This window comes from Nonomuraea sp. NPDC052129 (assembly GCF_040680095.1).
Taxonomy (GTDB): Bacteria; Actinomycetota; Actinomycetes; order Streptosporangiales; family Streptosporangiaceae; genus Nonomuraea.
In genome coordinates this window covers 1-53,274 of the sequence record NZ_JBFAVX010000049.1, presented here as the reverse complement: position 1 = coordinate 53,274, position 53,274 = coordinate 1, and the positions used below count along the sequence as shown (strand labels likewise).

Annotated in this window: 69 protein-coding genes and 1 tRNA gene (1 of these 70 only partly in view); 17 read left to right on the top strand and 53 right to left on the bottom strand. The window is 67.0% G+C overall.

The features are described 5' to 3' along the window. Positions 1 to 878, top strand: partial view of a tyrosine-type recombinase/integrase gene (locus tag AB0L53_RS54870; RefSeq protein WP_364013618.1) — the 3' portion only. Its footprint begins 340 nt before the window's first position; 878 of the gene's 1,218 nt are visible here — the last part of the coding sequence; its start codon lies beyond the left edge, outside the window; the stop codon is at positions 876 to 878. Positions 879 to 1,176: 298 nt separating this feature from the next. On the opposite strand, the gene AB0L53_RS54865 is transcribed toward AB0L53_RS54870, so the two are convergent. Next, positions 1,177 to 1,401, bottom strand: coding sequence for a hypothetical protein (locus AB0L53_RS54865; protein WP_364013615.1), 225 nt, complete (start codon positions 1,399 to 1,401; stop codon positions 1,177 to 1,179). A 174-nt stretch (positions 1,402 to 1,575) separates the two neighbouring features. Here AB0L53_RS54865 and AB0L53_RS54860 point away from each other — a divergent pair, with 174 nt between their 5' ends. The 7 genes from AB0L53_RS54860 (at position 1,576) to AB0L53_RS54830 (ending at position 6,633) form a co-directional block, all read left to right on the top strand. Further along, on the top strand, positions 1,576 to 2,304 hold the full coding sequence (locus AB0L53_RS54860) for a hypothetical protein (RefSeq protein ID WP_364013612.1): 729 nt from the start codon (positions 1,576 to 1,578) through the stop codon (positions 2,302 to 2,304). Between the two features lie 79 nt (positions 2,305 to 2,383). Further along, positions 2,384 to 2,728: a hypothetical protein gene (locus tag AB0L53_RS54855; RefSeq protein ID WP_364013609.1), complete on the top strand. Its 345-nt coding sequence runs from the start codon at positions 2,384 to 2,386 to the stop codon at positions 2,726 to 2,728. Then, positions 2,725 to 3,033, top strand: a complete 309-nt coding sequence (locus AB0L53_RS54850; protein ID WP_364013606.1) for a hypothetical protein — start codon at positions 2,725 to 2,727, stop codon at positions 3,031 to 3,033. Before AB0L53_RS54855 ends, AB0L53_RS54850 begins: the two co-directional genes overlap by 4 nt. 122 nt (positions 3,034 to 3,155) lie before the next feature. Continuing rightward, a complete protein-coding gene (locus tag AB0L53_RS54845; protein ID WP_364013603.1) occupies positions 3,156 to 4,058 on the top strand; it encodes a DUF2637 domain-containing protein in 903 nt (300 codons plus the stop codon). Further along, positions 4,055 to 4,288 carry a hypothetical protein gene (locus AB0L53_RS54840; protein WP_364013600.1) on the top strand — a complete coding sequence of 78 codons (234 nt, stop codon included), beginning with the start codon at positions 4,055 to 4,057 and terminating at the stop codon, positions 4,286 to 4,288. Before AB0L53_RS54845 ends, AB0L53_RS54840 begins: the two co-directional genes overlap by 4 nt. After that, positions 4,289 to 4,645, top strand: a complete 357-nt coding sequence (locus AB0L53_RS54835) for a hypothetical protein (protein WP_364013597.1) — start codon at positions 4,289 to 4,291, stop codon at positions 4,643 to 4,645. It begins immediately after the preceding gene. A gap of 2 nt (positions 4,646 to 4,647) precedes the next feature. Then, positions 4,648 to 6,633: a hypothetical protein gene (locus AB0L53_RS54830; RefSeq protein ID WP_364013595.1), complete on the top strand. Its 1,986-nt coding sequence runs from the start codon at positions 4,648 to 4,650 to the stop codon at positions 6,631 to 6,633. A gap of 174 nt (positions 6,634 to 6,807) precedes the next feature. Here AB0L53_RS54830 and AB0L53_RS54825 read toward each other — a convergent pair whose 3' ends face one another. The 20 genes from AB0L53_RS54825 to AB0L53_RS54730 form a co-directional block, all read right to left on the bottom strand. Next, positions 6,808 to 6,945: a hypothetical protein gene (locus AB0L53_RS54825; RefSeq protein WP_364013592.1), complete on the bottom strand. Its 138-nt coding sequence runs from the start codon at positions 6,943 to 6,945 to the stop codon at positions 6,808 to 6,810. A gap of 360 nt (positions 6,946 to 7,305) precedes the next feature. Continuing rightward, complete coding sequence (locus AB0L53_RS54820; RefSeq protein ID WP_364013590.1) at positions 7,306 to 7,530, bottom strand: hypothetical protein; 225 nt, start codon at positions 7,528 to 7,530, stop codon at positions 7,306 to 7,308. Beyond that, positions 7,527 to 7,751, bottom strand: coding sequence for a hypothetical protein (locus tag AB0L53_RS54815; RefSeq protein ID WP_364013587.1), 225 nt, complete (start codon positions 7,749 to 7,751; stop codon positions 7,527 to 7,529). Before AB0L53_RS54815 ends, AB0L53_RS54820 begins: the two co-directional genes overlap by 4 nt. 523 nt (positions 7,752 to 8,274) lie before the next feature. Then, a complete protein-coding gene (locus AB0L53_RS54810) occupies positions 8,275 to 8,613 on the bottom strand; it encodes a hypothetical protein (RefSeq protein WP_364013584.1) in 339 nt (112 codons plus the stop codon). A gap of 77 nt (positions 8,614 to 8,690) precedes the next feature. Beyond that, positions 8,691 to 9,563: a helix-turn-helix transcriptional regulator gene (locus AB0L53_RS54805; protein WP_364013581.1), complete on the bottom strand. Its 873-nt coding sequence runs from the start codon at positions 9,561 to 9,563 to the stop codon at positions 8,691 to 8,693. Beyond that, positions 9,538 to 10,107, bottom strand: coding sequence for a DUF6879 family protein (locus tag AB0L53_RS54800; protein WP_364013579.1), 570 nt, complete (start codon positions 10,105 to 10,107; stop codon positions 9,538 to 9,540). Before AB0L53_RS54800 ends, AB0L53_RS54805 begins: the two co-directional genes overlap by 26 nt. Beyond that, a complete protein-coding gene (locus AB0L53_RS54795) occupies positions 10,104 to 10,310 on the bottom strand; it encodes a hypothetical protein (protein ID WP_364013576.1) in 207 nt (68 codons plus the stop codon). The genes AB0L53_RS54800 and AB0L53_RS54795 overlap by 4 nt, the downstream gene beginning before the upstream one ends. Positions 10,311 to 10,465: 155 nt before the next feature. Beyond that, positions 10,466 to 10,840 (bottom strand): hypothetical protein, encoded by a 375-nt coding sequence (locus tag AB0L53_RS54790; RefSeq protein ID WP_364013573.1) that lies wholly within the window; start codon positions 10,838 to 10,840, stop codon positions 10,466 to 10,468. 151 nt (positions 10,841 to 10,991) lie between these two features. Next, positions 10,992 to 11,369, bottom strand: coding sequence for a hypothetical protein (locus AB0L53_RS54785; protein WP_364013570.1), 378 nt, complete (start codon positions 11,367 to 11,369; stop codon positions 10,992 to 10,994). Positions 11,370 to 11,612: 243 nt separating this feature from the next. Beyond that, the gene (locus AB0L53_RS54780; RefSeq protein ID WP_364013567.1) at positions 11,613 to 12,362 is read right to left on the bottom strand and encodes an N-acetylmuramoyl-L-alanine amidase; all 750 of its coding nucleotides are present in this window, start codon (positions 12,360 to 12,362) and stop codon (positions 11,613 to 11,615) included. A 10-nt stretch (positions 12,363 to 12,372) separates the two neighbouring features. Next, positions 12,373 to 12,687, bottom strand: a complete 315-nt coding sequence (locus AB0L53_RS54775) for a hypothetical protein (protein WP_364013564.1) — start codon at positions 12,685 to 12,687, stop codon at positions 12,373 to 12,375. 1 nt (position 12,688) lies between these two features. Then, positions 12,689 to 13,084 (bottom strand): hypothetical protein, encoded by a 396-nt coding sequence (locus AB0L53_RS54770; protein ID WP_364013561.1) that lies wholly within the window; start codon positions 13,082 to 13,084, stop codon positions 12,689 to 12,691. A 103-nt stretch (positions 13,085 to 13,187) separates the two neighbouring features. After that, positions 13,188 to 13,550 (bottom strand): hypothetical protein, encoded by a 363-nt coding sequence (locus AB0L53_RS54765; protein WP_364013558.1) that lies wholly within the window; start codon positions 13,548 to 13,550, stop codon positions 13,188 to 13,190. Between the two features lies 1 nt (position 13,551). Continuing rightward, positions 13,552 to 15,387 carry a hypothetical protein gene (locus tag AB0L53_RS54760; RefSeq protein ID WP_364013556.1) on the bottom strand — a complete coding sequence of 612 codons (1,836 nt, stop codon included), beginning with the start codon at positions 15,385 to 15,387 and terminating at the stop codon, positions 13,552 to 13,554. Positions 15,388 to 15,408: 21 nt separating this feature from the next. Further along, positions 15,409 to 16,494 carry a hypothetical protein gene (locus AB0L53_RS54755; protein ID WP_364013553.1) on the bottom strand — a complete coding sequence of 362 codons (1,086 nt, stop codon included), beginning with the start codon at positions 16,492 to 16,494 and terminating at the stop codon, positions 15,409 to 15,411. A gap of 12 nt (positions 16,495 to 16,506) precedes the next feature. After that, positions 16,507 to 17,181 carry a hypothetical protein gene (locus tag AB0L53_RS54750; protein ID WP_364013550.1) on the bottom strand — a complete coding sequence of 225 codons (675 nt, stop codon included), beginning with the start codon at positions 17,179 to 17,181 and terminating at the stop codon, positions 16,507 to 16,509. Positions 17,182 to 17,186: 5 nt separating this feature from the next. After that, complete coding sequence (locus AB0L53_RS54745; protein ID WP_364013547.1) at positions 17,187 to 17,630, bottom strand: hypothetical protein; 444 nt, start codon at positions 17,628 to 17,630, stop codon at positions 17,187 to 17,189. 58 nt (positions 17,631 to 17,688) lie between these two features. Then, complete coding sequence (locus tag AB0L53_RS54740; protein WP_364013544.1) at positions 17,689 to 18,153, bottom strand: hypothetical protein; 465 nt, start codon at positions 18,151 to 18,153, stop codon at positions 17,689 to 17,691. 13 nt (positions 18,154 to 18,166) lie between these two features. Then, positions 18,167 to 18,418 carry a hypothetical protein gene (locus AB0L53_RS54735; protein WP_364013541.1) on the bottom strand — a complete coding sequence of 84 codons (252 nt, stop codon included), beginning with the start codon at positions 18,416 to 18,418 and terminating at the stop codon, positions 18,167 to 18,169. Positions 18,419 to 18,469: 51 nt separating this feature from the next. Next, positions 18,470 to 22,549: a hypothetical protein gene (locus tag AB0L53_RS54730; RefSeq protein ID WP_364013538.1), complete on the bottom strand. Its 4,080-nt coding sequence runs from the start codon at positions 22,547 to 22,549 to the stop codon at positions 18,470 to 18,472. A gap of 133 nt (positions 22,550 to 22,682) precedes the next feature. Here AB0L53_RS54730 and AB0L53_RS54725 point away from each other — a divergent pair, with 133 nt between their 5' ends. Then, positions 22,683 to 23,099: a hypothetical protein gene (locus tag AB0L53_RS54725; protein ID WP_364013535.1), complete on the top strand. Its 417-nt coding sequence runs from the start codon at positions 22,683 to 22,685 to the stop codon at positions 23,097 to 23,099. A 346-nt stretch (positions 23,100 to 23,445) separates the two neighbouring features. On the opposite strand, the gene AB0L53_RS54720 is transcribed toward AB0L53_RS54725, so the two are convergent. The 15 genes from AB0L53_RS54720 to AB0L53_RS54650 all read right to left on the bottom strand — a co-directional run bounded on the left by AB0L53_RS54720 (position 23,446) and on the right by AB0L53_RS54650 (position 33,326). After that, complete coding sequence (locus AB0L53_RS54720; protein ID WP_364013532.1) at positions 23,446 to 23,988, bottom strand: hypothetical protein; 543 nt, start codon at positions 23,986 to 23,988, stop codon at positions 23,446 to 23,448. Then, complete coding sequence (locus tag AB0L53_RS54715; RefSeq protein ID WP_364013529.1) at positions 23,988 to 24,473, bottom strand: hypothetical protein; 486 nt, start codon at positions 24,471 to 24,473, stop codon at positions 23,988 to 23,990. Before AB0L53_RS54715 ends, AB0L53_RS54720 begins: the two co-directional genes overlap by 1 nt. Before the next feature lie 4 nt (positions 24,474 to 24,477). Continuing rightward, positions 24,478 to 24,672, bottom strand: a complete 195-nt coding sequence (locus AB0L53_RS54710) for a hypothetical protein (protein ID WP_364013526.1) — start codon at positions 24,670 to 24,672, stop codon at positions 24,478 to 24,480. Beyond that, entirely contained in the window at positions 24,672 to 25,001 is a 330-nt protein-coding gene (locus AB0L53_RS54705; protein WP_364013523.1) for a hypothetical protein, read from the bottom strand. The genes AB0L53_RS54710 and AB0L53_RS54705 overlap by 1 nt, the downstream gene beginning before the upstream one ends. Positions 25,002 to 25,069: 68 nt before the next feature. Continuing rightward, positions 25,070 to 25,486 (bottom strand): hypothetical protein, encoded by a 417-nt coding sequence (locus AB0L53_RS54700; protein WP_364013521.1) that lies wholly within the window; start codon positions 25,484 to 25,486, stop codon positions 25,070 to 25,072. Next, a complete protein-coding gene (locus AB0L53_RS54695; RefSeq protein WP_364013518.1) occupies positions 25,483 to 25,869 on the bottom strand; it encodes a hypothetical protein in 387 nt (128 codons plus the stop codon). Before AB0L53_RS54695 ends, AB0L53_RS54700 begins: the two co-directional genes overlap by 4 nt. A 3-nt stretch (positions 25,870 to 25,872) precedes the next feature. Then, positions 25,873 to 26,265, bottom strand: coding sequence for a DUF6093 family protein (locus tag AB0L53_RS54690; protein WP_364013515.1), 393 nt, complete (start codon positions 26,263 to 26,265; stop codon positions 25,873 to 25,875). Further along, complete coding sequence (locus AB0L53_RS54685) at positions 26,262 to 26,633, bottom strand: Gp19/Gp15/Gp42 family protein (RefSeq protein ID WP_364013512.1); 372 nt, start codon at positions 26,631 to 26,633, stop codon at positions 26,262 to 26,264. Before AB0L53_RS54685 ends, AB0L53_RS54690 begins: the two co-directional genes overlap by 4 nt. Before the next feature lie 3 nt (positions 26,634 to 26,636). Continuing rightward, entirely contained in the window at positions 26,637 to 26,837 is a 201-nt protein-coding gene (locus AB0L53_RS54680) for a hypothetical protein (RefSeq protein ID WP_364013509.1), read from the bottom strand. A 3-nt stretch (positions 26,838 to 26,840) separates the two neighbouring features. Next, positions 26,841 to 28,055 carry a DUF5309 family protein gene (locus AB0L53_RS54675; RefSeq protein ID WP_364013506.1) on the bottom strand — a complete coding sequence of 405 codons (1,215 nt, stop codon included), beginning with the start codon at positions 28,053 to 28,055 and terminating at the stop codon, positions 26,841 to 26,843. Between the two features lie 17 nt (positions 28,056 to 28,072). Next, positions 28,073 to 28,669: a hypothetical protein gene (locus AB0L53_RS54670; RefSeq protein WP_364013503.1), complete on the bottom strand. Its 597-nt coding sequence runs from the start codon at positions 28,667 to 28,669 to the stop codon at positions 28,073 to 28,075. Between the two features lie 79 nt (positions 28,670 to 28,748). Then, on the bottom strand, positions 28,749 to 29,660 hold the full coding sequence (locus AB0L53_RS54665; RefSeq protein WP_364013500.1) for a hypothetical protein: 912 nt from the start codon (positions 29,658 to 29,660) through the stop codon (positions 28,749 to 28,751). Next, positions 29,638 to 31,092 (bottom strand): phage portal protein, encoded by a 1,455-nt coding sequence (locus tag AB0L53_RS54660; protein WP_364013497.1) that lies wholly within the window; start codon positions 31,090 to 31,092, stop codon positions 29,638 to 29,640. The genes AB0L53_RS54665 and AB0L53_RS54660 overlap by 23 nt, the downstream gene beginning before the upstream one ends. Before the next feature lie 28 nt (positions 31,093 to 31,120). Next, positions 31,121 to 32,863, bottom strand: a complete 1,743-nt coding sequence (locus AB0L53_RS54655; RefSeq protein WP_364013494.1) for a terminase TerL endonuclease subunit — start codon at positions 32,861 to 32,863, stop codon at positions 31,121 to 31,123. Next, the gene (locus tag AB0L53_RS54650; RefSeq protein WP_364013491.1) at positions 32,838 to 33,326 is read right to left on the bottom strand and encodes a phage terminase small subunit P27 family; all 489 of its coding nucleotides are present in this window, start codon (positions 33,324 to 33,326) and stop codon (positions 32,838 to 32,840) included. Before AB0L53_RS54650 ends, AB0L53_RS54655 begins: the two co-directional genes overlap by 26 nt. Positions 33,327 to 33,599: 273 nt before the next feature. Between AB0L53_RS54650 and AB0L53_RS54645 the strand changes: the two genes are divergently transcribed. Then, entirely contained in the window at positions 33,600 to 33,722 is a 123-nt protein-coding gene (locus AB0L53_RS54645; protein ID WP_364013488.1) for a hypothetical protein, read from the top strand. Between the two features lie 621 nt (positions 33,723 to 34,343). On the opposite strand, the gene AB0L53_RS54640 is transcribed toward AB0L53_RS54645, so the two are convergent. The 12 genes from AB0L53_RS54640 to AB0L53_RS54585 form a co-directional block, all read right to left on the bottom strand. Further along, positions 34,344 to 35,174: a hypothetical protein gene (locus tag AB0L53_RS54640; RefSeq protein WP_364013485.1), complete on the bottom strand. Its 831-nt coding sequence runs from the start codon at positions 35,172 to 35,174 to the stop codon at positions 34,344 to 34,346. A 322-nt stretch (positions 35,175 to 35,496) separates the two neighbouring features. Continuing rightward, entirely contained in the window at positions 35,497 to 35,958 is a 462-nt protein-coding gene (locus AB0L53_RS54635; RefSeq protein WP_364013482.1) for a hypothetical protein, read from the bottom strand. Next, the gene (locus AB0L53_RS54630; RefSeq protein WP_364013479.1) at positions 35,955 to 36,374 is read right to left on the bottom strand and encodes a hypothetical protein; all 420 of its coding nucleotides are present in this window, start codon (positions 36,372 to 36,374) and stop codon (positions 35,955 to 35,957) included. Before AB0L53_RS54630 ends, AB0L53_RS54635 begins: the two co-directional genes overlap by 4 nt. After that, positions 36,371 to 36,787, bottom strand: coding sequence for a hypothetical protein (locus AB0L53_RS54625; protein ID WP_364013477.1), 417 nt, complete (start codon positions 36,785 to 36,787; stop codon positions 36,371 to 36,373). The genes AB0L53_RS54630 and AB0L53_RS54625 overlap by 4 nt, the downstream gene beginning before the upstream one ends. Further along, positions 36,784 to 37,185, bottom strand: a complete 402-nt coding sequence (locus AB0L53_RS54620) for a hypothetical protein (protein ID WP_364013475.1) — start codon at positions 37,183 to 37,185, stop codon at positions 36,784 to 36,786. Before AB0L53_RS54620 ends, AB0L53_RS54625 begins: the two co-directional genes overlap by 4 nt. An 83-nt stretch (positions 37,186 to 37,268) precedes the next feature. Beyond that, positions 37,269 to 37,472, bottom strand: coding sequence for a hypothetical protein (locus AB0L53_RS54615; RefSeq protein ID WP_364013472.1), 204 nt, complete (start codon positions 37,470 to 37,472; stop codon positions 37,269 to 37,271). After that, positions 37,469 to 37,936: a CHC2 zinc finger domain-containing protein gene (locus AB0L53_RS54610; protein WP_364013469.1), complete on the bottom strand. Its 468-nt coding sequence runs from the start codon at positions 37,934 to 37,936 to the stop codon at positions 37,469 to 37,471. The genes AB0L53_RS54615 and AB0L53_RS54610 overlap by 4 nt, the downstream gene beginning before the upstream one ends. Before the next feature lie 16 nt (positions 37,937 to 37,952). After that, a complete protein-coding gene (locus AB0L53_RS54605) occupies positions 37,953 to 39,209 on the bottom strand; it encodes a DnaB-like helicase N-terminal domain-containing protein (protein WP_364013466.1) in 1,257 nt (418 codons plus the stop codon). Beyond that, the gene (locus AB0L53_RS54600; RefSeq protein ID WP_364013463.1) at positions 39,202 to 40,062 is read right to left on the bottom strand and encodes a helix-turn-helix domain-containing protein; all 861 of its coding nucleotides are present in this window, start codon (positions 40,060 to 40,062) and stop codon (positions 39,202 to 39,204) included. The genes AB0L53_RS54605 and AB0L53_RS54600 overlap by 8 nt, the downstream gene beginning before the upstream one ends. Before the next feature lie 16 nt (positions 40,063 to 40,078). Beyond that, positions 40,079 to 40,426 (bottom strand): hypothetical protein, encoded by a 348-nt coding sequence (locus AB0L53_RS54595; protein WP_364013461.1) that lies wholly within the window; start codon positions 40,424 to 40,426, stop codon positions 40,079 to 40,081. Between the two features lie 87 nt (positions 40,427 to 40,513). Then, on the bottom strand, positions 40,514 to 41,281 hold the full coding sequence (locus tag AB0L53_RS54590) for a phage antirepressor N-terminal domain-containing protein (RefSeq protein WP_364013458.1): 768 nt from the start codon (positions 41,279 to 41,281) through the stop codon (positions 40,514 to 40,516). 10 nt (positions 41,282 to 41,291) lie between these two features. Then, positions 41,292 to 41,603, bottom strand: coding sequence for a hypothetical protein (locus tag AB0L53_RS54585; RefSeq protein ID WP_364013455.1), 312 nt, complete (start codon positions 41,601 to 41,603; stop codon positions 41,292 to 41,294). A gap of 780 nt (positions 41,604 to 42,383) precedes the next feature. Here AB0L53_RS54585 and AB0L53_RS54580 point away from each other — a divergent pair. Both AB0L53_RS54580 and AB0L53_RS54575 read left to right on the top strand, forming a co-directional pair. After that, positions 42,384 to 43,043, top strand: coding sequence for a hypothetical protein (locus AB0L53_RS54580; protein WP_364013453.1), 660 nt, complete (start codon positions 42,384 to 42,386; stop codon positions 43,041 to 43,043). After that, positions 43,040 to 44,326 (top strand): tyrosine-type recombinase/integrase, encoded by a 1,287-nt coding sequence (locus AB0L53_RS54575; RefSeq protein ID WP_364013450.1) that lies wholly within the window; start codon positions 43,040 to 43,042, stop codon positions 44,324 to 44,326. The genes AB0L53_RS54580 and AB0L53_RS54575 overlap by 4 nt, the downstream gene beginning before the upstream one ends. Positions 44,327 to 44,405: 79 nt before the next feature. Here AB0L53_RS54575 and AB0L53_RS54570 read toward each other — a convergent pair. Both AB0L53_RS54570 and rlmB read right to left on the bottom strand, forming a co-directional pair. Continuing rightward, positions 44,406 to 44,478: transfer RNA gene (locus AB0L53_RS54570), tRNA-Thr, on the bottom strand. Positions 44,479 to 44,499: 21 nt separating this feature from the next. After that, positions 44,500 to 45,459, bottom strand: coding sequence for a 23S rRNA (guanosine(2251)-2'-O)-methyltransferase RlmB (gene rlmB, locus AB0L53_RS54565; RefSeq protein WP_358557778.1), 960 nt, complete (start codon positions 45,457 to 45,459; stop codon positions 44,500 to 44,502). A gap of 227 nt (positions 45,460 to 45,686) precedes the next feature. On the opposite strand from rlmB, the gene AB0L53_RS54560 reads away from it, so the two are divergent. After that, positions 45,687 to 46,685 carry an alpha/beta hydrolase gene (locus tag AB0L53_RS54560; protein WP_364013446.1) on the top strand — a complete coding sequence of 333 codons (999 nt, stop codon included), beginning with the start codon at positions 45,687 to 45,689 and terminating at the stop codon, positions 46,683 to 46,685. An 11-nt stretch (positions 46,686 to 46,696) separates the two neighbouring features. Here the strand turns inward: AB0L53_RS54560 and AB0L53_RS54555 are convergent, their stop codons facing one another. After that, positions 46,697 to 47,383 (bottom strand): winged helix-turn-helix transcriptional regulator, encoded by a 687-nt coding sequence (locus AB0L53_RS54555; protein WP_364013443.1) that lies wholly within the window; start codon positions 47,381 to 47,383, stop codon positions 46,697 to 46,699. A 646-nt stretch (positions 47,384 to 48,029) separates the two neighbouring features. On the opposite strand from AB0L53_RS54555, the gene AB0L53_RS54550 reads away from it, so the two are divergent. From AB0L53_RS54550 to AB0L53_RS54540, 3 genes are all read left to right on the top strand, one after another. After that, on the top strand, positions 48,030 to 48,554 hold the full coding sequence (locus AB0L53_RS54550) for a hypothetical protein (protein ID WP_364013440.1): 525 nt from the start codon (positions 48,030 to 48,032) through the stop codon (positions 48,552 to 48,554). A 96-nt stretch (positions 48,555 to 48,650) separates the two neighbouring features. Then, the gene (locus AB0L53_RS54545) at positions 48,651 to 49,169 is read left to right on the top strand and encodes a hypothetical protein (protein ID WP_364013433.1); all 519 of its coding nucleotides are present in this window, start codon (positions 48,651 to 48,653) and stop codon (positions 49,167 to 49,169) included. A gap of 199 nt (positions 49,170 to 49,368) precedes the next feature. Next, on the top strand, positions 49,369 to 50,229 hold the full coding sequence (locus tag AB0L53_RS54540; RefSeq protein ID WP_364013430.1) for an NBR1-Ig-like domain-containing protein: 861 nt from the start codon (positions 49,369 to 49,371) through the stop codon (positions 50,227 to 50,229). 173 nt (positions 50,230 to 50,402) lie between these two features. Here the strand turns inward: AB0L53_RS54540 and AB0L53_RS54535 are convergent, their stop codons facing one another. Together AB0L53_RS54535 and AB0L53_RS54530 are read right to left on the bottom strand one after the other, a co-directional pair. Beyond that, positions 50,403 to 51,269, bottom strand: coding sequence for an alpha/beta fold hydrolase (locus AB0L53_RS54535; RefSeq protein WP_364013427.1), 867 nt, complete (start codon positions 51,267 to 51,269; stop codon positions 50,403 to 50,405). Beyond that, a complete protein-coding gene (locus AB0L53_RS54530) occupies positions 51,266 to 52,552 on the bottom strand; it encodes an LLM class flavin-dependent oxidoreductase (RefSeq protein ID WP_364013686.1) in 1,287 nt (428 codons plus the stop codon). Before AB0L53_RS54530 ends, AB0L53_RS54535 begins: the two co-directional genes overlap by 4 nt. Positions 52,553 to 52,582: 30 nt before the next feature. On the opposite strand from AB0L53_RS54530, the gene AB0L53_RS54525 reads away from it, so the two are divergent. Beyond that, a complete protein-coding gene (locus tag AB0L53_RS54525; protein ID WP_364013424.1) occupies positions 52,583 to 53,017 on the top strand; it encodes an organic hydroperoxide resistance protein in 435 nt (144 codons plus the stop codon). The last annotated feature ends 257 nt before the right edge of the window (positions 53,018 to 53,274 follow it).

Genomic DNA, 53,274 nt, shown 5'->3' with positions numbered 1-53,274 from the left:
ACATCAACCCTCGCATCGGCACCGTCAGGCTTCAGGCGCTGCGCGCGTCGGCGATCACGAAGCTCTACCGTGAACTGCTGACAAGCGGCGGTAGGAAGAGCAGCCCTCTCGCCGCCAACACCGTCAAACACGTCCACACGGTGCTCCGGAAGGCGCTCTCTGATGCCGTGCTCGTGGACGAACTCCTCCCCAACAACCCCGCTGAAAGGGCCAAGCTCCCGCGGGTACAAGCCACCGAACCCGGCATGGTCTGGACCCCCGCGCAACTCCGGGCCTTCCTCGTCACCGCTGGCGACCACCGCCTGTTCGCCTTCTTCCATCTGGCCGCCTACACGGGCGCTCGCCGAGGCGAGCTACTCAACCTCCGCTGGAAGAACGTCGACCTGGACAAGCCGCAGATCCACATCACCGGTACAGCAGCGGTGATCGACCGCCAGCGGGTGGAGGGCACTACCAAGAGCGGACGTTCCCGCGTAGTATCCCTCGACCCCGGCACGGTCAAGGTCCTCAAGGCCCACCGCGCCCGCCAAGACGAGGACCGTCTCAAGCTCGGTGAGTCATGGAAGGGCGGCAACGCCTACGTGTTCACGACCGGCTGGGGAGACCCTCTCTTCCCTGATACACCCAGTTCCCTGATGCCCAAGCTCATCGAGACCCACAACAAGCAGAACCCGAGAGGTCAGCTCCCCCACGCCCGCCTTCACGACCTCCGACACATCCACGCCACCACGCTGCTCCTGGCGGGCGTACCCGTCCACGTCGTCGCAGCCCGCCTCGGCCACGCCGACCCGGCCATCACCCTCCGCGTGTACGCCCACGTCATCCACGAGCAGGCAGCCACGGCCGCCGACGTCTTCGCCAAAGCCGTCAACAGCTGATTGGGAGCCACCCGGGAGCCACCGTGTTAGCAAGGGTGTTAGCAAGATCTCGACATTGTCCTGACAAACAGAAAGCCCCTGACGGCGTATCGCCTGTTCAGGGGCTTCCTCTTGTAGAGCCGACGAGGGGAATCGAACCCCTGACCTTCTGTTTACAAGTTCCAGGCGAGAGGTTCACCGAGGTTCACGACAACCCACCCCACCTGGTAGAGCACTCTCGAAAACCGCCCTATACCTCAGTGAACCAATCTGCGTTGCTACACGCGCTGCTACATCCGGCCGGGCAACGACTCCCCCATCACTGCTCTCTGATGCGGCCCGTCCGCTTCGCCCAGGCCAGGATCTCGTCGGCCCACCAGTAGTCGGCGCCGGCCACTTTGCCGACGGCCGGCGGGAAGGGCTCGACCTGCTTGGCACCCGCGGCCCGCTTCCGCCAGGCGTTCACGGTGTTGATGCTCACGCCGAGCAGAACGGCGATGTCGCTTACGGCGACAGGGCGAGGGCGCTCGACGATCTCCGGCATGCGGCCAGTGTAAACGAAACCTGTGCGCACCGAAACAGGGTGCACCGTATCTATTTACACCTGCACCGAATCTCGGTACTGTCACCACATCAGCAACACCAGCACGAAGACGGCCCCCGTCCGGCGACTGCAACGCCGGACGAGGGCCTTGACCGGGAAGAAGGCTCCCAGCCCATGCACGATGTTAAAGGCGGCAACGACGCCGCAGCCACCACCCCTCAGGACCGTGTCGACGCCGAGACGGCACGGCCCAGCAAGCTCAACGAGGCGCAGCGTGACGGCCTGGCCTGCATCACCTGCGGACGCGACGACCAGCCGATGCGGCCGGTCGAGGTCCGCGACGGCGTCCAGGTGTTCGAGTGCAGCAGCCACGACGAACCGTTGACCGCCGACCAGCTCGCGGGCCGCGCCTGCGTCACCTGCGGCGCTCAGGGCCAGCCGATGCGCGTCGCGGGTGAGGTTCCCGGGCACGGCGACGTGTTCGAGTGCAGCAGCCACGGGCAGCCCACCGCCCGCGCCAGGACCGAAGCGGCGATGCGGTCCCTCAAGGACATCGTGGCCGGCGACGACTCCAGCGTCAGGCCCGAGTTCGCCGCGGCCGTCATCGCCCAGGTGAACGCGATGCACGCCGAGATGGACCATCTCCGCGCCGAGCTGTCCGAACTCGGCCACAAGTCGAAGAACCTCGCGGACGACGCCCTGAAGGCGTTCCGCTGGGGCTGGCTGGCCGCCTGGCAGCTCGCGAGCGAACTCGACATGAGCGCGATGGACGTCGCCCGTGCCGCCCTCGACGAGAAGACGCGGGCCCCGTTCACCGCCGACGAGCAGCAGCGGTTGATGGCCGTCCTGTTCGACATCGCTGACGACCGGCAGGGCTTCAAGGCCCATCAGGGCTCCTCATAGCGAAACGGCCCCCGCCCGGTGTGCAACCACCGGGCGGGGGCCTAGACCTCAATCACCTGCTCACACAGGGAGAGATCTGATGGCGAAGATACCGCCGTCGAACAACCGGTGCACCGTCTACTACTGGTGCTCCGCCGCCCACCTCCAGCCGGACGGCCCCCACCACACGAACCTGGACCTGGTCGAGCACCTCGACCACTCCCACTGCCTCGTCGAACTCGACGTGCGCATCCACGGCCAGGACAAGGCCGTCGTCGTGAAGCTCACCGACCTCGACCGGCAGGACACCACCATCACCCTGTCGGCCGAGCAGGCGGGCGTGATCGGCTACATCATCCGCACCTTCGACCGGCGCGGCATCCGCGAGTTCGGCGAACTGCTCGACGAGGGCTCGGTGCTGTTGAACGAGGAGCTGACCCGATGAGATGCCGCCACCGGTGGTGCCAGGTCGCCCACAAGGACCCGTTCGACGCCAACCACAAGGGCGTGATCGCCGAGTTCGCCGGACTGAAGGTCGGCCTGTCGCTGGCCGAGAGGCCGGGCGACATGCTCGACGAGTCGTGGGTGCAGCTCGACTACAGCGCCAACGGCTACCGCCACCACCACGACGTCACCCCGCAGGCCGCCGCCGACTGGGCCGAGATCCTCGCCGCCGTCGACGTCCGCGAACTGGCCGCCATCGCTCAGGCCCTCTACCAGGCGGGCGTGACGCTGGGGGCGAGCACGTGACGCACCGCACGTCCTGATAAGCCGGTCCCCGGCCAGGCGACCCTACCGCCGGCCGGGGACCTCAATCCGACCCCTGCCTGACAGGAGATCCGACTGTGGTCCCAAACCCTACCGAGCCGACCTTGGCAACGGCCGAACCGCCGCGCCTGAAGCGGCGCAAGCTCGCCCGCACGAGGGCCTTCCTGGCCGTTCGATTCCATGGCCGCCAAGATGATGCTGTACCGCAGGTCGAGCAGGCTACCCAGACCGGCACGGGAGGTGTCGGAGACTTCCTCATCCGCAGCGTCGCCGTCCTCGTTGTGCTGGGCGTCGCCGCCGCTGCGGGCTACGTCTCGTACCACCACTTCTTCGCTCTCTCGATCGCTCTCGGAGAGCACCGGGACATGGCCATCCTGTATCCGGCGATGTCGGACGGCGTGATCGTGATGGCGTCGCTCGTCATGGTTCACTGCTCCCGCCGCGGAGTGCCTGTGCCGCTTCTGGCCAAGGCCGCGCTCGTCGGCGGCGGCGTCGTGACGCTGATCGCCAACGTCGCAAACGGCTGGGATGGCGGAACGGGATCTCGCCTGCTCAGCGCCCTAGCCCCGATCGCGTTCGTCGGCGCGTACGAGCTGCTCATGTGGCTGATCCGATCCGGCCAGGACCACACCGAGCCGGAGCCGGTCGAGAAGATCGTGTACCGGCCGGTCGAGGTGCCTGTCGACGTGGTGCGCGTCGAGCGGGTCCTGCCGCGCGACCGGTACGAGGCGGCCGCATGGGACTACGAAGACAGCCTCCAGCCCGGCAAGAAGCGGGTCGGCCGGCGGGCGTTGGCGACCCGGTGGGGGATCACCGAACGCGAGGCCGAGACAGTGCGGGACGACGTCAACAAGGAGCAGGCCGCCGACAGCCCCGACAGCGGCCGCCAGGAAGAGGGCAGCGAACCTGCCTCATCCCGGGCGGGGTTGGTCGATGAGGCCCCGGTGAACGGCTGGCACAAGGACGGCCTCGAAGGCCTCGGCGAGCTGGCCGAGGTGACCCGATGAGGACCGTGTACGTGGTCACGACCGAGCCGGGTGCGCGGGCCCGGACCGTCCGGGCCATCGCGTTCCTGATCATCGCCCGCATCGTGGTCACACTCGCCGCGGTCGGCCACGTCATCGTGCAGCTGGCCGGCGCGCTCGACGCGTACGTCACCGCGGTGCTCGGCGTGCCACGCCTGGCCGTGCTCGGCCGCCGAGTGCGTGCCGCCCTACGCGAGACGTGGGAGGCATAGATGGCAACCACCAGGAAGAGCCCGGCCGGGCTCGACGTGATCGAGTTCGACGGATCCGAGTCGGTGGCCGCGTACGCCCTCCAGTCGCGCGACCACAACCGCATCCTCAGCCAGGAGTACGAGGGTGCGGCCGACGACCTGTACGGCGTGCTCCGCGAGCTCGGCAAAGGCCACCCGCTGCTGTTCGGCCAGGACGTGAAGCACCGCGCGAACAAGGTGGCCAAACGCCTGGAACGCATGGCGGAGATGGCGTCCTGGGTGGCCGTCGAGTCCGTGAAGTTGAACTTGGAGTACCGCAAACAGTTCGGCGAGCTGGTCGCGCCGGAGAAGACGCGCAAGCGCACCTGGGACTGGTGACGGTGTCACGAACGAAGCAGGCCGTCGAGGTTGAGGTGCACGAGTCCTCGATGGGGAAGGTGGCCGCCCGGGAGGTGTCGAAGGCGGTCGCCTACCTGCCGCCGTGGGTCGTCGCCCCCCTCCTGTACGGGCTCGGCTGGTTCCTGTACGTCGCTCTCGGCTCGGATGACGTGCAGACGATCGCCTGGACCATGGTGTTGATGGCGGCGGCCGTGCTGGTGCTGACCGCGATCACGTGGGCGCAGTCGCACGCGCGCAGCATGTGGGGGCGCGTCCACACCAGCGCCACCACGCTGCTGGTCGGCGTGTGGATGTGCGCTGCGACCATCAACTCGCCTGGCGCGCTGTGGCCGGCCCGGCTGGCGTTGATCGGCGGCCTCACCCTGATCTTCTCGTTCAACATCCGGGCCGCCCTCCGCCGTAAGGGCGTGGACGGGAACGACCTGGTAAGCGACCCGTTGAAGGCGCTGTTCGGCCGGGGCGCGGAGCGGGCCGGGATCGTCGCCGACGCGACGACGACGAAGACGACCGAACACAAGGCCGAGGCGAGCGTTCAGCTCGAACACGGCAAGGGAGTCGCCGAGGATCTGCAGAAGAAGGTGCCGTACATCGAGTCAGGCGCCGGCTTGCCGCCCGGCGCTATCACCGTGTCGGTCGACCCTGACGACGCCTCGAAGGCGAAGGCCACCATCTCGGATCCGCGCGTGCTGAAGAACCGGATCCCGTGGCCGGGACCATCCCGGCCCGGCGGGTCGATCGGTGAGCCCATCCGGTTGGGGTTGTGGCAGGACCTCGACATCGTCGAGCTGCTGCTGTTCGGCTTCCATCTGATGATCATGGGCATGTCCGGGTCAGGCAAGAGCATCGGCGCCTGCTGGAACATCCTGGCCGAGATCATGACCCGGTTCGACGTCGCGATCTTCGCCGCCGACATCACCAAGGCAGATCAGACGCTCGGACCGTTGGAGAAGGGCCTGCACCGCGTCGTGTACACCGCCGAGAAGGCGCGCGCGATGCTGCGGGACATCCAGGCCGAACTACCCAAGCGGACGGCATGGCTGTCTGCGCACGGCTACCAGAAGTGGATGCCCGGCTGCGGCCTGTCCTACTGGATCGTGTGGCTGGAGGAGTTCCCCGACATCTTCGACGCCTTGCCGGAGAAGGAGCAGGAAGAGTTCCTGTCGATGCTGAAGGCGATCCGGTCGGCAGGCGGAACCGTGGTGCTGTCCTTGCAGCGGTCGGACTACACGCAGATGCCGACGATCGCGCGCGGCCAGCTCGCCAAGATGTGCCTCGGTGTCGAGTCCGCGAGCGACGCCAAGTTCGGCCTGTCGCCAGCCCAGCGTGAAGCGGGCGCCCGTCCGGAGATGTGGGCGCAGAAGCAGCCCGGCATGGCTTACCTGGATGCGCCCTCCATCGAGGAGGCTCGGATTGCGATGGCGATGCGGACCTGGGATTGGGGCGTCGACGACCAGGAGGCCAGCGCCCGCATGCGCGCGCACGCCGACAACTGGCCGGCCGTCGCGAAGGAGGTCGACGAGTTCACCGCGATCATCGCGGCCAACTACGGCGCGGATGCGGCGGCCGGACTCGACGACGACGGCCAGGAGGACGAGGGGGAGAAGCCGGTGGGGGATCGGGTGACGACGGAGGATCCGTCGCCGGACATCGAGGCGGGGATCGACGACAAGATCGAGGCGGCCGACAACGCGAAGTTCCCGAAGCGGGAGGGGCCGAGGCTGCCGCCGGAGGAGGCGCGCGGCGTGCTGCTCGCCCAGCTGGCCGCGTGGGCGAAGGAGGAGCGGGAGGAGTTCGCAGTCAAGGATTTGAAGGCGGTGAAGGAGCGGACGGGCTACACATCGCGCGGATGGCTCAACGACCAACTCACGCTGCTCGTCGACGACGGCGTGATCGAACGCGACGACGAACGGCGGTGCTACCGGATCATCCGCGCGGATGTCCTGCTGGGTGAGCCTGTCCGGGTGTGAGTGTCGCGACAGGGGCCGGGGTGTCGGGCGAGGAGGGTTACAGATCGAAGCCTCGCGACAGGTGTCGCGACGGTCCGCGACAGCCGCTCCGACACCCCTGGCGACAGTCGGCGACACCCGCAACCAAGATCGAAAAGCGGAATCGCGCGCATCCCACGCGCAGCCGCGTGATCGCTACTGGGAGTCGCCCGTCCGGGCGGTGATACGCCGCCACAGCCAGCGCACCCCGTCAGGGATGTACTCGGCGCACATGACGGCTGCAGCGATCAGGCCATTCACCGCGAGGATGACGGCCAGAAGTGGGGCATTCATCGAAACTCCTCAAGGGGAAGAGGGGGTCTCCGTCACCGTCCCTCCAGATCCGGACGGAGACCCCGTAACCCCGGTTCGACCGTCGCTTGACGGGCGACGGTCGAACCGGGGAGCTTGCTATGGCCAGTGCTTCTGCGTCCCGGTGAGATGTAGGGCCACAAGCGAACGGAAGGTGTCCGTCGCGAGGTTGGCCGGACCTCTGGCCGTCTCCTCGTAGGAGGGGTGTCGCCCGCGGCGCGTGACGACGTGAGCGCCGCCCTCCTGAACGAGCTGGTACAGGCCGCAGCATGATGTCTCGACCACCCGTGTGCGGTTCCCGGATGGGATGTAAGGCGTCCACTCATGGTCAGACATGCAGGATCACCAGATCTTCAGCATGATCTCGAAGGCAAGGAGGTTTAGACGCCGGTCGATGGGCGCGCGCGGGTCGTTCAGGCTGGTCACTAGCGCTTCGAGGCCCGCCCGTATAGTCGCATTCGCAGGCCTGATGCCGAACCTGGACTCCTGCTCGCCGGCGTTGTAGACGTAAATGAGGCCGTCCTTACCCTCGTGCAGGGTGTAGGCGCGCGGGGGGTCGGGGGTCATGCCGCATCGCCCTCGTCTATGGACCACATGACCAGGTTGAGCATTCCGGCGGTCGCGATGGCGAGCGGCGGATACATACGCGGCCAGTCAGTCCGACGAGCCTGCCAGATGCGGTTATAGCGCCACACCTCCCAGCCGGGCCGCGCGCGCATCAGCGAATTGCACATCATGGCGGCGTTGGCCGGGTCGTCGTAGAAGGCGGCGACCTCCTCGGGAGTCACGTCGGCTCCCCCGTCCGGAACGGCAACTTCCGCGGGGACGTGACCCATGGCAGGGGTACCGGCTTGGGCTTGGTGGAGGGCCGCTCTCCTATATCCACGTCATCGTCATGGCGCATGCCCCGCACGTCTTGGTCCCTGCCCTCGGATTGATATCGAACGGGCCCACACAGCCGTCCTTGCACGGATTCGGCGGTGGATCCTTTGGCTCTTTCGTGTTCACGGTTCTCCTCCTGGAGGTGACCATTTCCGAGTAAGTCGCCGCGCTTCAGGTGGTCGAGGGCCGGGGTCCCGTGCGGTGGATACGGGCCCCGGCCAGTCCCTGCCGGTCCGGAACGGGCAGGGACACATCCGGCAACGAGCCATGGGGACCAGGCGGCGTGCCGGAAGTCTTGATGGTGGCCCCGCGCCGTCCCTCCGGCCGCCGCCATCTGGGCTGCGGGCCAACGAGTCGCGGGGCCACCCACCCGGCGCACCGTGACAGGGGCGACGCGGCAGGCCGGGGAGTTCTTAAGCTCGATCGCCATCAGAGCGCCGCCCCGGACGTGTGCAACGAGTGAAGGATGCGCACCTTCAGGGCCTCGATGTACTGCAGGCGCCTGAGACTCGGGGCGGTGATCACTTGGCCGCTGTCGTGGACGGCGATCCAGATCCCGTCGTCGCGCCGGCGGACGTCGTGGAACTCGGCGATCTCGGCAGAGCCCGAGCTCGTGGGGCTGACGTCGACGCGTCGGGGAGGCAGGGCCAGGGCCAGATGGTCGGTCTGCCGACGCCGCGTCACATCGCCGTCGGCAGACCTGCTCGTGGCGTCAACGCCCGATCTGGCGGGCGGTCGCATGGGGGGAACGGACCTGTGACTGTCCATGCCCAGGACGGTACGAGCCGCTCTAGCAGGATCTCAAGACGATTGCGCGCCATTGCGCTGACGTAGGGCGGAATGGCTCACGATAGCTCCGAAGGATCCCCCTCGGGGAAGTGCGTAGCGGCAAGGTCGTCCAACACGCTGGTCATCAGCGCGCGTGCGGCCTTTCCGTACAGTGCGACATCCTTCATCAATCCGAAGATCTTGGCGTAGACCGCGATCTCCTCCGGTTGCGTAAGCGAGAGCTCCGCCGCGAATGTCTCGACGATCACCAGACGCGTGCCATAGGCCCAGAATCCATGCACGGGCGACTTGGGGAGACGGGCTGTGAAGGGGATCACGCCGAGAGCAACATTGGGCAGGGTGGCCGACGCAATCAGCCGCTCGATCTGCCCCATCAGGACGTCAGGGGGGCACAACAGGTTGCGGATGGCCGCCTCGGTGAGGATGAAGTGGAAGCGGTGGCCGGGCTTGTAGAGGATCTCCTGACGCTCCATGCGGGCTTGCAGGCCATCCTCCAGGTCGTCAACGATGTCGTGGATCGCGATCGACTGGGCCATGATGTGCCGCGCGTACTCCCTGGTCTGGAACAAGCCGGGGACCGTAGCGGGCTCGAATCCGCGGATCAAATCGGCTTCCGCTTCGAGAGTGGCGATCTGGCGCTGCCGGTCACGCGTCCCGGTGCGCAACTGCCGCTGCCACGCCGCGTAGGCCAGCTCGAGGCCACGGAGCTGAGCGATCAGCGACGACTGCTGGTCGGCCGCACCGCAGGCGCCGAGCCAGGCGCGAATGTCGTCCTCGCTGGGCGTCTGTTTGCCGAGCTCGATCCTCGACACCTTGGTGGCTTGCCAGTGGAGCGCCTGCGCCAGCTGCTTGCCGTTGAGGCCGGCGTCCTTGCGCAGCTCGCGCAGCCGCGCTCCAAGTGCTTCACGCGCCTGGCGAGGGTTCGCCAAGATCAGCCCACTTCGGTGCGTATTCCTTGTACGGGATTGCGAGACGCCAGGCTGCATCCCGGCCGGCGCAGAAGCTCTCGATCGCCGCGGGCGCGTCGACGAACTCCATGCCTAGCAGATCGTCGTCGTCGCCGAAACGGAGCAGCACGGCGGTGGCGGAGTCGAACAACCAGTAGTCCTCCGCCGGGAGAGACAGCCCTTCGATCTGGTCGCGCGGGAGGTAGCGGATGACTTCGCCCGCTTCGTCGTTGCCCGCATTGAGACGGAGCTCGAACTGGATGTACTGGGTCGGCGGTTCGGAGACCACTCTCACCCGTTCCACGCGCTTGTCTGCCGAGGTGACGTCCCTGATGAGTTGCATCCAGGTGGCGCGCTGGGCCTTGTTCAGCTCGTCCAGCCGCGGCCAGTCACGAGCTTGGAACGCCTCCCAGCGGTCTCGCTCGGCGGGCACGTTGTATCGGTCGCGGAGTTCCAGTCGGAAGACATCCGACTTGGCCTGGCGGAACAGGTCAAGGAACTCCTCACCTGATATCTGCAGAGTCACTGCGCGCGCCGTCCGAGCTCGATGACATCCCAGGGCACCTCGACAGCGATCTCGTCGGGGGCGAGGTCGCGGAGGTCGCCGAGGGCCTCGGGATCGGTAATACGCTTCCCCTGCACGACAGCGGTGCCGCGGTCGGTCTGGTACAGAGCCGGGCAGTTGCCTTCGTTGCTGGTGTCGGTCTTGCCGAGGTACGTCAGTCGCATGGCGATCCTCTCGACGAGCGATTGCGCGCTATCGCGCGCGTGCTCATCGATATTTCATTCCATGGCGTTGCACGTCAAGATTCCTCGAGGAAACAAAGAAGACGCCCCCGCCGCCTCCCGGAAGGGAGGGGGCGGGGGCGTCTTCATACTGCCGGTCAGAACCTGGGCGTCGAATGCACGCCCGGCGGATAGGCCGACGTCGCCGAAGATGGCGACACGTTCATGCGCAGCACCAGGGCGAGCACGATGTTGAGCGCGGTCACAGTCGCGCCGATCTGCGCCTGCGACAGGTCGAGCCCGAACCCGGCGATCGCGGTCAGTACGGTGCCGACCGCGCCCGTCAGCGCGGACACGATGAACGGCCGGGTCAGGATCGCCACCACAGTGGCCAGGACCGCGGTGGCCACGGTCGAGATGGTCGCCACCTGCACCTGTGTGAGGGGCAGGCCGTAGGCGACCAGGACGGCCACCAGGCTGTTGATGGCGTAGACCCAGACGGCCGGTTCGCGGCCGAAGATACGTACCTGCATGGCCCCTCCAATGAGGTCGGAAAACTATAAGACCAGCGGTGTTTGCACTGGTTAGAGGAAGCGGTATGCGAGCCGGTATATTTTCGGGGCGTTCGTCAGCTCCAGCTGTTGCAAAGCCGCTGATAAAATCAGCGGCTCCCCAACACCTTGATCACGACGTCGGAGTGGGCGACGGACTCGGCGTCGGCTTCACACACGCGTACGCCGGCACACCCGACGCGGCGTCGCTGCCGCGCGTGCAGACCGCGGTGACGCCCTCGAACGTGAACTGCATCTTGGCCGGCATCTTGAAGGGGGCCGGGACGCCGTCGACGCCGGGCAGCAGCACCCGCCGCTCGCCCGTGCGGCACTTGCCGTACCGCGACTTGGCGAGGTTCTTCGCCTCCAGCACCCGGACGGCGCCGGACTTCGTGATGCAGACGCCGTAGCTCTTGGCGGGCTCCTTCGCGGCGGTGGAGGCCGCGGCCAGTCCGGTTCCTCCGGCGAGGACCAGGGCGAGGGCGGCGAAGGGTGCGATCTTCTTCAGCACGGAGACTCCTGTGCTCGGGGACATGAATGCTCGGGACATGAAAAAGCCCAGGCCGTTGGCACCTGGGACGACTTTGAGAGCCCTTTGGGGCAGGTACTACTGCCAGGCGGAGCGCTGAAGGTCAGCGGGGGGCGCGCATGTCGGCCCTGATCTCGTCCCACACATGCAGGAGCCACCAGGGCCGCCCAGGGTTCATCCGCCAGTACTTGCCTGCGATGCGGAGGTAGCGTCGAGGACGGAGTTTCACGAGGTGGGCCAGGCGGCGGCCCACGTGAGCGGGCCGACGACGCCGTCATCGGCGAGGTCTTCGCGGCGCTGCAGTTTGCGCGTGGCTGTACGGGTCTTCTCGTCGAAAGCGCCGTCCACCGTGGTCTTGAAGCCGTTCGTGGTGAGGGCGGCCTGCCAGGTGCGTACGTCCTGGCCCATCATCAGCGGCTCACCGGACACGTACTTGAGGAGGCGGCCCGGCCACGGGGACGGCCCGTCGTGGTCGGCGAGCAGCTGGGCGACGTCGGCCCGGAAGCGGCCCATGTCGACGTGATGGGGGTCGGGCTTGCCCGGCTGAACCTCCTTGTGGCCCTTCACACGGCTCGCCGAGAGCCCGAACGCCTTGCACAGTTCGGCGCACAGTTTCCGGTATGCGTCGAGCTGGATGGTGGGCCAGGGTTCGCTGCCGTTGTTTTCGGCCTCGATGCCGATCGCGTTCGAGTTGTCGTGGTTCGGCGACGTGGACGGGTAGTTGTGCCAGCACCGGCCGGCGGCCACCACGTAGATGGTGCCGTCATGCTTGAGCCAAAACTGCGACAAGGGACCGTCGAGGCCCGGTCTGCCGTCGCGCACCACGTGCATGTCGTTCCGGCCCGCGGTGTGGTGGGCGACGATGCCACGCACAGCCGGCTGCGGTCCGTGGCCGCGCGTCCGCCACCCGGCCACCTCGACCACCGGATATCCGGTTCTCCTGGCTACCGTGGCAAGCTGTGTCAGGTACGGCATGATCACTTCCTTACGTGTCGTCTTCGCTGCTCGTCGCCGGCACCAGTCCGGCGTCCCGCACCTGCCGGGACAGTCGCGACACCTGGCGTTGCAGCGTGTTGATCTGGGCGGCCTGACGGTCGATCTCCGACTGCATTCGGCCAAGCGTGCCCTCGTACACCTGGCGGGCCCGCTCGTAGGCGCCGGCCTCGATCTGTCGAAGGGCCACCCGTTCGTCTGCCTCTGTTTTCGCCACCGACGTGCGCGAGGCTGACCGGGCCGTGTAGGCAGCCGACGCGAGCCCGACCAGCCCGGAGATGACGGCGATGATGACTCCCGCGTCCACGTCACCGTCCCCGGCGTGCGGGTTCTGGCCAGCCGGAGATGACGTGGACGAAGGCTGCCAGGGCGAGCCACACGGCGGCGCTGACGTAGCCGCGGTCCAGGTCGCCGATGAGCCAGCCAGCCAGTTGCACCATCCCCCAAACCACCTTGATGAGCATCGCCGCGGCGAACGCCGCCCTGTCGGACGGCAGGAACGCCTGCACGGCGCACAGGATGCCTACGGCGGCCCACAGGCTCGCCCATGCGGCGAGCGGCAGGATGGCGGCGAGGAAGCGGTAGGGGCCGCTCGTGGGCGCGCTCAGCAGCGACGCAGCGTAGATGACGTCGAGCAGCGCGAAGAAGAGGAGCGCTGCGCCACGGCGGCCGACACGGAAGCGGAGCGTCTCAAGATGTCGCACGCGGCAACCTCCCCGGTCGGTCGAGAGGGTAGGGGTGGCCGCCCGCGCTCCCTTTGGGCAGCGCAAGCCCCGCGGGCGGCCACGATCAGGGGTGCGGATCCGGTCAGGGGTCCATGTGCTGCGCGCCGATCAGGTTGGCGATCAGTTCGTTGAATCGCGTGATCAGCAGATTGATGAGCGTGCCGGTCGCTGCGCCGTAGGTGTCTCCGGCCGCGCCCGAGACAGGGTCCACGTTGGACGCCTTGTACATCATCCGTTTGGTGCCGTTGATGTCTGTGGCGAAAAACCCGGAGGCGTCCGCCCCGATGTGCGCCTCGCCGGCTCCGACGGCCGGGGGCGTCATGCTCTTCAACCGCCACCCCTGTGACGCCTCGGTGAGCGCCGGCCGGGCCTGGGCGCGCAGGTCGGCAACTTCGCGTTCCAGGTTGCGGATTCGGGCGGGCAGGTCGGTTGCGTAGACGTTCATGTCAGGCACCGGGCGCCTCCTGTCCTTCAAGCACGAGTTGGGCTTCTTCGTCGCTGTCGCGTTCCGCTGGGGAGACGCCGATGCCGATGATGCGGCGCGTCTTCCACACCGGCCGATGCCATTCGTTGTCGAAGTAGAAGCGGCCGGTGTCGCCGAGGTTGTTGGGTGTGAGCGACGGCGTCTTGCCGAAGGCGACCGTCGCCTGGTCGACTCTCAGAGCCCCGGCTGCGCGCGAGGCCCAGAAGGCGGCGTAATCCTCCAAGGTTCCCGTCTCGGTCACCGACGAGTAGGAGAGGGTGCGGTCGATGCGCGGCCAGCCTGCCGCCAGGTGGGCGGTCGCCTCGTGCGGGGTGGAGATGAGGGAGGCGGAGGTGGATGCGTCGCTGCTGGCTGATGAGCCGCGGGCCCGCCACCTGGTGGCGCCGCGGAGGGCGTCGATTACTTCGCTCCACGCCAGGATGTCGCCGCCGGAGCGGCCGTCGGCGAACAGGTGCGGCGGCGGATCCAGCACGCCCAATGTGGGGTAGCCCCATACCCAGCGGCGCGTCAGGACGCCGTCCACGTCTTCAAGGTTGATCATCCATTCGAAGCCGTCGTCGACCTGCGCCAGCTCGACTAGCCGCTGCCCGAAGTAGCCGCTCTCGGCCTCCAGGTAGTTGCGGTCTCGGAGCACGCCGGAGGTGCCGCCCTGCAAGGCGAGGCCGATGTTGGCGTTCGGCAGCGCCATCAGCTCCGTCAGCAGGTTGCGGGCGATGGTGATCTGGTCGACGGCGCTGTAGGTGAGATCCTGCTGGAGTTCGACTCGGGACAGCCAGGCGTCCAGGGTGGAGCCCTGCAGTTGGATGGTGGGGGTGTCTCTGCGGCTGCGGGACGGCTGGGCGGAGGTGATCCAATATTCGCCCCAGCAGACGCCCTCGCGGTAGATCTGGCAGGTGATGACGCCCGGCCCGATACCGAGTTCGGTTTCGTCGCGCGGGATGATCTGGGCGACCAGGTCGCCGGTCCGCCGGTCCGGGATCGGGATGGTGGCGCTGAAAGATCCCGGCTGCAGGATCCGCTTGTCGAATTTGACGTTGACCAGGTCGAGGTCACCCAGGTAGGTGCGGTCCAGCAGCCTCGTGAACACGTAGCGGTAGAGCGAGCTGCCCACGCCGGGCGCGAACGGCTGCACGACCGGCGGGTCCGGCGGCGGCGGTGTCGAGCTGACCGCGGCGATGAACACGGTGAACGCCGCCGCGGCCAGTGATGCCGATGCCGTGAACATCGCTGTCCCGGTGGCGGCGGTGGAGACGACCTGGCGTGTCGCCAGCGCGCCAGTCGTCCATGTGGCGGCCTGGCTGCTGCCTTGCGGCGTGAAGCCGGACGGGGTGCCCCACGACACGGACGTTCCGGGCGGCCCGGGAACGCCTGCCACATACCTCAGCTCCATCCCGGCCGGGAATGCCGGGATGAGGCTGGGCGAGAGCATGCCCGTGGTGGGGGTGACCTGGATGCTGTCTTCGAGCGCGCCGGCGATGGCGACGATGGTGACCAGGCCGTCCGCCGACGGGCCCTGCGACGTGAAATAGGTGGGCGGCTCACTGTCGCCGCAGATCCGCTTCCACACTTTGGTGCCTGCCGTCAGACCGGACGGGTCGCCGGCCCACGGGCTGCCTGTGTGTTCGGCGATCAGCTCCCACGTCAGGTCGAAGTAGTGCAGGTTGAGCACGCCATGGCCGCCAGAGTCGGCGGACTGGAACGCCAGGAGTGTGTCTCCCGGCTGGGCGTCGCCGCGGGCTGCGGAACTGGCGGGCAGGCCGATGGTGTTGAAGCGGACGGAGCGGATGGAGACGGCCACGAACTCACCGCCTCATCAGGGTTAGAGCCACGCGTCACGCCACAGGAAGTCGGCCCCGTTGTCGCCGCCCGAGGTGGCCGTGTACGCGATGGTGTTGGGCCCGGCATCGAGGACCATGTCCTGCACCGGGACGATGCCTGCGCCTGTCAGGGTGGACATTTTGTTGACCCCGGCCAGGGTGACGGTGCCGTTTTTGACGTCGATCTCCAGAATCTGGCCGGACGGTACTGTGATCGAGAACCGTAGGGTGCGGTCCAGCGTCTGGTTGACCAGCACCGGGTTGGTGACCGGGCCCTCCATGCGGATGATCGGGCTCGTTTCGGTGTTGCCCGCGTTCGACAGCGCCGTTGGTGTGCCGACCGGGATGGTCGCGCCGCGCCGTTCCAGGCTGTAAATGTTGGGATCGCCGCACGCGATCAGCACCCCGATGTCGGGTAGCCCGGCGTTGTATTTGCCGTCCATCAGGATCGGCCGGTCGATCACCTGCCCGTACGCCAGGCGGGGCGGCCCGTACCCTTTGACGACTAGCGGCAGCGGCTCATCTCCGCTGGAGATGCGGGTCGCGGCGATGACCTGGTCGAGCACCTCGTGCACCTGCGTGGGGTCGGTCGCCGAGTCGGCTTGCAGCCTGATCGACACGATGCGCTGCTGAGGCAGTTTGCGGGCGTCCCATGCGCCGCCCCGGTTCGGCCTGGACACGTTCCGGTTGTCCACGGACGGGGTGCCCAGCCAGCCGTCCACCGGCAGCAGCACATTGACGTCCGTTGTCGGGCCCCACAAGACGCCGTTCCACTCGACTTGGCCGTGCGCGCCGGTGAGTGAGTCGCCGGGCTTGACCGGGATGGACACCGTGAGCGTGGGCCACTCCGAGACGCTTTCGAACGGGGGGAGGGTGAAGCGCTGCTCGTATCGCAGGGTGAGCGCGGGCCACTCCGAGACGCTTTCGAACGCGCCCAGGGTGATGTTGACGTTCGGGGTGGTCACCGTGACCGGCGGCCACTCCGACACCGACTCGAATACGGGGAGCTCGAATTGCTGTTGTACGCCCCGATAGTTGGGGCCTACCCGGCGTTGCGGGGCGGGGTAGGCGCGGCCGTAGCGGGCCACCGGTTCTCCCCTCTACCAGCGTGAGGCGCGGTGTACAGCCGTCCGTGCGATCCACGCCGAGCGCGGCACCGGATCCACTGCCGGCCCGAGCGGACCATCGGACGAAACCGCGTAATCGTCGAAGTAGCTGATCGTCGTCACGACCGTGGCCCGTTTGAGCTCCTGCGTGGCGACCGCGCTGGCGAGGTTGCTGGCGATGGAGGCGGTCGTGGTCGGCGTGGTCGAGTCGGGGCTGTTGTACAACTCGATCGACGCGCCGCCGGTCGTCGACCACATCGCTTCGATGCGGATCCACTGGTTGAGCGTGATGGCCGCGCCGGACACGTCAACGGAGGAGCCGCCAGAGAATAGGGACAGGTTCCCGTTGACCTTCGTGGCGATTCCGCCCAGAAATGAGCCGCCCGCGTTGACTGCGGCCCACAGTGACAGCAGGTCGTGGGCCACGTGTTGGGCCAGGTAGGCGTAGAACCGTACCCAGAACACACTCGCCGACAGCTCGAACCCGATCGAGGTGTTCGCACTGGCCGGAAAAGCAGCCGCCAGGGTGCCGGAGTGCGCTTGCGTGGTGGAGTAGGTGGGACTGCCGGAAACGTACTCCAGGGCGTCGCCGCTGCCGCCGCCGCTGTTGCCCTCCGTGATGACCGTGGTGTTGGTGCCGCCGTCGAAGCTGTTGCGTTTGGTCGCCACGGGCGTTAGTGGCCTTCACGCCAGTACAGCTGCGTGGTGATCGGTACCGTCGCGGCGGCCAGCACCGACACCGCCACCCGCGTCGAGGCGGCGATGACGAACTCGTCGCCGAGCGGGATCCACTCCGCCCAGCCTGTCTGCGGGTGGATCTCCCGCGCCCACAGGATGTCGCTCAGGGTCGGCTCCACCGTGAACGTGGCCGCGCTGGTGGCGGTGCTGGTCACCCCAGACCCGTCCACCGACACGATGGTGGGGGTGGCGCTGCTGGTGCCGGACGTCGTGGTGCGGGCGATCCGCACCAGCGGCGGAACGGCCGTTGAGCTGGCGCCCTTGAACGACACGGCGATGCCGTACAGGCCGAGCCGCTGCGCCCCGGCCGTCAACTGCAGCACCGTCAGCAGCGACGTGCCGGAGGAGACGCCCTGCACATGCGTGGTGTATCGAGCCATGACCTGGCTCCTCTCATGCGGAAACCCCGCACGATGGCGGGGAACGAGTCGATGCAGGTCAGGCGGTGTTACGCAGCACGGTCCGCCACGCGCCGTCGGTGTGGAAGGCGATCTCGAAATCGCCGTCCGCGGTGGTCTTCACGCCCTCGAACCAGCGGAACAGGAACGCCTTGTTCGTCAGCGACGGCGCATAGATGAGCAGCCCTTCAGCCGACAGCGTCGTACTCGTCCAGGTGACAGTGTTGAATCGCCACCCGACCTTGTTCGTGGTCGAAAGGCCGGCGAACGATGTCACGGTCAGATTCTGGCCGCCGGAGGTGTAGCCGGGCCCGGACGATTCGCCCGCATTCCACGGCGCGCTATTCCAGGCCGGGTTGGTCTGGCTGAAGTCGGGGACCACCGTGCCCGTGAACAAGGCACCCTTGAACAGGCCCGGCGTGGTGCCGCCCAGGTCGATGGTGATCGTCTGCCGCATGGTCTTGACGTACGAATCGACAAACCAGGCGTCCTGCGTGATCGCCACAGGGACCTCCTATCTATCTGAGGTTGATGCGGACGTGCTGCTTCTCGCGGCCGTCCAGGGTGGTCTCCTGCGTCGTCTCGTGGCCCGCCTGGTCGGTGACCCGCTTGAACCGGCTGCCGTCTTCGCTGCGCCACTCCGTCACCTGGTCGCGGGTGGCCCACGTCGGCTCGACGGTGATCACGTCCGTTGTCCGGCCCTGGCCGAGCGGAGCGCCACCGCGCATGTAGGCGCCGAACGTGCCGTGAACTTCGGGATCATGCGGCATGGCAGAGCCCGCCTCCTGTCTATCTGGGTTGACGTGAATGAAAGGGCGGGCTCAGCCGCGACTGTCCACAACCATGCCGATCTTCGCGGTGACCGCGTCGGCGTCCATGCTTTCCCTGATCACCGTGCCGTACATGACAACCGCAGGACCGCCGCCTCCATTGGGCCCGGGGCTCCCGTTCACGCCCGTCCCGCCGCCGCCGGTCGGCGACGCGATACGGGGCGGGGGAACGAACGGCACCTGCTGAGGTGCCGACACCTTGCTGTAGTTGGTCGACAGTGACGCGCCGCCAGACATGTAGCCGCTCGCGCCAAAATCCCCGGCAACCGAGTTGCTGGAGTTCAGCGACGACGACCTGCCAGGCGCGGGCGGGATCACCGAGCCTTGCGACCCCTTGCCCGAGCCCTTAGAGCCGCCTGGCGCGGGCACATTGGTTGAACCCTGTGAGCCTTTACCGGAGCCGGACGAGGCTTTGCTGAGCGCGTCGGCGACCCGCAGGGCTGCCTCTTTCACAAGATCAGTGGCCTTCACGATCTTGTCGGAGCCGACCGTGACAGCATCGGCCATGCCCGTCACTGACCCGCTGACGGTCTTCGAGCCCGCTGTGACCGACTCGCCGATGGTCTTCGATCCGGTCACCCAGGACTGGGCCACCTGCGATCCGAGAGTGCCCACGCTGGCCACGGACTGCGTCAGCGTGCCCGAGCTGCCGAGCGTGGCGTCCAGCTCGCGCGTCGCGCCGTCCAAGCTGGTCGTGATGCTCGCGTTCGTCGCCTGTAGCCCGGCGACCAGCGTGGTCGTCTTCTTCTCGGCGTCTGCCGAGTACAACTCCAGGCCGAAGTCGCTCGCGACCTGACCCAGAATCTTGATCGCCCGCTGCCGGTAGGAGGTGTCGTACGGGATGTAGGCTTCCCGGCCAGCCTCGGCATACACGGTGCCCACCCGGTCGCCCGGCACGTACGTGGGCTGGCTACGGATCGCCGGCGGCGGAGGTGACGTCGACGAGGAGCCTTTCAGTCCGCCCGCCGCCATCAGGTCCACGCCGGACCGGGTCTGGATGCCGCCCGCCGCCTTCACCTTGGTGGCCAGCGCGATCGCCAGCGACTTGTTGCTGTACCTCTTGATGAACGAGCCGAACTCTTCCTCAGCCTTGGACACGTCCATCGTCAGGCCGATGCGAATTTCCTTCGACTTCAGCTCAGCCAGGACCTTCTTGAGCCCCTCGGCGCTGGACATGGCCTTGATGGCGTCATCGCGGGAGATGCCGTACGCCTTGGCCAGCAGCAGCACCTGCTCCTTAGCCTCGGAGTTCTTGCCCGCCAGGGACGCGAGGTGCGGCAGCTGCTCCAGCACGGCCCGCGTGGACTCGGTGGTGCGGCCAGTCAGGGCGAACGCGCCATCGGCCGCCGTCTTGACGCTGTCCACGTAGGCGGCGAACTTCTCGCGCGCCTGGATGACCGCGTCGCGCTGCTTGTCGGTCATCTGCGCGTTGACCTGTAGCTTGCCGTTGGCGGCCTCGATCGCCTTCTCGGCCTCGTTATAGGCGGTCTTCATCGCCTGCATCGCCTGGAGAGCGTCTGTCCGACTGGTGAAGACGTCGAGCGACTTGTTGAAGCCATCCACCGCGAGCTTGCCCTTGTCCACCCCGGCCGCGGCCTCCGCTGAGGCGTTCCCTGCGACCCTGACCGCTTGACTGTAGGTAGGCAGCAGCTCGCGGAGCTTGTCGATCGGGATACCCGCTTCGCTGGCCTGCTTGGCCAACGCGTCGAAAGACTTGCGGGCTCCCTCACCGTTGCCCGAGGACACCATCCCGGCCAACGTGGTGTCGAGATCGGCGAACTTCTGCTCCAGCTGATCAACGGTCGAGTCGATGCCCGGAAGCAGCGCCGCGACCTCCGACAGCGGGTGCAACCAATACATCTCGCCGAACGACGGATCCTGCAGCTCACGGAGCCCTTCGCCGAACCGCCAAGCCGCGTCGCCGGCGCCATCGAGGGCGTGCAACCACTGGGTTTGCAGGTCACCGGACCACTTGCCCGTCTGACCCAGCTCGGTCAGTGCCAGCGTGAGCTTGTCAATGCCCGCCGACTGGCCGCCCAGTTGTGCCATCACGCTGCCGGTCGCCTCAAGCCCGATCACCGCGGCAGACACGCCGATCGCCGCCTTGCCGAGCGCGGCCACCTTGCCGGACGTCTTTCCGGCCGCCGCGCCCGCCACGTCGATGCCGCCCGCGAGGTTCTCCCAGCTCTTGATGGCGCCCATGCCGAGTGTGGCCAGCTTGATCGCCCCGATGGCCAGGGCTATAGCCTGGATGTGGCCAGGGTCCATGCCCTTGACCAGGTCGGCGAGCAGGCCGAGCCCGGAAAACGCGGTAGGGGCAAGCGGACCGACCGCCTTGGCCACGTTGCCGAGAGCAGACGCGATGTCCTTGACCAACTGCCAGACCTGGGGAGCGTTCGCCTTCACGTCGGCGATGAACTCGTGGAACGCCGGGTTGTCCTTCAAGGTCGTGCCCCAGTCGGCGAACGCCTTGGACGCGTTCTCGATCGGGTTGATCACGTTCGATGTGAATGGCAAGAAGGCATTGATCACGCCGGCAATGCCGGTGACGACGTTGCCGAAGGAGTGGCCGAGCCCGATGATCGCACCAGGCATGGCCGTGTTGACGTTGTAGAGAAAGGTCTGCCAGAACGGGCCGGTCAACGCCGTCTCGGCGTCCTTGCCCAGCGTCAGGAAGGAGCTGCTGGCGGTTCTTGCCAGAGGCGAGGCTTCCTTCAGCCCAAGCCGCATCAGGTCGAGACCCTGGTTGATCACGGCAAACGTGTCCGGCTCAAGGCTGCGCTGCCAGGCGACGTACTCGTCCTTGAAGCTCCTGATGTTCTTGGCGAGCTCCTTCTCCTGCGCGTTCAGTTCGCCGAAGGCGTCCTTCAACTTGGCCGCTCCGCCGCCGCCGCTCGACATGGCGGCCTGCTGCTGCAGGTGAGCTGCCTTCAGAGCGTCGCTGGCCTGCTGCACCTTCGCCTCGGCCTGCCGCAGGTTGTCGAGGCCGCGCTGATACTCCTGCGTCCCCTTGACGCCCTCGCGGTTGGCAGCTGCGGTGTCCTTCTTGGCGCGCTGAGTCTTAACCTCCTGCTCGCGCGCCCTCTGGTGGGCCATGTCGACGTTGAGCATCGCTCGCTCAATCTCAAGCTCGGAGGCATCGCCCTTGGACTGAAGTTCCGCCAGCCGGGCCTCGGCCTCGCGCACGGCCAGTGCCGCGTCCTTTTGGCTGAGAACCGACCGCTCCAACGAGAAGTTCATGTCCTCCAAGGCCCTGCGGCCGTCTTCAACAGCGCGCGTCAGGTCCTCTTGCGCCTGCTTCCGCTCCTGCTGGGCGTCCTTGAGTCGCTTCTCGGCCTGCTCCAGTTGCATCGCCTGCTGAGCCGCCTGAGCCGCGCTCTGGCCAGCGCCGCCGGTCGCTGCGCCCGCGCCCTTGGCTGCAGCCTCCTGCGCGGTGAGCGCCTGGTTGATGCGGCCCAGCACAGGGACCGTCGCCGCGCCGAAAGCGGCTGCGCCGATTCCAGCCGCGGCGAACGCGCCGCCCAGCGCCATCACACCAACCGCGATGGTCGTCACCGCAGGCAGTGCGGCCAGGGCCGCGCCCACCAGGGCGATGCTCGACAGGGCGCCAGACACGTCCGCGTCCACGTTGACCCGCGCGTCGCGGCCATCAACCCGGCTGATCTCGCGGTCGATCACCGCCAGGTCCGCGAGCGCCTGCGTGACGCTGGCACGAACCTCGAACGCCACGTCGTTGTCGTCGATGGATGCGAGCTCGCGCTGTAGCGCCTGCAGCTCGGCATACGCCTCGGCGGAGTCGATGTCGACGCCCACGGTCTTGCTGGACAGGCTCTCCAGGCGGGACCGTAGCTCCGCAAGCTTCACTTCGGCTGCGGAGCTGTTGACGTCGATGTCGATGGGCGGCAGCCGCTTGGCAGCGTCTTCGAGCTGCTTGCGGAACCCCTTCGCGAAGCCGGCGCTCTCGGAGAACTTACGGTCCAGGTCGCGCAGGGTGCTCTTGGCGCTGTTGCCGCCGGCCGTGAAACCGAGGGTGTCGAGCTTGAGGCGAGTGGTGACCGTGCGGTCGGTCATGGCAGATCACCCCCGCCCTGGACCCAAAGTCGCGTGAATGCTGGATTGATCAAGGGAAGGCGTGTCACGGTTCAAGCCGGGGCCTCATATGGCGCGTCCTACGCGCACACCACCCACACCACGGGAGCACTGCATGACCCAGTACGGGCCGCAGGAGTATGGACAGCAGTTACCGCCGCACCACGGGCACCCGTACGGGCCGCCGCAGCCCCACCGGGCGCCGGCCAGGAGCCGAGGGCTCGCCATCACCGCACTAGTGATCAGCATCTTGGCGATCGTCGTAGGGCTCACTCCGCTGCTGACCGTGGGCATCCCCATCGGGCTCATCGGCGCGATCCTCGCGACGATCGCCCTGATCGCTAAGACGCAAGGCGGAAAGAAGTTCGCGGGTGCCGCCCTCGGCCTCGGGCTGGCCGCGATGGGGTTGAGCCTCCTCATGTACGGGCTCGCCATCAACCAGCCGAAGCAGCACAAGACACAGCAGGAGATCACCGACTGCATGAGCAAGCCGGGCCTGTCCGCTGACGAGATTTGGGCCTGCACCAACTAGGTCAGCTTGCGTACCCGGAACACCATGTCGGACGGATCCTCCTGTGCCCGCTTCTTCCCGGTCAGCGCCGCGCAGGCGTGGCACTTCAGCGGCTCGTCGGCCACATACTTGCCTTCGTTCTCAGCAAGAGTCGTCTCCTCCAGAGGGAGTTCGCAGCCAGGGCAATTACCGGCCCGCGCTTGCAGGTCGGCCAACGCCCAATCTCGATCCTCTTCGAGCCACTCCGGCTCGCGAACTGTGATCGCCCGTACCAGTCGGCCCTCGTTGTCGCGCTCGAACGTCGTGATCGTCTTGGGTTCACGCCCGAGGAACTTCGAGCGGGAGATGCCGTAGGTACGGGCGATCCTCAGCTCCTGCTGGTGGCTTGGAGAATCGCGGAGGCGCTGTAGGAGAAAGGGACCTCTCCGCTACCGCCGTTCAACTCCAGGATGGCGTTCCAGAGGGTCGCCCACTGGCCCTGTGTCAGCCGGTCGACGACCTTGCCCGCTTGCTCTTGCGACAGGCTCGGCTTCACCGAGCACTCGGCTAGAGCCGCCACAGGGAACTTGTCCCTATTGAAGTCGGCCGGAGCGTCCTGCTTACGCGGGGGGTGCTCCTTGATCAGGTCGGACCACGCCTTGCGCGGCAGGGCCCGGAGCCAGAAGACGCGGACGTGCTCCTGCATCTCCGCCTGGAGCGCCTCGATCTCCTGCGCGATCTTCCGCGCGGAACTGTCGGAGCTGGCCAGCGTGTCGGAGTCCGGGCCGCGCCGGGCGGCCTCCAGGTCGGCTTCGAGCTGCTCGAACTTGGCCTGGAGGTCCCCACGCATGCAGATCGGCACTTCCTTCTCGGGCAGCTTGAGCCCGTCCAGGAAGTCGTCGATGTCCTCGACGTAGCGCTGTGCTGCCACTACGCCACCACCGCGTCGATGTCCGAGTCGCTGTGGTTGAACAGCTTCGAGGAGAACTTCTGGACCTCGTTGAGCGCGGTCTGCTGCTTCTTGCGGATCCCGTTCTGGATGGGGTGGATCTCCGCCTCGTCGCCCGTCACCCACGGCAGCTCGTTGTCCTTGGTGCGGCGCACCGCGAGGAACCCGTCCTGGCCGGGCACCAGCGTGTTGTAGGCGACGTCCTCGCCGGAGGCCAGCTTCCGCTTGCACATCAGCTCGATCCCGAACTTGGCGGTGCCGGCCCGCTCGGTCTCGGACTTGCTGGCCAGGCTGGTGTTGTCCACCGGGCTCTGGTCGGGCTCGATGCCCAGGCCGTCCTTGAGGATGTACTGCTGCAGGTCCACGCCAGCGTTGAGCTCGGACGCGGGCGGGTTGGAGATGTTGGACAGGGTGAGCAGGTACGTCACCTTGATCATGCCGTCGCCGAGGAGGTCTTCACCGGCCATGTCTCTACTCCTTGCTCTCGGTGGTGGCCGGGCGCTTGGCGGCGCTCTTGTCCGGCTTGCTGGGGGTGTCGTCGACGGGGTCGGCGGCGGGCTGGTCGAGCCGCTCGAAGGTGCCGGCGAAGTAGGGGAAGGCGCTCTCGCCCACTTTGGTCTCCTGGCCGGTCTCGATGTTGCGGACCGGGATCATGCGCGCGCCCATCAGCCCACCGCCGCCCATGTCAGCGTCGAGCCCGGCGTGGCAGACCAGGCCAGGGAGACGAGGTTGGAGTCGGCCGGGTCGCGGAAGGTGGGAAGCAGGTCCAGGAAGTAGAAGCCGACCGGGATCGTCCACACCTTCGGCGGGTTGGCGACGCCGTACTCGTTGTTGCCGACCGGGTCGACAGTGAGTGTGACCGGCGCGGCCGTCGCATTGTTGACGATCATCCGGGTGGGCTTGGTGACGCCGGACACCTTGTCGGCGGCGGCAGCGTTGTACATGGTCAGGACACCGCCTGCGACGGTGGCGACCTGCGGTGCTCGGGTGGCCATGGGGCTCCTTTCGAGGCATGGCAAAGAGCCCGGCCACCTGCGGTGTCGGGCTGGGAAACGAACTGGATCTACGAAGTGCGGTCGCTGCGCGCCAGGTATTGGGCGGTGGCGAACCACAGGGGGCTGGATTCGTCCTCGCGGCGGACCGGCTGTGAGCCCTCCTGCCGGATCGGGCGGACACGGCGGCCCGTCACCGCCGGGATGGTGGTCAGCAGCACCGTGTTGGCCATGCCAGCGGTCAGCATCGCCTGCGAGTAGGTGGCGCCCACGCTGGTGGCCTGGAAACGGAAGTCAGTCGACACGTCGTCCGCCAGAGACCTGTCGGCCGGCGTCTCTGTCCCGATGTCGGGGTAGATCACCACGTACGGCGTCGGGGTGCCGGACGGTACGCCGCCCAGGTGCACGGTGGCGGCCGAGGGCAGGGCGTTGTCGAGCATCTGCCGGATCGCCTCGGCTAGCGGGTGGGCGTCCTGCGGCTGGGTCACAGCGACCCTGCCAGCTTCTCGACCGCGGCCTGGAAGTCGGGTTCGACCGCGGTCGTGGCCCGCGCCCCGTCCAGGTGCGGCGGCTGCGTCGGGCCGCCGTACTCGAAACCGGCGCCCATCGAGCCCTGCTTGCGGGCGCGGTCGGGGCCGACCTCCCATTCGGCGGCGTTCGGGTTGTAGATCTGCTCGGAGGTGATGGAGCGGGTGTACGGCTTACCGTGGGCGCCAGCGGTGTCGCGGGCGTTGGCCCGCCACTTGCGTTCCAGCTTCTGCGCGTACTCCTTCACCAGCGGGTAGGCGCCCTCGGCGACCCGCCGGACGGCGCCGTCGATCTCCTCGGCGGCCGGGAGTAGATCGGAGAAGTCGAGATCGGCGTCAGCCACGCGTCAGCCCTCCTGCCGGTCTTCGATAAGGATGCGGCGGGCTGTTGAGGTGCCCGCGTGCGAGATGGCGATCACTTCGAGGTGCCGCCCGAGAAGCCACGCGTCGTCGGAGGTGAGCGTGGTGAACCGATCGACGCGCTGGACGGCCGGTGGAGCGTCCCACGGCAGGTGGACGCTGTACTGGTGCAGGGTGACTTCCTGCTCTCCCCACTCGGCCTCGCGGCTTGAGCGGGGCTTGACCCGGCATACGCCCTCGTACACCGTCTCCCACACCTCGATAATCTCCAGCGTGAGCGGGTCGGTCGTCTCCCCGGTCTTGCGCTCGATCAGGCACGTGTCGCGCATGAGTTGCAGTGCGGCCGTGCGGCCCGCCGCCAGGGTGGCCTCGACGCTCACGCGGCATCCTCAGGACACGGCGGGTAGGACGGCACGATTGTGAAGGCGCAGCGACGTGGCGGCTTGAGCATGCCCCGTTCGTCGTCCGTCAGGTACACCTCGCCCACCGAGACGGCGTTGTCCCGGGTGTAGGAGTAGTCGTCGATCGTCTCCGAGCGTTTGCCCTCCGGGTTGCGGATCGCCCTGGCGACCATCGCGCACACCACGCCCACCACCGTGTCCGGCGGCGGGTCGGCCATGTTCGGCACCTGGACGCGGATGACGGCGCTCGCGTCGTCGAGCAGCACGCCGGCCCGGGACAGTTCGGCCGTGGTCAGCGTGCGCTCGAACCGGCTGCCGAACTGCTCGATCGTCGCGAACGCTGCCACGGTCTACTCCTTCGAGGTGGCGCGCTTGGCGCGCGTTCGGGAGGGGGTAGAGCCGGGGACCTCGGCCCCCTCCGCGTCTTCGACCCGACGCCAGCCGGGGCCCTCGATGACGAGGGCGGCCAGGCGGGCGTCCTCGTCGGAGCCGTCCACGGTGAACGCTCGGGCGACCGTGGCCCCGTCGACTACCTGCTCGTACAGGGCCATCGGTCACACCGCCAGACCGCGGTAGGCCGCGTGCGCCTTCTCCACGCCGTACTCCAGGCCGATCTCGCCGTACAGCATGACCTCGTCGGCCGCGCTGGTCTTCGCGAGCGGCTCCTCGAAGAAGACGCCCTTGCCGGGAACCGACAGGAGGACGGGGCGGAGCATCTCCATGCTGACGACCATGAGGGCGTCGCGGGGGACGTGCCTGTCGAGCATGATATTGAACCGGCCGAAGTCGGTGATGACGGTGTCGACGGCGACGCCGCCCATGGTGCGGCTAGCGTCCACATAGACGATCTTCACGCCCGCTTCGGCGTAGGCGCGGGTGATGGCCCGCTTCTGGACGCTGTTGACGAGGATCGTGGCCGTCGCCGACTCCGACAGGCCGCCGTTGTCGAACGCCATCTGGATCAGGTCGTCGATGTGCGTGGTCGTCAGTACCGTGGTCCACGGCTTGATGTAGTCCACGTTCGAGGTCGACGTGCCGAGGGTGATCGCGGTGCCACCCAGTGAACTGGCCACCTTGAACGTGTTCGTGGCCTTCGACACGACGTAGTAGGTGCGGCCGGCCACGACGTTGGTCATGTCGCCCGTGCTTGTGAACACGATCTTGTCGTCATTGGCGAGCGCCGTCGCCGTCTCCGTGATCGTGTCCGTCGCGCTGGACAGACCGGTCACCGTGCTGGTCTGCTTGTTGACCTTGTTGGTGGTGATGGCCTGCAGCAGACCGCGAGTCCGGCGGGCGGTCGCGTTCGTCGACGGGTTGTTGTACGTGCCGTTGATGAAGCTGTAGTTGACGTCCAGGGCGATGCTCTTGATCGCCTGCTCGACCTGCCAGTCCAGCTCCGACATCACCGGGTTGTCGCCGTTGACGTCGTTGAACGGAGCCGCCTGCGGGGTGGCGAACTGCCCGACCGCCGCCTGCTTGGTGTAGGTGACGCCGACCGTCTCCTGGTGGATCTGGCAGACGTTGCGGATGTTGCCGCGGACGCGCTCTTCCTTCGTCGGGGCGGTCGCGCCCTCGACACGGGTCCGCTGCGAAGGATCCCTCAGGTCGTAGCTCTGCCACTCGAACTCGGTCGAGGTGGTCTGGCCGCCGCCGGTGAGGCCGCCGATCGCCGACAGGAGCGGGGTGTCCTCCGGCGTCAGGCTGAAAAGCTGGCCGTGGTAGTTGGGAAGCCCGAACGTGGTTCCGATGCCGGTAACAGAGCCCGCCATGATTTATCTCCTAATGATCACTTCTGGGTGAGTGCGGCCTGCTGCCGCTTGAGTGCAATGGCCTGCCGGTGGTTCCCGGCCTTCTCCGCTTCACGGATCCGGGCGGCCAAGTCCGGAGTGCCGCCGGGCTTGGCGCCCTGCGACGGGTCCGGCTTCGGCCCCTTGCGGTCCGGCTCCTTGGCCAGGTGCGGCTTGCGCTTGAGCAGGTCCGCGAGATCCGTCTTGATCTGCTGGTTGTCGATCTCGCCGTCTTCACCGACGTAGGCCGACAGGTCGAGGAAGACCGCGGCGTCGTCGGGATCCTTGAACCCGCTGGCGGCTTCCGCCTTGACCTCGGCCCGTACGGTCCGGTCGATCAGCCCTTGGGCGCGCTTCTCGGCGGCGTCCGCGCGGCTGGTCGCCTTCTCCGTCTCCGACTGGTCGGCTTCGCGGATCTTCGCGAGTTCGGCTTCCAGCGACCTGGCGCGCTTGGCGTCCTTCTCGTACGCCTTGCGGTCGGCCCGTTCCTTCTCCAGCGCCGAGCGCAGGCCCGCGAGATCATCCTCACCCTTGGGTGTCTCACCCTGGGCAGGCGTCTCGGGAACGGTCTCGGTTGTGGGTTCGTCGTCAGCCATCAGGCTGTCCTCTCAGTGCGTTCGCCCGGCATCACGCCGTGGCGGACCAGACCTGCGGGCATCTCGCCCGCAGGGGCGTTCAACGGAGCAGGTAGCCGTTGCGGCGCAGCTGCTCTACGGCCGCGGCCCGGTCACCGCCCGCGTCGCGGATGATCTGCTCAGCCGTGAGCCGCGGCTGGCGTCCACCACGGCGGCCGGTCCCAGTTCGGGTGAACTCACGCCCGCCGGCGACGAACACGCCTCGACGGGCGTTCACGACACGGCCGATGTCGCTACCGGCTCGAATCGCCTCGGCCGCGTCCTTACCGAACGCGGCGTCCTGCTGATCGCGCGACAGGCCGGCGAACACCTGATCGGGCGTCTCGCCCGGCAAGCGGCCGGTCCCGTCATGCACGACGGGAAGGTGGTAGCAGTCACATCGGTCGTGCCGGTCGAAGCCCTCCAGCGAGCCGTAGGACTTGCCCGCCAGCAGAATGCACCGGCCGCACGACGGCAACCGCAGGTGCCGGACGTAGGTGGTGAAGCGGCGGTTGGCCACCATCCCCACGCTGACCGCGCCGCGGCTCGCATCCGGAATCTCCGTCGCCACGATGCGGGTCAGCGAGGCCAGCCCGGACCGCAGGGCGTCTTGGTCGTCGGCGCCGCGCGCGAGCAGCCCCGCCACACGTAGCGCGGGCTGCATGAGCAGGCTTGCCAGCGCCCGGCCGTCAGCGGCCACGCCGGCGAACGCCTCGGCAGCCACCACGCCCGACAGCGCGGCGGCAGAGCCCTGCTCCGCCGCCACCGCCGCCAGGTATGGCATCGCCAACCGTGCGGCGGACAGCTGGCCCGTGGTCAGGAGTTGCACCATGTCCGCGAGCAAGGCCATCCACTGCTCGATCACCGTCTGCGCGGCGAGGTCGCTCCACATGGTCTGTGCCTGCTCGGCCGTGGCCCGGACGATCTGCTGCTGCGCCACGTAGTGGGCGTCAGCGACCTGCTGCAACGACATCCGGCGCCCCTACGGCTGGCTGCTGCTCGACGGGCTGGCCGTCGACCGGCTGGCCATCCACGGCAGGCTTGGGCCCGGTGAGTCCGGCCATGTCGCCTGCCATCGCCCGGTTGAAGGCGTCCTGCGCGGACTGCTTCCGCGCTCGCATCCGCGCCTGCTGGGTCGAGGTGTAGCCGAGGTCCTCCCACGCCTGCTCGTCGTCGATGATCCCGGCGGCCTTCTTCTTTGTCACCGCGTCGGCCTTGGCCGCCTCGGTTGGCGTCGAGGCGTCACGCCAGATCGCCTCAAGCGAGCGCGACTCGGGATTCCATGCGCCGTCCCGGATCCGCTCGGCAAGCCGCATGACGCGCTCCCACGAGCCGCCCCACGAACGTTGCTTGCGCTCGGCGCGCTTGACCAGCCGCGCCTCGCTGCTGCGGATCGCATCAGCCGACGCCGGGTTCTCCGTGGCATAGCCGAGGTAGTGAGGCGGCAGGCCGGTAAGCGAGGCCACCAGCCGCGCGAGGGAGTTCAACGTGTTGTGGAAGTTCGCCAGATCCGACTCTGGGAACTGGCCGGCCTGGATCTCGCCCGGCCCCTTCTCATTCGCCCAGACGCGGCCCATGATCTGCTGCCACGCGGTCAGGGGATCGCCGTTCGGCCCGACGAAGTCTTCCTCCGTGGCGCCGAACACCCAGCGCCGGGGGATGGCGTGGAACTCGGCCGCGACCATCATGTCCGTGGCCACCTTGCATGCCGCGTCGCTGAGCGGGATGACCTTCGTCAGCTCCGACGTGCCGAGCGGCATCATCAGCCGGGGCTTGTTCACCAGCGGCACCACCGGGACCTGGCCCAGGCCGTGGTCGTCGCGGTCGGTCTCCTGCCAGCCCTCGTCGAACTGGTAGTGGATCGTCTCGTCCGGCAGGTACAGGGTGGCGTACTGCTCGCGGATCCGTCCGTCCAGCGCCGACTCGCCGTCGTACCACCAGCGCAGCGCGGCGCGCACCTGGCGGTTCGCCGGGTCGATGTCGGCGTGCATCTGCAACGGAGACTCCACCGTGATCAGCGGCATGTCGGCGTCGTCGGCGTTCGTGCCGACCGTGACGAACGAGCGCTTCATCACCAGCGCGTCAACGTGCGCCTGCTGCGACTGCTCGTCCAGGTCGTTGGCCTGCCACATCTCCCACAGGCTGGCGTCGGCCTCGGAGTCGGAGTCGCGGCGGAACCCTTCCAGGTCGATCCGCTCCTCGACCGCCTCGACGACGAGTTCGGGCCAGTTAATGACGACCTGCCGGATCCGGTCACCGAGCTCCAGCAGCAGCTCGGGATGCATGTACGCGAGCGGCTGGCACCCGTCGAAGTACGCGTTCAGCGCCCTCAGCGTGGGCAGCTCGCTCTCGTGGCGGCGCTTGAGCCTGGTCAGCCATTCCAGCGGGGACAGGTCGAGGGCCATCGTCCACCCCCTTGGAGTGCGTCAGTGGTCAGCCCCGCACGACCATGCGCGAGCTCTTCTTCTTCTCCCGGCGGACGTAGCCGTCCAAGCCGGTCACGCAGGCGGCCATGCCGTCGATGCGGGCCTGAGACTTCGCCCGCTCTGGCTTCACCAGCCTGTAGTTGTCGTTGCCGTCATCACGGACCTCGACGACTTTCGCCATCCACCGCGCCACCGGGTTACCGCCGTGGCGTAGCCGAGACGCCTCGACCTGCTCACCCGAGCGGCCGAGCAGGCGCTGCAGCTCCTTGATGGACGGCGACTGGCCGAGGAACGTCTGCGCTATCGGAACTACCTGGACGCCGCGCAGGTGAGTGTCCAGCTCTTGGACCATCTGGCCGGCGAACATCCGGTCGTAGCCGATTCGGACCACGTCCAGAAGCTTGCAGTCGGCCTCGACCTGCTCCTGTACGGCGGCGTAGTCGATGACGTCGCCCTCGGTCGCAGTGATCCAGCCTTCGCCGATCCACCGTGACAAGGGCACCTGGAGTTGCCGTTCCAGGTCCTCGACTCGATCGCCGGGAACCCAGAAGCGCCAATGGAAGTCCAGCTCGATGCCGGGCTGCTTCGACTCGATGCCGAGCCACCACGAGGTCAGGTCGGAGACCGCGGACAGGTCCAGGCCACCCCACGCGCGCCGGCCCTTGAGTGCGGCCAGGTCCACAATGCCTGCCGCGGCGTCCCACGTGCGTAGGTCGATCAGGCTCGACTGCGCTCTCATCCGGCGATTCAGGTGAAGGCGGCAGAAGGTTGCGAAGTACGAGGGTGTCGTCTTGGCCTTGTTCGCTTCCTTGCGGATGTACGAGACAGTGGGCGAGGTGCCGAGACCGGGGTTGGCCTTGCGCCACGTCTGCTCGTCGAACGGGTCGTCGGTGTCCTCGGCCGCCCAGATCACGCCGTAGTGGCTGGGGTCCTCGACGATCCGCTCGGCGACCTTCTCGGTGTAGCCGTGCTTCTCGTTGTAGATCGAGTCCTCGGAGCCCTCGTCCGCCGTGGTGATGAAGATGATCAAAGGCTGTGTGCGGGCACCCGTACCCGTCTCGATCGCGTCGATCAGGTCGCGTCGCTTGTGGACGTGCACCTCATCGACCACCGCGCCCGACACGTTCAAGCCGTGCGCCGTCTCCGCCACCCGCGACAAGGCGCGGAAGATGCCGCCCGTCTTCGGAGCCCGGATCACCGACGCTAAAGGCTCCACTCGGGAGCGCGCCGCGCGGGAGGTCATCACCATGCGCTTGGCGTCCTCGAAGACGCGGCCCGCCTGCTCCTTCGAGCCGGCCGCCGCGTACACCTCCGGTCCCGCCTCGCCGTCAGCGAGCAGTAGCACGTTGCCGATGCCGGACGACAGGGTGGACTTTCCCGCCTTGCGAGGGACTTCGATCCACACCGCCCGGATCACCCGGACGACTTGGCCCACCTCTTCGTCGAAGAACACCCACCCGAAGACCGGCGCCAGGATCCACACGACCTGCCACGGGTCGAGGCCCTGACCGAGCTTGATCGACCTGCCAGCCCAGCGGCCCTTCGTGTGACGGAACTGCGCCAGAGCCCGCAGCGCCTTCCGCGTCCGCTCCACGTCGTAGAACGCGCCAGGCTGCTGGTCCGCCTGGAACGCCACCACGAGCGGCTTAGAGGCCAGCGCCTCGCCGATCTGGTCCGGGCTCAGCCCGAGCTCGATCAGCGCCTCGTACGGGACCGGCAGCGCGTCAGTCGAAAACGTCGGAGTCGTCATCGTCGCCACCCGGCGGCCTCAAGCCGGTACGCGCGGACGGCGACAAGCCCAGCTCGCGGATGTAGACCTTCAGCTGGGCGCGGTACTGGGAGACGATCGTGGTCGCCCCGTTCTTCTGCCAACCGCGTTCGCCTTCCACCTGAAGGCCGCGCGTGGACAGGTCACGTTCACACTGGTCGATCCGGGCGACGCACACGCAGTAGTCGGACAGGAGAGTCGCGTCCACCTCGGCCAGGCCCGCCGTGTGCTTCAGCACCGGCACCACCCGGCGCCACTCCCGGCGCGCAATCTCACGAGCTCGGCGGTTCAACGCCTGCTGCGCCTTGTCCCGGACAGTCGGGAACGTCTCCTGCCAGTCCGGCTCAGCCAGCTCAGCCGGCGGCAGGATGACGCCCATCTCGACGGGCCGCTTACCGGGGTTGCCCTCACGGACAACCGCCAGCGCAGGACGCTTACCGGGCATGGCACCTCCCGCGAGAACTCGTTGACCTGCGGGACCGCGAACAACGCTCTCCCCCGGTCCTCTGGAATCGGACATAAGGGATACTCGGGTGGGGCCTCTGACCTGCGGATACGTGATGGCCATCAGGGCGCGACCTTAGGTGCCTTGGGATGACAGCGTGCTCTCCGTGCACCCACTGTGGGTGTCGAGGGGGTTGTGATGTCAGACGGTGTATGGAAGACGATCAGGTGCCCGCATGGTGGGCATGGTGAGCGCATCAGGTATGAGGGCCGCGTGTCTGAGAGGTGGGCTGGTGAGACGAAGCTGTTCACCATGACGTGGGCTGCTGGCTCGTGGTACCACTGCCTGATCCACGATGAGTGGCTGTTCGTCGCCGATGTGGAGGACGCGGCTTAGCGCGCGTTCCATCCTCCACGCTGAGCAGGGTTGGCCTGTGTCTCCTTGCCGTGGCATGAGGCGCACAGTCCACGTCCGTGGCGTGGGTCATTGGGGTCACGGCCTTGCGCTATCAGGTCGACCCTGCTGGTGGGGTGGTGGTCTGCCACTGTGGCCCTGGCTGTACGGCACACCACGCACGTGTGGTCACGTCTGAGTACGCCTGCCCGGAAGCAGTCACGGTGCTGGCTGCTGTACCCGCGTTGTGCTGCTGTGCCTCGGGCCTGCTCTGTCTGTGCTTTGTGCTCTGGGCATGGGCCGCCGGAGGTCAGCTCTGTGCAGCCTGGGCGTGGGCAGGTGGGGCGTGGACGGCTGGGCATGCGGTCACCCCACTTGGGCCTCGCCGATCTTGCGCTTATAGAAGTGCTCCCACACTTGAGGGCTGAAATCTATAAGTTCAAGATCTCTTGGGCTTGGCCATGCGGATGGTTCCGGGCGGACGGCGCGTGCAGTTGGACCGTACGCCCGGAGTCGGGGGTACACGCTGTCGCGTGTGTCCGGGCATGCAAAGAGCTCTCCCGCTCGGGGGGTCGGGAGAGCTCTTTGACGACTGTGACCACGCTATCTAGCGGGATCATGTCACTAAGTGGTTGCGTGCGCAACTACATGGGTTTGCGTGTCCGCGTGGAGCATCAGGTCCACGACATCGCCGACGCGGAACAGCATGCGGCCGGCCTCGTTGAGGCTGACGGGCTGGAGCTTCTGTCTGGCGACCCACGTGTGCAAGAGCGCGGGCTTGATCGGCCTGATCAACGAGGTGAGGGCGCGGGCGACTTCGGGGGCGGTCAGCTCGTACTCCTCCAAGACGTGGAGCATGTGCGTGCGCCGGTCGGCGACCTCGTAGCGGAGGGGGCGGTCGTCGTCGTCTCGACACCACCGGCACGTGACCGCGGCGGCTCCCGGACGGGCGTACAAGTCGCCGTCGCAGACGCTGCATGGGCCGGCGTACATGCTGTCCGGAGCCCGGTCGATGGCGCGGCGGCCGTTGCGTATGGCGGTCAGGATGTCTTCGAGCGCCTTCACGCCGTCCTGGTTGCGGATCAGGGCGTCGGCGTGGCGGCGGAGCCAGTGCGCGGCGTGGGCGGGCTGGTGGTGGGGTGTGCGGCCGAGGTCGATGTATGTGCATGTCGGGTGTTCGCAGTCGAGACAGGCGGGGCCGTGGAGCTTCTGCACGCTGGTGGCGAGTGTGCGCGCCCACCCGTTGAGGACGGCTTGGAGGACGGCGGAGACTTCGGATGCCCGCTCGTTGTACGGCAGCGGCGTTTCGGTGCCGTGTCCACCGACGTTGCCGCCGCCGAGGCGGACCTGTCTGGTGCGGGCGAGTTCGAGGTCCTCGGCGAGGCCGGGCACTTCGGCGAGTTCGCGGATGAGCTCGGATCGGCAGGCGCCGCATACGCGTTGCGAGCCGGGCATCGGCCGGTCGCACCATGTGACCGGGCAATCAATGGCCAACGTGTCCCCCTGATCGTGCTTATACGGGTGGTGCGCCTCGCGTCCGTCAGGCTGACGGACGCGAGGTTTTGCGATCTTCAGCGCGACGCGGTCGCAATGTTCCGCCGGGCTTGTGATGAGTCCCTCGCGGAGGGTCGGGGTGACCCTCTGTTGAGCCCGTCAAGGTGACGGGCTCAAGGTTTGTGACCTGCAGACCCCTGAGGGATATGCAGGTCCGTTCATGCAGGTGTGTATTTTCGAGAAATACGATTAATCGCCCATGAGGTCAGGCGCGGGAAAACGGTCAGACGCGGCCGAGGACGTGGGCGACCGCCGTCAGCAGGCCGTCATCGAACGCCCTGGACGGGACGAGCAGGAACGAGCGCTCGGGGAACGCCCACTCCGTCGCGGTGCCGCCGTAGTCCTCCATGAAGGAGGCGGCCAGTTCCTTGCCGTCCTGGACCTGGAAGCGCGGCCCGAACTTCCGCTCATAGGCTTCCTGGCGACTGTTCATCGTCGAGAGGAATCCGGGGTACAGCATCGCGTCCAGGTAGAGGGACGGGGCGGCGTCGTAGTCTTCTCCGCCGGGCTTGTTGGTCCGGTACACCTCGGCGAGCGCTTCGGCCTCGACGACCGGGGCGCCAGCCTTGAACCAGTCGAGGGCTGCCGTGTAGCCGGCCAGGTACTCGGTGGTGTACGCCTTGTCGGTGCAGTGGAATTCGACGGTGAAGCCGCGGTGGTAGCGGCGGATCGGGGTCGGGTTCATCGGTGGCCGCCCATCTTGATCGCGGTGTTGCAGGCTGCGGCGAAGCCGAGCACATAGGTGGAGTCGAAGCCGACGGAGAAGGCTCGCTTCGGCCAGGCCGGGAAGTTGGTCCCCTGCTCGGCGTTGATCTCGGCCATCTCCTGTTCGCCGTCGATGACCTCGGGCTCGTACGGGCCGCCGCGCAGGAAGTCGATGAAGGAGCCGAAGTCGTCGGCGTTGTGGTAAGTGGTGTCCGCGCCGGTGACGCCGCCGTCGTGGAGTTCGCGCCAGATGCGAGCGACGAACGCGACCTCGTGCTTGGGCGGGTGGGTGCCGAGCCACTGGATCGCGGCGCGGAAGCCGTCCGCGTGCTCGTGCAGGCAGCTCTTGGCGAAGTCGTCGAGGTGGTAGTCAGGGTCAGGCTTGGTGGCGGTCATTTGGCGATCTCCTTGTCTCGGGGGGTGACGATCTCGCGGTCGATGCTGACGCCGATGAGGTGGCCTTCTTCCTCGAACGCTCCTTCGACGGCCTTGACGCTGATGCGGAGCTGGGTCCGATTCGCGCGGATGTCGTCCACGAGTTCGGCGAGCCTGCGCAGGGCGTGGGTGACGGTGTCGAGGTCCTTGACCAGGACCATGCGGGTGAACATGTCGCAGGTGATGCCGTTGAATACGAGGTCGAGGCCGCGGATGATGTCGTCGATGCCGGGCGAGTAGAAGCCGGCGCAGTCGGGGCAGGTCCAGTCGCCATCGACGAATGCGGCGTAGGCGGCGATCTCGTACATGTTGCCGCAGCGGTGGCACACGGCGTCGGCCTCGGAGTGGAACAGGCCCAGTTCGACGTCTGTCACTTGGCCGCCTCGTCGGCGAGCGCCTGCCGGATCCGGTCGAGGCCGGCGAAGGTCCGCATGATCGAGTGGGCTTCGGCGTAGAGGGCGTGGAACTGGGCGGCGAGGCTTACCTGGGCGGTGTCGATGTCTTCGGCTGCGACGCGATCCATGGGGATCATGGCTTCGGCGCCGTCGTCGCGGATCACGTCGACGTAGTTGTTCACCTCGATGATCCGGCCGTCGAATTCGGCGCTGGACTCGGTCAGGGTGGCATGGGCCTCTAGGACGTCGACGACGTTGAAGGGCGGCAGTTCCTCGTCGACGTCGAGCGCTGTGTCGGTACGGCTGCTCACGGAGAAGTCGGTGATCATGTGCTTGGCGTAGTGCTCGGCGAGTTCGGCGAGTTTGTTGTCGTCCATGGGACGATTCCCTTCGTTGTTGCTGGGCGTGGCATCCTTGGGGTGGCCGCCCCCGCTAGACCCGGGGGCGGCCATATTGCTGTTCACGCGCCGGGAGCTCGCGTGATACCGGTGGCCTTCATGCCGCGCCTGATCAGCTCCAGGGCGCGGGCGAGGTGCTGAGCGCACAGGAGGATCTCGCCGTCAGGGTCGACCACCTCGGACGTGCACTGGTTGAGGTGCCGGACCAGGTAGCGGCAGATCGGCCGCCGCTCGGGGGCGGCTACGGCGGTTTTGACGGTGCTCACGCGGTCACCCGGAGAACGATCGCGCACACGATCAGACACACTGCGCAGATGGCGAGGACGATTCCGGTGAGCGGGTTTCGGGATGCGGCCTTGAGGTTGTCCCAGCCGGCGAGCACGGGCGCGGGATCCTGCTCGGCCGCATAGGAAAGCTCGACGCCCGCCCGCTCGGCCAGGCGCTGGACGGCTTCAGCGAATGTGAGGTTGTTGCGCTTCATCACGAACGTGATGACGTCACCGCCCTCACCGCAGCCGAAGCAGAAATACATGCCGCGCTCGGGCGTGACGTGGAACGACGGCGTAGTCTCCCTCTCTCCGCGGACCTCGTGGAACGGGCACAGGCCCTTGGCGTTGCCGTCGTCGGTGTCGGTGAGGTCGACGTTGGATTCCAGCACGACGGAGTAGATCGGGTTGTGGTCGCGGACGAGGGCGATGTCCCTGTCGGTGATGCGGGTATTCGTGGGCATGGTGTTCCTTTCGGTGTTAGTGCCGGGCTTCCTCGACGGGGATGCCCTTTTCATAGATCGCCTGCCACGGCCACTGAGTGCCGTACATCAGTCGGTGCGGCCAGGACCGTTCGTCACGGTCGCCACGGAACCGCTCGACCGTGACCGTGTTGGGCATGCCCTGCTTGCGGCGTAGCGCGATCCCGAACTCGGGCCAGCGCAGCCACACGCCGGACCCCATCGGCCTGAGAGACCGCTGTCCGTTTTGTTCCATTGGTGCGTGCGTCTCCAGCCACAGGGCTATGCCGTAGCGGGCGCGGAAGGTGTCCAGGATGCGCGCTACCTGGCCGTTGACCTGCTCCGCCTTCTCGCCGCCGCCCTCGGTGAATGCCTTGTACAGGGGGCCTAGGAAGAGCGCTTCGCAGCGACTTTCGACGATGACCCGCTCCACGAGGTGCTGGTCGTGGGGCTTGCGCAGGTCGATGCCGCCCGGTCGAGTCCACCGCCAGCAGCGGTCCTCTTCCCAGCCCTCCGTCTTGCGGCCCTGGTTGGTCAGGTGGCGGGCCTTACGTCTGACGAGCGGAGGCGGGTTCTCCAGGTCGATGTACAGCGTCCTGACGGGGGGGATCCGCGTGCGCCAATCGAACGGGTGAATCCCAGCCGCGAGCATGACCGCCATCTGCCGGGCCAGGGTCGTCTTGCCCGCCCCTTCGGAGGCGACCACGATCACGCGGTCCATCCGCTCGAGCACGCCCGGGACCAGCCAGTCGTGTTCCTCGTCCGTCTCGTCGACGAAGGAGCCCATGGTCGAGAAGCCCTCGATCGTCTCCTCGTCACTCGTGGTCAGGAGCCGGAAGCGGCTCAGCGCGTCACCCGTGGCCACGAGTAGGTCATCGGAGGTGATGTCCTCGTGGTAGCCCTGGCTCGCGATCCGAGTGAGTTCCTCGATCGCGATCGCCTTGGTGCCCAGTTCGCGGACACGGCCGACGTAGTAGCCGACGTTGGCGGCCGTGGCCACGTACGCCGACAAGTCGTTGAGGTACATGTCGCCGCCGGCTTCCGCCAGCTTCTTGACCTTGTTCAGCTCGGCGCGGACGCTCAGCACCTCCACGGGCTCGCCACGGCGGTACAGGTCGACGATGGCGCGGAAGATCGGTCGATGCTGTGGGCGGTAGAAGTGATCGGCAGACAGGTGCGTGAACACCGCGTTAGCGGCGTTCGGCGAGATCAGAGCGGCACCTAGGGCGGACTTCTCGGCGTCGATGTCGTGGGGCAGTGCCCGCGCGTCAGTCATGGTCGCGCCAGGCGGCCACTTCGGGGTCTTCCATGTCGTCCTCGGGTTTGTGGTTGGGCAGGTACTTCTCGTAGCGCCCATCGCGCAGGAAGCGGACGGGCGTTTTGACGTACTTGCGGATGCGGGAGCGCTCCGGGTCGTCGCGGTAGCCCTGAGCAGCGATGAGGAGGTCCTCAGGGGTGAGACCTCGCTCGATCGTCTCGGCCCATGCTCGGCTGGCGGCAAGCCTGTCCTCCTTGCAGGGCAGAGCCTCGTAGAAGGCGACAAAGCGGGGGTCGTCCACGGGCGCGGGCTTCTTTGCGCGCGACCGCTTCGCGGGCGGCTTCGCCTCCGGAGCTCCTTCGCCGCCGAAGAGAGGGATCACCTCTGCGTCGTCTGTATCTGAGGGGTATTCAGGGGTATGAGGGATAGGGGTGGAAGGTGGTCCACCCTCTTGGGATCCTGATCCGCCCTCTTGGGACCGTGGTCCACCCTCTTGGGTGGAGAGGGCGGATTCTGATCCACCCTCTGAGGGCGAATCGTGGTCCGCCCTGTTGGCGAATCGCGGGATGCGGAAGGTCGTCTGCTGGCCCTCATGGGCGTACACCGGTCGGCCATCCGCGCCCATCTTGATGGGCACCCGAACTTCCACGCCCTTCCGGCTCATCTGTTGGATGGCCTTTCGGACGCTGTCCGGCTTCAATCCGGTGCGCCTGGCGATGACCTCGAGCCCCCACTTGTCGGAGCCCCCCGGCCAGGCTTCGCGCGTATCGTCGTACGCCCGCTCAGCGATGACGACGAGCACCAGACGTTGGGCAGGCGTGAGATCTACGGGGGCGGAGTCGAGGACCTCGACCATGAGCTTGACTCCCATCACGCACCCTTACAGGTCACCGGCGGCCCTCGGCCTGCCACGCGCGCTCCGGCGCGATGGCGGACCGCAGGTACGTGGCCAGCGTGGTGAGGCCAGGACCACGGGCGTACAGAGTGATGTTCGTGGCGCCGTAGAGCACGCTCGCGAGCGTGCGCGTCGCCTCCCTGTCGCAGCCCTGCAGCAGGCCGTTGACGATGACCGCTGCGGGGCTGTCGGCGGACGCGGGCACCACGCCCTGGACGGCCGCGACCGCCTGCTTGTTGCTCAGCCAGCCGTGCACATCCGTGCTGATCGTGATGGTCAGCACAGCGAGCACCAGCGGACTGTCGGCGTGGACGATGTCCACGCGCTCGTTGTGGTTCACGGGCCCCCCGCTCGCGTCTGGTTCCTTGCTTTGGGTAAGGCGGGACCGCCCGGCGGCCGTTCTGGAAGCCGGGCTCATGCGAGCGGGTTAGCGGGTGTCCAACATGGCCACCCATGCCTGGTTGAACAGGTCGCGGTGAGCCTCGGTGTAGGCGGCCACGCTGCGCAGCGCGCCATCGATGAACCGGTCAACAGTGCCGGGCTCGGTGCCGTACTTGTCTCGGTAAAGGTTCTTGAGCTTCTTGCCAAACTTGGTCGACATCGACCGCAAGGATGCGCCCTGGATGCCGCGGTTCTCCAGGAACTCGCCCACGGTCAGCGGCCTGGTAGCAGGGTCGATGTCCGGCTCCATGCCCAGCGCGATCGCAGCAACGTGCCTGCCCTTCGCGTCCAGCCACGCGGAGTCAACGACGCCCTTGAGGTTACCGAGCACGGCGGCCTGGTCCTTGGCCCGGCGAATAGTGCGGTCGAGGTCGTCGAGCTGCTCGACGGTGGCGCGTGGATTGATCGCGCCGCCCTCTGTCCAGTACTTGCGCAGCGCGCGAGCGGACTCTGCCTGGTACTTGATGACCAGGTCTTTGACGCTTTCCTTGACCTTGTTCTCGTCGATGTTGGCCAGGAGCATCGACCAGGTGTCGAGGTCGACGGTGGCCATCTCCTGAACACGCCCCGCGGAGTCACGCGTGGGGTTCTGCCCCACGCGTCCCCACGACCGGGTCTTCAGCTTCTGGAGCTGGGTGGAGTAGTCGAGTCCGATCCCAAGGATGGTCGGGCGGATGACGACGTGGGGCTCGCCTTCGACGAGCACGGTGTGGATGAACGTGCCGTAGAACGGCATCTTGGCGATCTCGGTCATCGCGGGCCGCCTACGCGTCGGCCTGGGCGTCAACGGCGGCGGCGTCCGCCTTCATCGCCGCGATCCACTCCGCGAAGTACTCCACGGGGATGCGGCGAGAACGAGGCGTGGGCTTGATGCTCCTAAGGCGGCCCGACTGGATCGCCTTGTTGATGGTGCCCTTCGAGAGCCGGGATTCCTGCTGCACGAGCTTCGGCGTCATGAGGCGCGGCAAGTGGCTATAGGCGCTGAGGTTGATCTCGATCTGGTCGTTCTGGGACGACACGCCCACAGGGCGCACGAGGGCAGCATCCGGGAAGTGGGTTTTGGTGTGTGCTTGCACGCACGTAGACTGAGGGGCAGCTTGGCCCATGGTGGTCGCTCCTGGTCTTTGAGAGGTCGAGGAGGTTCAGCCGGGGTTAAGTTGTGGGCCCCCAGTCGGGCGCTGTGATCATGGAGTCCAGTCCGTGATCGCGCTCGCTGGGGGCTAAATGCTTTCCGGACACCAGAGGTTTACCGGAAGCTCTCTTGGCCCTCTGAGGTCCGCTGGACAGCAGACTACACGGTCGGGCCCCCGACAGGGACGGGCAACGCGGCCCTAGCGGCCAGACCTTCGCACCTTTGCCGCAGGGCACAACCCGTCCGACGCATGCGCAAGGCACAAGCCCCCAGGTAGCGGGGTGTGTTCTGTCTATGCACACTGCCGCCGGGTGCGAACTAAACGCGACTCCGAAAAACTTCCTGCGCCGTGCAATAGAGATCACGAGAGATTAAGAACGCAACGAGACGCAACAAGACGTAAGACGGGATCCCAGGTGGCGAGGCAGGTTCAGGCAGGGTAACGATAGGAAGCGATAGGGAACTGTCGGCGGCACAGATTGGCACAGATTGACACAGGCTTTATGACAGCAGGAGACAGCTATGTTCGCATGCGCAGGCGTGCGCTTCTCCGCGCACGTGCACGTTCCCTCGCGCCCCCTTTACCCTTCTACCTGCTGCTACAACTTGCTACAACCGCCAACAGCTTGCATATGCGCATGAGCGCAGCTAGCGTCTCATGCACAGGCAAGCTGTCAGGGAGCAGCGGCTGAGAGCCTCACCAAATGTTTCCTACTGAGACGACTTGGACAACGAGATGACCACGTTCGCCGACTGGGTGAGCACCACCGCCAAGGGTTTCGGCTACAAGACGGACGCCGCGCTCGCTCAGGCGATCGGCGTGCAGCAGTCCACCGTGACGCGGTGGCGCCAGGGTAACCAGCCGCAGATCAAACACTTGGTCGCCCTCGCGTACCTGTTCAGGATGCGCATCGATCCGCTCCTGGCCATGTCTGAACACGTTCCAGCAGATCTCCTCAGTGACGCAGATCCCCCCGGCCCGCCAATGACCGAGAGCGTGCGACACATCCGCGATGCCTCCTTGAGTGACAACCACAAGGAGGCCCTGACCCGCTATTGGGATCAGCGCCTGAACGAGGAACGCCAGAAGTTGTACCGCCTCATCAGCTATCTGGAGCAGAGCGAGGAGGCCCCGAAGCAGGCCGCCGGGGCCGAACTGCTTCACGTGCTTAGGCTTACGGTCCAAACGCACGCCGGACATCACCTGACGGAGCTGGTCGAGGCCACGATGTCGGTCGAGGCCTCTCTGCGCAAGCGCCGGCGCCGCGGATCACGTCTTGACGACCTCGCTGAGATCTACGTAGAAAGCGACCTCGTGCAGGTAGTAACCGACGACGGGGGCAACACGCTGGAGAGGAAAGACAGACGGGAGTTGGAGCCATGACGGCAAGAAAGCCGCGGACGAGAGGAAACCGCGAGGCGCGGCCCTACCAGCGCAAGAGCGACGGTAAGTGGTGCGTGCCGATCTACTTACCTACAGGCCGACGGAAGGTCATCTACGGCGACAGCCGTACCGAGGTCGTCGAGAAGAAGCGGCAGGCCGAGGCGGAGATCGAGGCCGGGCAGCCGATCACGGCGGGACGGACCGACCTGCTGTCTCACTACCTGCTCAAAGTGTGGCTGACGACGACGCTGCCGCAGCGCGTCGAGGCTGGCCGGCTCGCCGAGTCGACGTTCGACTCGTACAGGGACACGGTGGTCAAGCACGTCGTTCCGCACCTGGGCCATGTGCGGCTGGTCGATCTCTCGACCACGCATATCCGGGAGTGGCTGCGGGAGCTCGCGAAGAAGCCGAGCGGCCGTCAACGTCAGAAGCTGCGCCCCGGCGAGACGGAGCTGCCGCCGCCCGCGAAGCTCTCCGCGCGCACCATCGCCATCTGCTACGCGACGCTACGCAAGGCGCTGAACGACGCGGTGAAGGACGAGTCGGTCAAGCGAAATGTCTGCCTGCTGGTAGACGCACCTGCCAACACGGTGAAGGAGATGGAGGCGCTGACGAAGGAGGAGGCGACCCGCCTGCTCGCCGAGGCCGCCGGGGATCGGCTGTGGGCGTACTGGCTCGTGGTCCTGGCGCTGGGGTTGCGCCGCGGCGAAGGTCTGGGCATGCGCTGGTCGTTGACCGATCTGGATGTCGGGACGACCCGGTTGGAGAAGACCATCCAACGTCTGCGTGGCGATCTCGACGAGGAGACCGGCAAGCGTAAGGGCCGACTGGTGGAGAAGAGCCTGAAGACGGCCGCCTCACAGGCGACGCTGGCACTGCCGCAAGTGGTGATCGAGGCACTGGCTGAGCACCACAAGGTTCAAGAGGATGAGCGGAAGGCTGCACCGGTCTGGCTGGATCCGGATCTGGTGTTCTGTACCGGGCTGGGCACGCCGCTGGAGCCGCGCAATGTCAACCGGGAGTGGTACGCGCTGGTCGGCCGAGCCGAGATCGGCCGGAAGGTGCGCATCCATGATCTGCGCCACGCGGCGGCGACATTCTTGTTCAGCCAGGGCACGGACACGAAGAAGGTTCAGGGCGCCCTGAGGCACGCGTCCCACGGGACGACGGCCAACCTCTACATTCATCTGCTCGAAGAGGTGCGGCGCGAGACGGCCGACACCATGAACGAGGTTCTGACGGACCTCGGCGCCTACCGTGAGAAGCGCCGGAGAGCCTCATGAGCGTCCGTTGCTACACGCGCTGCTACATCGGAGATCAAGAAGGCCCCTCCCGGGGTCCGGAAAGGGCCTTCTACCTGCGAGCCGACGAGGGGAATCGAACCCCTGACCTTCTGTTTACAAGACAGATGCTCTGCCGATTGAGCTACGTCGGCGCGGCCTATCAGTGTAGACGGTCAGCGACCCCGATGACGAGCCACCTCGTACAACGCCACACCAGCCGCCACCCCAGCGTTCAACGACTCCGCAGCCGCCCGCATGGGAATCCGTGCCACAACGTCGCACTGCTCCCGCACCAGCCGCGACAGCCCCTTGCCCTCGGAGCCCACCACGACCACCAGCGGCTCGCTCAGCAGGTCGACGTCGCCGATGTCCGCGCTGCCCTCGCCATCGAGTCCGATCACGAACAGGCCGGCGTCCCGGTACTCCCGCAGCGCCGCCGTGAGGTTGGATGCCCGTGCCACGCGGAGGTTGGCCAGCGTGCCAGCGGAGGTCTTCCAGGCCCCGCCCGTCACTCCGGCCGAACGCCGCGACGGGATCAGCAGCCCATGCGCCCCGAAAGCGGTCGCCGAACGCGCGATGGCGCCCAGGTTGCGGGGGTCGGTGACGCTGTCGAGGGCCACGACCAAGGGGACTTCTGCCGCATCCTGCGCCAATTCGACCAGCTCAGAAGGGTGCGCATAGTCATAGGCCGGGATCTGCAGCACGATCCCCTGGTGAACGGCGCCTTCGGTGAGCCGGTCAAGCTTCTCGCGGGTCGATTCGAGCAGCGCGATGCCCCGCTCCGTCGCGACCTTGATCGAGTCGCGTACGCGGTCGTCGCTCTCGATGCGCTGCGCGACATACAGCGCGGTGGCCGGCACTCCGGCGACCAGGGCTTCGAGCACCGGGTTTCGGCCGCCGATGTATTCGGGCGCGTCCTCGGAACGCCGCTGCCGGGCCGGGCCAGGCCGCCGTCCGCCTTGCTCCTCGCGGGCGATCCGTTCGGAACGGGCCTTGTCCTTGTACCAGTGACGCATCTCGGCAGGCGGGGTGGAGCCCCTGCCCTCGAGCCCGCGGCGTCCCTGCCCACCGGTGCCCTTGGACGGGCCCTTCTTCTTCGCGGGCCTGCCCGATGCCCTACCGCCTGCTGCCATGGCATTAAGCGTACTCGGGCCACCACCCACCTCACGCCTCGCTCAAGATCACACTCTGCTATGAGTACGGCCGGAGCCGTACGACCTGCACGCCCCTCAGCTCGATAGGAGCCAGTTGGTTCTCTTGCGCCGATAGAGGGTGACTATCCCGGCGCATCCTCTTTCAGCCCATTCAGTTACTCTAAGTACATACACATGTTCATATTGTTTCCCGAAAGGCGAAATATATGGATAGGCGAACGTTCTCCAAGCTGCTCCTCGCGGGAACGGCCGCGGCTGCACTGCCCAACCTCCCTGCCGCCTCGGCCTCGGCGGTCGTACCCGATAACCGGAAGGCGCCGCTGAAGCAGATCAAAGCTGGTGTCCTGAATGTCGGGTACGCAGAGGCCGGTCCCACCAACGGCCCTGCGGTCATCCTGCTGCACGGGTTCCCGTACGACATCCAGAGCTTTGTCGAGGTGACACCCCTGCTGGCAAAGGAGGGCTATCGAGTGATCGTCCCTTACCTCCGGGGCCACGGCACGACCCGCTTCCTCTCGGACCGGACATTCCGGAACGCCCAGCAGTCGGTGATCGCCCTCGACATCATCGCCCTGATGGACGCCCTCAAGATCGAGAAGGCGATCCTGGCCGGGTTCGACTGGGGATCGCGTACGGCCGACATCATCGCCGCCCTCTGGCCCGAGCGCTGCAAGGCCCTGGTCTCCGTGAGCGGCTACCTGATCACCAACCGCGAGGCGCAAAAGGAGCCCCTGCCGCCGCGGGCCGAGCTGGCCTGGTGGTATCAGTACTACTTCGCCACCGAGAGGGGCCGACTCGGCCTCGAACGGTACCGGCACGATTTCGCCAGGCTCATCTGGGAGAACGTTTCCCCGACCTGGAAGTTCGACGATGCCACGTTCGAGCGCACGGCGGCGTCCTTCACGAACCCGGACTGGGTGCCCATCGTGATCCACAACTACCGCTGGCGGCTGAGCCTGGCCGCGGGCGACCCGAGGTACGACGGCATCGAGAAGCGACTGGCCGCGGCTCCGGCCATCTCCCTGCCCACGATCACCCTCGACGGCGAACGCGACCCCTTCACTCCCCCAGGCGACGGCTCTGCCTACCGCAAGCACTTCACCGGCAAGTACGTACACCGGACCCTGCGGGGAATCGGCCACAACGTGCCGCAGGAAGCTCCGCAGCCGTTCGCCGAAGCCGTCGTCGAAGTGGACAAGCTCTGAAGAGCTAAGAGCTACGACGCCCCCTGCCCGCCCATCCGAGCCTCCGGTCGAGGGAATCGGAACAACCCGTGCAACCTCCCCAAAGCCTCGAGATCCCCAAAAGCCCTCGCGGCTCCACTCTTGATCGCATCGCCAAGCGTCCCCCGCCCAGCCCCCATGTCCACCAGAACATCGTCATCCATCTCAATAACGACATCCGGCCGCTGAGCGGGCCCATGCATCGTTTCGATCGTCCCGTCGTCGACTCGAGCGTGAAAGACCTCATCGGAAACCCGGAACTCGTACACCGCCCGCAACCCCACCGCCGCCTCCGGCTCGAAGCCGACCCGCAACGCCAGCACCGCCCACCCAGCCTGGAACGCCTCCCCTTCCTTGCGCTCCCCCATCGCCCACTTCATGCCCCATCGCGCCAGAGCCAGCACCGCAGGCCCCAGCTCCTCACCGGCTTCGGTCAGGGCATAAGCAGGGGTACGCGCCGGCGCAGGTAGCACGATCTTGCGTACCAGCCCCTCACGTTCGAGATGCTTCATTCGAGCTGCCAGCAGCCCGGTGCCCAGTCCGCGAAGGCTGTGCTGCAGATCTCCGAACCGCTTCGGCCCGGTCAGCAACTCGCGCACGAGCAGCAGCGTCCATCGCTCGCCCACGATGTCCAAGGTCCGGGCAGTGGCACAGAACTGGTTGTACGATCGCTGATCCACTTCAACATTCTAAGCTTCGGGCTTCCTGTTTCTGAACTGCGTACTCAAAGGCAGTCCCGGACAGGTCGCCGGTCATCTCCATGTTCGTCTCGCGGGTGATGTGCAACCGGGACAGCACGTCCTCAGCCGCGCTCAGCTGTTCCGACGGTTCGGTGATCTGCTCGCGAAGCAGGACGGCTTCGGCCTAGGCGGCGGTCGGGAGACGACCCCCATCCCCTGCCGACCTGCTCCGTTCGGATTAGCGAAACACCTGGCCATGGCCATATCCGCCCGATTCTTTCCCGAGCACTACGTCGACCCCGAATTGCTGAATGCCGCAATTGCTGCGAGGCTCAAAGTAGGCTCGGCGTGAGCGCCGATCGTGTAAAGTCGGGAAGAATTACACTGGTGCGCTTAATTCCTTACACAGATCCCTGACCTGCGAATTTGATTGTCCTAATAGCTATGGACAATGTTCGGATGACTTTACAGGGCAGATCGCTTGCCGGAGCCGGGCAGCGACGGTCAGAGTGGTGCCGTTCCCAGTGCCGGGGTTCGTTATCGGCGCCATTGACAGGCGTGCGGATATTCCGCTGAATCGCTGTACGCGGTTGATCGGAGACTCCCGAGTCGGAAAGTGCAGAGGATTTCTTTGAAAGGAGATCCGATGATCGGACGAAAAGGGATTACAGGAGCGGCTCTCGTCGTCGGGCTGACGGCCGGGCTTATGGCGGGGTCGTCAGCGTCGGCGCAGGCGGGGCAGGGGGTCACCACTGCCTCGGACAGCTCGGCCGTCCTGGCAGCGCCGGGCTGGTCGGCCAAGTCGTACCTGGGGATCAGCTACCACGACCGTTGCAAGGGCTGGCAGCGGATAATGACCCCGTACAGGAGCGGCGCTTACATCACGACCAGCAGGCAGGTCCACTGCGAGAAGGGCGAGTGGGGCCGCCGGGCCGTGGTCAAGACGAGCCTCCAGCAGTATCGCGGACTCGGTTTCTGGCGGACGAAGGCCACCTCGGAGGTGAAAAAGGGAAGGGAGGCGTTCACCGTGACGACGACACCTTCGTGGAAGTGCTCCGGCGGTAGCCAGCTCTACCGGAACCAGACGAAGGTGCATCTCTACTCCCTCCTGCGTGGCAGCGAAGTGGCCACCCTGTACAAGCGGTCGCAGGAGCGTCGGATCCGGTGTTGATCCCGGGCTGGGACGGGGACGTAGCTCGGCCGGACTTCCGCCCTTGGCGCTCGCGTGAGCGCCAAGGGCGTCTTCTTCCGAAGGAGTGAGCGGCGGATGGGATCGCGTGAGAGAAGGCATGTCCCGGCGTGGCGCGTGATCGTCGGCGGGGTCGTGCCGGCCGTCCTGGCATTCGTGCTGTGGGCGACGGTCTCGGTGGCGGAGGAGAAACCGTACGAGGACGTCAAAAGGCAGTACATCGCCGCCGTAGACGCGGTGTGTGAGGAAGCGTCCCGGCAGTCGGATCTCCGCGAGGAGCCACCTGCGAACCTGCGCGAGGAGGTGGACGAACTGCGCCGCGCGTCGGAGTCGATGACCAGCACCATCGCCGCGATAGAAGCGATCGCGCCGCCAGGTGGTGACGTCCCGCGGGTACGGGAGAGGTTCTTCGTGCCCGCCAGGGCGCTGGCCGCGAGCCTGCGCGAACTCAGCGCAAGCGCGGAGACGGCGATGCGCGCGGGCAGGGAGGGCGAGGCGAAGAAGGCGGTGGAACAGTCCTTGGAACCGGATGAGAACGAGAAGACGCTGCGATCCTTCGCGGCGGAGTACGGCTTCCGGGCATGCGCGGGTGAATGACCACGGCCCCCGAGTAGACCGCAGAATTCCGGACTTATTCGGACAATTCAGGTAATCTCATTTGCTCTCAGGTGTCACAGGCCATGCCGGAGTCGTCGGCATGGCCGGATGACGGCGCCGGACAGGGCAGGTGAAGATGCCGGAATTACCGGGGACATCAGGCTCGCAGGGGGACGAGCCTGGCCCGCTGCGGACGGGCATGGGATCGCGACCTGGGCGAAAGCCGGTCCGGCTGGACCCGGCCGCGGGCCCGGTGGCGGCCCTCGCGCATCGGCTGTGGGAGCTCAAGGCGGAGGCGGGGGACCCGTCCTACGCGGAGATGTCGACCCGCATGGGCGCGGCGGCCTCGAAGTCCTCACTGGCGGCCGCCGCCCGGGGGCAGGTGCTCCCGACCTGGGAGACGACGTGGGAGTTCGTCCGGGTCCTCGCGGTCGACCGGCTGAAGCAGGACGCCGCGGAGGCCAGGCGCGAGTGGCGAGCCCACTGGGAGCGGGCCGCGAGCGCCGCACGTAGCGAGATCACCGAGGACCGTACGGGTCACGACCAGACCTACACCGGGCAGGCGGAGCACCTCGAACGCCGAGCCCGGCCCCTCCTTGCCAGAAGGCTGGCCATGATCGCAGCGGTCGCGACCGCCGGTGCCGCCCTCTTCACCTGGCTCGCCCCACTTTCCGGAAAGAACAAGCCCACCACGTCGGCCACCCCGGCTCAGGCTGCCTCCTCCTACGACGATTCCGCCTTCGAGCAGGACGTCACCCATCCGGACGGCACGGTGGTGAAGACGGGGGCGGAGTTCACGAAGATCTGGCGGATCAGGAACACCGGCACCATCCCGTGGCGTGGACGCTATCTCACCCGGCTGAACGACACCCCCTGCCGCGCCCCCAAACGGGTCGAGATCCGCGTGGTCCAGCCGGGCGAGCCCGTCGACATCGCGGTACGCGTCCGCGCATCGGACTCCCCCGGCAGATGCAAGATCTTCTGGAAGATGACCGACGAGACCGGGACTCAGCTGCTGTCCGCCAAGAAGCCGATCTTCCTGGACGTGGTCGTCGGCTGATCAGCTCTCGAAGCACATCTTGGCCGGGTCGAAGGACCCCCTGTCATGGCCTCGGCCGCACGCCATCGTGCGGGTGGGGTGGCTCAAATGCCCCACGGCTTTGCCCCTCCGGGTGATGACGGTGCTCAAGGGCGGGCGGCGCGGTCGAGTACGTCGTGGATCAGGGCGACCACTCACACTGCGAAATCACCGGCACCAGCCCTCAGAAGTACGGCAGTGACAGCACCCGGATCGGTGAGCAGCACATCATGTGGCCCGTCCAGCGCGATGGTTCGATAGCCGACCGCCTCGGCGAACCTGTCGAAGGCAAAGGTCTGCGGCCGGCAGTAGGCCCCTGTCCCAGGGATCCGATCGACGGCCCCGGTCAGGCGCGTGCCTTCGGTGAAGGTACGCAGCGGCTGCGGACGCAACCGCTCCTGAAGCCACGCGGCGTCAGCCGGGTCGGTGATGCCGAAGAGCGCCGACGCGGGAGCGGGCACCTGCCAGCCATCGGCCGAAGCCTGAACGAACTTTACGAACCCTTCGGGAGCTAGGCTGAGCAGGCTGTCCCCGTTCGTCCCGGCCCAGCCCTCCACCATGATCACATGGTCAACGCGTTCGGGACGGAGGTCGGCTGCCTGCCGTACCACCAAGCCCCCGTAACTGTGCCCAACCAGCACAACACCGCCGCCAGAGCGGACATCGACCACGTGACGGCTCTCGGCCTCAGCCCCAGCACCGGCCCTGGACCCAGTCCCGGCCGCGGTCTCTGCCCCGGCCCCAGCACCGCCTTCAGCCCCGGCCTCCGTCTCTGCCCTGGCTCCGGCCCCCTTGGTCTCGACGCCCTTGGTCTCGACGCCCTTGGTCTCGGTGCCGGTCTCGGCTTCGGCAGCGTCGATTGCGGCGACGACCTGTGCCACATGATCATGCAGACCCACGTCACGGCCATACACAAGGTCAGGAACAACAGTGCGCGCTCCAACGCGTTCGAGCAAGGGAACGACGCGATCCCACGCCCAGGGACCATGCCAAGCACCGGAAACCAGAACAAAGGTGGTCATGGACGGATCTCCGCGCGAAGCCGCGGCAACACCCGGCCGGCGAACTCCTCCAACGCCGCGCGATGGTCATCCACGGCGAACCGGATCACCACGTGCCGCACCCCAGCCGAGGTGTACGCGTTCAGCCAATCGACCGCATCGGCCGCGGATCCGGCGAACGTCGCCTGAATGGACTCGATGAACTCGAGCGGCGCGTTGTAGTAGCGCTCAATACTGGTCCGCAGACGGCCTCGCGCCCGCTCAGGGTCATCATCGAGACAGACCGTCGCGTACAGCGCAGGCGTAATCACCCGCGCTCCCTCACCCCCAGCAGGCCCCACCAGGGAGTCCGCTTCACCCACGGCAGGCCCCACCAGAGGTTCCATCTCACCTACGCCAGGCTCCACCACAGATGCCATCTCACCCGGAACAGAGCCGCCCAGGAGCGACAAGTCCCCCGCCGCGCGAGCGCCGAGAGTTGCCGCATCGCCATACATAGGCGCAGAACCGCGCAAACGTGCCGCCTCGCCGGACGCAGGACCGCCCAGGCGTACCCCCTCACCAGACCCACGACCGCCCAGACGTGCCACCTCCTGGACCACGCCCCATTCATGGGCGTACGTCTCACTTGTCGGCGGATACGGCAACCACCCATCGGCCAGTCTTCCCACGCGCCGTAGCGCTGACGCCCCGCTTCCCGCCAGCCAGATCGGCGGCCCCCCGACCTGCGCGGGCTTGGGTTCCAGCACCACATCTTGGAAGTCGAAATGCGCGCCCTGGTACGACACCGCCCCGCCACCGGCCCACAGTCGCCGCATCACGTCGATCGACTCTTCGGTACGGCTGACCCGGCGCTTGAACGCGATGCCGAGCGCGTCGAACTGTGCCTCGGTATTCGGATGCGGGAATCCGGCGCCCATCCCGGCAATGAGGCGCCCGTCGGCGATCCGGTCCAGCGTGGCGAGTTGGTGGGCCAGCAGGATCGGATGGCGCAAGGCGGGCAGGAGCACGGCCGTGCCGAGGGTCACCCGTTCCGTCATAGCGGCCACCGCGGACAGGAGCATCAGCGGGTCCGCGCGGTGACGGGTCACCGGACTGTCGCCCGCCCAGACGGAGTCGAAGCCTAGTTCCTCGGCCAGTCGCGCCTGCTCGACCAGCGCGGACGGCTCCCGATCCCCCAGCACGACCCAGTCACGTGTCGGCAGCAGATAGCCGACCTGAGGCCTCGTCATAGTTCCTCCAGCGAAGTGATCACGATCGGATCTTAAAGCATTGACTTCCTGTTTTTGAAGTCTAAGATTCACTTTCAAGAAGACAACGATAAGGACTCCGACATGACGAAACCGCTCTATACCGCGCAGGCACAGGTGACCGGTGGCCGGGTACACGGGCACGGGCGTTCCAGCGACGGGATGCTGGATGTGAACCTGCGCCAGCCGAAAGAACTGGGTGGCGATGGTGATGGGACAAACCCGGAGCAGCTGTTCGCGGTCGGCTATGCCGCCTGCTTCTCCGCCGTCCTGACGATGCTCGGGCAACGGCAGGGATTGGAGGCTGGAGACGCGGCGGTGGACTCCAAGGTCATGCTGATCCCGAACGCCAACGGCACGTTCAAGCTCGGGGTCGAATTGGACGTGACGCTGCCCTCGATCGAGGACCAGGCGCAGGCCGCCGGTCTGGTGCGCACCGCACACCAGGTGTGCCCGTACTCCAACGCCACACGCGGCAACATCGACGTCGCTCTGTCAGTGAACGGCTCCACACTGTGAAGTGAACACCCGCCACGAGTCCAACGTGCCAGCTCAACGCCAGGGTCGCCGAGCAACGAACTCTGGGCTGCCCTGAGTTGGTTGGAGGCTCTGGTGATTTTGCCGGCGAGTGGCAGCAGCGTTTGCTGGTCGGTTTCGGACAGCGTTGGGGCTGGCCGGGGCCCTCCCGCTCCGAGAACCCCGACGCCGCGTTCCGCGCCTTTCGAGCGCGCTTCGCCGCCGCGCTGCCCGCCGGAGGACGCGTCGCCGACCTGGGA

What these genes read in the sequence shown, in the direction of transcription:
- AB0L53_RS54865 (WP_364013615.1), bottom strand. Translation starts at nt 1,401, where the DNA reads ATGCCGGAGATCGTCGAGCGCCCTCGCCCTGTCGCCGTAAGCGACATC.
- AB0L53_RS54860 (WP_364013612.1), top strand. Translation starts at nt 1,576, where the DNA reads ATGCACGATGTTAAAGGCGGCAACGACGCCGCAGCCACCACCCCTCAG.
- AB0L53_RS54855 (WP_364013609.1), top strand. Translation starts at nt 2,384, where the DNA reads ATGGCGAAGATACCGCCGTCGAACAACCGGTGCACCGTCTACTACTGG.
- AB0L53_RS54850 (WP_364013606.1), top strand. Translation starts at nt 2,725, where the DNA reads ATGAGATGCCGCCACCGGTGGTGCCAGGTCGCCCACAAGGACCCGTTC.
- AB0L53_RS54840 (WP_364013600.1), top strand. Translation starts at nt 4,055, where the DNA reads ATGAGGACCGTGTACGTGGTCACGACCGAGCCGGGTGCGCGGGCCCGG.
- AB0L53_RS54835 (WP_364013597.1), top strand. Translation starts at nt 4,289, where the DNA reads ATGGCAACCACCAGGAAGAGCCCGGCCGGGCTCGACGTGATCGAGTTC.
- AB0L53_RS54825 (WP_364013592.1), bottom strand. Translation starts at nt 6,945, where the DNA reads ATGAATGCCCCACTTCTGGCCGTCATCCTCGCGGTGAATGGCCTGATC.
- AB0L53_RS54820 (WP_364013590.1), bottom strand. Translation starts at nt 7,530, where the DNA reads ATGACCCCCGACCCCCCGCGCGCCTACACCCTGCACGAGGGTAAGGAC.
- AB0L53_RS54810 (WP_364013584.1), bottom strand. Translation starts at nt 8,613, where the DNA reads ATGGACAGTCACAGGTCCGTTCCCCCCATGCGACCGCCCGCCAGATCG.
- AB0L53_RS54795 (WP_364013576.1), bottom strand. Translation starts at nt 10,310, where the DNA reads ATGCGACTGACGTACCTCGGCAAGACCGACACCAGCAACGAAGGCAAC.
- AB0L53_RS54790 (WP_364013573.1), bottom strand. Translation starts at nt 10,840, where the DNA reads ATGCAGGTACGTATCTTCGGCCGCGAACCGGCCGTCTGGGTCTACGCC.
- AB0L53_RS54780 (WP_364013567.1), bottom strand. Translation starts at nt 12,362, where the DNA reads ATGCCGTACCTGACACAGCTTGCCACGGTAGCCAGGAGAACCGGATAT.
- AB0L53_RS54765 (WP_364013558.1), bottom strand. Translation starts at nt 13,550, where the DNA reads ATGAACGTCTACGCAACCGACCTGCCCGCCCGAATCCGCAACCTGGAA.
- AB0L53_RS54745 (WP_364013547.1), bottom strand. Translation starts at nt 17,630, where the DNA reads ATGGCTCGATACACCACGCATGTGCAGGGCGTCTCCTCCGGCACGTCG.
- AB0L53_RS54735 (WP_364013541.1), bottom strand. Translation starts at nt 18,418, where the DNA reads ATGCCGCATGATCCCGAAGTTCACGGCACGTTCGGCGCCTACATGCGC.
- AB0L53_RS54730 (WP_364013538.1), bottom strand. Translation starts at nt 22,549, where the DNA reads ATGACCGACCGCACGGTCACCACTCGCCTCAAGCTCGACACCCTCGGT.
- AB0L53_RS54725 (WP_364013535.1), top strand. Translation starts at nt 22,683, where the DNA reads ATGACCCAGTACGGGCCGCAGGAGTATGGACAGCAGTTACCGCCGCAC.
- AB0L53_RS54715 (WP_364013529.1), bottom strand. Translation starts at nt 24,473, where the DNA reads ATGGCCGGTGAAGACCTCCTCGGCGACGGCATGATCAAGGTGACGTAC.
- AB0L53_RS54710 (WP_364013526.1), bottom strand. Translation starts at nt 24,672, where the DNA reads ATGGGCGCGCGCATGATCCCGGTCCGCAACATCGAGACCGGCCAGGAG.
- AB0L53_RS54705 (WP_364013523.1), bottom strand. Translation starts at nt 25,001, where the DNA reads ATGGCCACCCGAGCACCGCAGGTCGCCACCGTCGCAGGCGGTGTCCTG.
- AB0L53_RS54680 (WP_364013509.1), bottom strand. Translation starts at nt 26,837, where the DNA reads ATGGCCCTGTACGAGCAGGTAGTCGACGGGGCCACGGTCGCCCGAGCG.
- AB0L53_RS54675 (WP_364013506.1), bottom strand. Translation starts at nt 28,055, where the DNA reads ATGGCGGGCTCTGTTACCGGCATCGGAACCACGTTCGGGCTTCCCAAC.
- AB0L53_RS54670 (WP_364013503.1), bottom strand. Translation starts at nt 28,669, where the DNA reads ATGGCTGACGACGAACCCACAACCGAGACCGTTCCCGAGACGCCTGCC.
- AB0L53_RS54665 (WP_364013500.1), bottom strand. Translation starts at nt 29,660, where the DNA reads ATGTCGTTGCAGCAGGTCGCTGACGCCCACTACGTGGCGCAGCAGCAG.
- AB0L53_RS54660 (WP_364013497.1), bottom strand. Translation starts at nt 31,092, where the DNA reads ATGGCCCTCGACCTGTCCCCGCTGGAATGGCTGACCAGGCTCAAGCGC.
- AB0L53_RS54655 (WP_364013494.1), bottom strand. Translation starts at nt 32,863, where the DNA reads ATGACGACTCCGACGTTTTCGACTGACGCGCTGCCGGTCCCGTACGAG.
- AB0L53_RS54650 (WP_364013491.1), bottom strand. Translation starts at nt 33,326, where the DNA reads ATGCCCGGTAAGCGTCCTGCGCTGGCGGTTGTCCGTGAGGGCAACCCC.
- AB0L53_RS54640 (WP_364013485.1), bottom strand. Translation starts at nt 35,174, where the DNA reads ATGCCCGGCTCGCAACGCGTATGCGGCGCCTGCCGATCCGAGCTCATC.
- AB0L53_RS54635 (WP_364013482.1), bottom strand. Translation starts at nt 35,958, where the DNA reads ATGAACCCGACCCCGATCCGCCGCTACCACCGCGGCTTCACCGTCGAA.
- AB0L53_RS54630 (WP_364013479.1), bottom strand. Translation starts at nt 36,374, where the DNA reads ATGACCGCCACCAAGCCTGACCCTGACTACCACCTCGACGACTTCGCC.
- AB0L53_RS54620 (WP_364013475.1), bottom strand. Translation starts at nt 37,185, where the DNA reads ATGGACGACAACAAACTCGCCGAACTCGCCGAGCACTACGCCAAGCAC.
- AB0L53_RS54610 (WP_364013469.1), bottom strand. Translation starts at nt 37,936, where the DNA reads ATGCCCACGAATACCCGCATCACCGACAGGGACATCGCCCTCGTCCGC.
- AB0L53_RS54605 (WP_364013466.1), bottom strand. Translation starts at nt 39,209, where the DNA reads ATGACTGACGCGCGGGCACTGCCCCACGACATCGACGCCGAGAAGTCC.
- AB0L53_RS54600 (WP_364013463.1), bottom strand. Translation starts at nt 40,062, where the DNA reads ATGGGAGTCAAGCTCATGGTCGAGGTCCTCGACTCCGCCCCCGTAGAT.
- AB0L53_RS54590 (WP_364013458.1), bottom strand. Translation starts at nt 41,281, where the DNA reads ATGACCGAGATCGCCAAGATGCCGTTCTACGGCACGTTCATCCACACC.
- AB0L53_RS54575 (WP_364013450.1), top strand. Translation starts at nt 43,040, where the DNA reads ATGACGGCAAGAAAGCCGCGGACGAGAGGAAACCGCGAGGCGCGGCCC.
- rlmB (WP_358557778.1), bottom strand. Translation starts at nt 45,459, where the DNA reads ATGGCAGCAGGCGGTAGGGCATCGGGCAGGCCCGCGAAGAAGAAGGGC.
- AB0L53_RS54560 (WP_364013446.1), top strand. Translation starts at nt 45,687, where the DNA reads ATGGATAGGCGAACGTTCTCCAAGCTGCTCCTCGCGGGAACGGCCGCG.
- AB0L53_RS54550 (WP_364013440.1), top strand. Translation starts at nt 48,030, where the DNA reads ATGATCGGACGAAAAGGGATTACAGGAGCGGCTCTCGTCGTCGGGCTG.
- AB0L53_RS54545 (WP_364013433.1), top strand. Translation starts at nt 48,651, where the DNA reads ATGGGATCGCGTGAGAGAAGGCATGTCCCGGCGTGGCGCGTGATCGTC.
- AB0L53_RS54540 (WP_364013430.1), top strand. Translation starts at nt 49,369, where the DNA reads ATGGGATCGCGACCTGGGCGAAAGCCGGTCCGGCTGGACCCGGCCGCG.
- AB0L53_RS54535 (WP_364013427.1), bottom strand. Translation starts at nt 51,269, where the DNA reads ATGACCACCTTTGTTCTGGTTTCCGGTGCTTGGCATGGTCCCTGGGCG.
- AB0L53_RS54525 (WP_364013424.1), top strand. Translation starts at nt 52,583, where the DNA reads ATGACGAAACCGCTCTATACCGCGCAGGCACAGGTGACCGGTGGCCGG.